The sequence below is a fragment of the Mycobacterium hainanense genome (assembly GCF_041890355.1).
Classification (GTDB): domain Bacteria; phylum Actinomycetota; class Actinomycetes; order Mycobacteriales; family Mycobacteriaceae; genus Mycobacterium; species Mycobacterium hainanense.
Map to the genome: position 1 here is coordinate 4,230,162 of NZ_CP169059.1, position 54,865 is coordinate 4,285,026.

The following is a 54,865-nucleotide window of genomic DNA, read 5'->3' on the forward strand; positions in this document are numbered from 1 at the left end:
GCGCCTGCCGCAGCACGTCGCGATGCGCGACCGGTTCCACCCCTGGCGGGGCCACCTTGATCACCACGGGCCGGCCGCACCGGGCGCCCCGGAACGTGAGGCTGGAGGCGCCCCCGGGCAGTGGCGCGACGCCGGTGACTCCGGCGCCCGCCAGGCGCCGCCGCAGCTCGTCTGTATCCAGCTCGGCCATTCAACCGGCGGGCTTGGTCCAGCCGACCTCGGCGAGGAAGGGCTGGGTGTGCGCGATGCGCCCGGTCAGGGTCTTCGGATCACCGGTACACAGCCGCAAGGCCGTCTCGGTGATCAGTTCGATGTCTTCGGTGTCGGTCTTGGCCAGGTCGAGGGTGCCGGCGCCGGGCGTGGCCACCGGGTTGCTGGGAGCGGCGGCGTTGACGGCGATCCCGTCGTCATACAGTTCGGCCGCAAGGCTTTTCGTCAGCCGGTTGAGCGCGGCCTTGACCGTCCCGTAGAAGCCGAAGCCGGCGGTGCGGTCGAACTCGGAGAACGGCGGGCCCGGTGGCAGGTCACCACCCAGCGAGGTCAGGTTCAGGATCCAGCCCCGCCCGCGCTCCCGCATCGCCGGAATCGCCAACTGGCTCAACTGCAGTGGGCCCAGGAGATGCATCTCGATCATCAGGCGGGCCCGCCGTTCGGGGAAGCCGTCCAGGGGCCGCAGGAAGGTCACCGCCGCGTTGTTGACCAGGATGTCGGGGGCGCCGACGGCGCTGACCACCTCGGCGAACAGCCTTTCCCGTTCCTCGGGGCGCGACAGGTCGGCTTGGATCGCGACGGCCTTTCCGCCGTCGGAGACGATTTCGTCCAGGGTCTCGCCCAGCGAGCCCTGGTACTTGGGGTCGGGGTCCAACGTGCGGGCGGTCAGCGCGACCGTGGCGCCGCGCGCGGCGAGCCGTGCCGCGACCGCCTTGCCGAGCCCCCGACTGCTGCCGGTGACCAGGGCCACCATCCCATCGCACCGTTGGCTCATCCTCGACCTCCTACGGAAATGGCTTCTCCGTATCAGAGAATGCCATTATCGCCGGTCGAGTGGAAGTGCCCTCCCGCGCAGCGCGTCGATCGAGTAACTTCCGCTACCGGTGAAGACGAGCAGGAAGAACGCGAAGCAGAACAGGATCGACAAGCCGCCGCCGTTGCCCGCAGGCGGATCGGCGACCGGCCAGAGCGCTTGCGGTTGGTGGATCCAGAAGTAGGCGACCGCCATCTCCCCCGAGGCCACGAAGGCGACCGCGCGGGTGAACAGTCCGGTGGCGATCAGCACACCCGCGACGACTTCGATCAGCCCGGCGTACCAGCCGGGCCAGGAGCCGAACTCGACGCGAACCGGCGACCGGACCGGCCAATCGAACAGGCTCCTCGAGCCATAGGCGGCGAAGAGCAGACCATAGACCACCCGAAACACACTCAGCACCGCCGGGGCGTAGCGGTTCAAATCCTTTGTCACGTCTCAGAGGTTACGGTCGCGGTCCAGCCGAGCAGGCGCCGCCAGAGCCGATGCCGGCTCGACGCCATGTTGTGGCAGTGCGCGCTGTCGGCCAGTACCAAAGTGGTGATGTCGGGGCAGGCATGGTAGAGGCCGGCCTCGGCGCGCGGGGCCGGGGACACGTCGACCGCACCGTACCCGAGCAGCACCGGGACGGCGATCTGTGCGGCGCGCTCGGCGACGACGCCGGGAATCACGGCGGTCCCGAAAACGCGGGGCACCATCGATCTCGCGACGACGCAGTCCGCCGCGACGACGTCGGCGGGGACGTCGGCGAGGTGAAACCAGCTCTGCAGATGCTCGCGCGGGCCCTCGAAGTAGGGCTGCGGCAGGGCGGCAAGGATCTCGCGCGCGAGGTCGGCGCGTCCCTGCGCGGTCGCCGACCGGGCGATGAACGCGGGGTCCAAATTCAGCGGCGCGACGTGTTGATTGGTACAGCCGAGCAGGGCCAGCGCGGCGTAGCTGGAGAACAGCGCTTGCTGGGTGATGGCCAGGTAGCCGCCGAGGGAATGCGCGAGGGCCACCGGCGGCGCCTGGACCCCGACGGTCTCGGGCAACGCGGACACGGCGTGCGCGAGCGTGGCGGCGATGTCATCGAAGTCGAAATCCCCTACCGGTTGCGAACTTTCACCGGTCCCCAGTGGATCGATGGTCACCACCGCGTAGCCGTTGCCCGCGGCGAAATCGGCGAAGCTGTAACCGTGCCGGCCGGGGATGCGCAGATCCCAGTAGTCGCGGCTGTAGGTGCCGCCCGGCAGGCAAACCAAGAGTCCCAGCGGCTCCCCGCGCGCGGGATAGTAGGTGGCCGCAAGCGACGCCTGCTCCCCGATCACGCCGCCGACGTCAAACGCCAACGGCTGCGCGACATAATTCATCGGACGCCCATGTCGTCATCCTCCTCCGCGTGCCACCCGAACCGGCTACCACGCAACGCGGTTCGGGGTCTGCGCCGTTTGTACCGACTAAGGGTCATAATTGCCTACAAAGGGCGATCGAGACGTTGACTCGTGGCGGATGGGAGGAAGTGATGGCCGAAAGATCCGTTGGTGGGCAATCGAGTCCCTCACAACGAGCCGCGAAGGTCGAACGGCGGGTGAAGGAACTCAAGGAGCGCAGGGCCGAATTGGCCGCCGGTAAGCGCCCCACCCGGGAGTCGATAGAACGGGCACACCGTCGCGCCGAGGAATCGCTGCGCCGTGCAGAGGAGGCCCATCACGCAGCGGCGCAACGGCACGAGGAGTTGGCACGAGTGCATGAACGAACCGCGAACAGCTATCAGCGTGCCGCAATGCAAGGGTTGGAGTCGAGCGTTGGGCTGCAACAAGCAGCCGATGAGCACTGGCAGGCCGCGCACAATGGCCACCTCGAGGCCGTGCATGAGGAACAGAAGGCTCGGCATCCTGAAGAATCCTCCTCCGGTTAGCGTCCATCTGCTCGATGCGGTGTTGAACGATTCAAAGGAGCGTCTTGACCTGTGTGTTTCTCCTCGGCGCCATCGTCGCGGAGGTCATCGCGACCAGCCTGCTCAAGAGCACGGAAGGTTTCAGCCGGCTGTGGCCGACCGTCATCTGCCTGACCGGTTACGCCGTCTCGTTCGCGCTCCTGGCGCTGTCGATCGCGCGCGGCATGCAGACGGACGTGGCCTACGCGTTGTGGTCGGCGATCGGCACCGCCCTGATCGTGCTGATCGCCGTGTTGTTTCTCGGCTCGCCGGTGTCCGTCGCAAAGGTCGTCGGCGTCGGGTTGATCATCGTCGGAGTGGTCACGTTGAATCTCTCCGGCGCCCACTGAAGGCCGCCAACGCCGTTTCGTCGCCGGCGCGTGAGCTGGTGTTTACGTAACGGACTTCAACCGCGCGCCTGGTGTGCAACCATCGCTGCCAGACTGACGCTCTGCCGTCCTCGCGGGCGGTTCGGTTGATATTGCGGCAACCTCTAGGGAGTAGCACTCACCATGACCGATGTCGAACAGACACCCCCCGACGGAATCTCTCCCTCCAGCCCCACGCGGGCCGATCTGGTTGAGCACTCGCGCACCGGGATGAGCGCCGCGGCACTGCAGCGGGCCATCAACGACCACCTGCGCTACTCCATCGGCCGCCCGGCCGCGGCCCGCCGGCCCGAGCACTACTACCGGGCCCTCGCCCTGGCCGTGCGCGACCGCATGCAGGACCGCCGGGTGGCATCGACGCAGACCTCGCTCGACCTCGGCCGCAAGGTGACCTGTTACCTGTCGGCGGAATTTTTGATGGGGCCGCAGCTGGGCAACAACCTGCTCAACCTCGGCATAGAGCGGTCGGCCCGCGAGGCGCTGGCGGCGATGGGCCAAAATCTGGACACCGTCTTGGCCTGCGAGGAGGAACCGGGACTGGGCAACGGTGGCCTCGGTCGGCTCGCGGCGTGCTACCTCGACTCGCTGGCCACACTCGAGCGGCCCGCGATCGGCTACGGCATCCGCTACGAATTCGGCATCTTCGACCAAGAGATCCGCGACGGCTGGCAGGTCGAGCAGACCGACAACTGGCTGGACCACGGAAACCCTTGGGAGATCCCGAAACCCGACGTCAACTACCTGGTCAAGTGGGGCGGCTACGCCGCGCACTACACCGACGACTCCGGCCACGATCGCGTCCGGTGGGTGCCGGGGCGTGTGCTCAAGGGCGTCGCGTACGACACGCCCATCCAGGGTTATGGCGTCAACACCTGCAACGTGCTGACGCTGTGGAGCGCCCGGGCCGTCAAGTCGTTCGCGTTGGACGCGTTCAACACCGGCGATTACTACGGGGCGGTCGAGGACGAGGTCATGTCCGAGACCGTCACCAAGGTGCTGTACCCCAACGACGAGCCGGAGGCGGGCAAGCAACTGCGCCTGCTGCAGCAGTACTTCTTCGTGTCCTGCTCGCTGCAGCACGTGCTGCACATCATGGACGATCTCGCCGACGCCGGCGTGCGGGAACTCCCGCAACGATTCGCCGTGCAGCTCAACGACACTCACCCCTCGATCGGGGTCGCCGAGCTGATGCGGTTGCTGGTCGACGAGCGGCAGCTGGACTGGGACGAGGCGTGGGAAATCACCGTCGCGACGTTCGGCTACACCAACCACACCCTGTTGCCCGAGGCGCTGGAGACCTGGCCGCTGGACATGTTCTCCGAGGCGCTGCCGCGCCACATCGAGATCATCTACGAGATCAACCGCCGATTCCTCGACGAGGTGCGCGCCCGCTTCCCCGGCGACGAAGACCGGTTGCGTCGGATGTCGCTGATCGGCGAGGACGGCGGCAAGAGCGTCCGGATGGCACACCTCGCCACCGTCGGCAGCCATGCCATCAACGGAGTCGCCGCACTGCACTCAGAACTGCTGAAAAGCAGCGTGCTCAAGGACTTTTACGAGCTGTGGCCGGAACGGTTCAGTAACAAGACCAACGGCGTGACGCCGCGACGCTTCCTCGCCCTGGCCAACCCCGGGTTGCGGGAGCTGCTTGACCGCACCGTCGGCGACGGCTGGCTGACCGACCTGAGCCGCCTGCGCGGGCTGGAGCCGTTCGTCGACGATGCTGCCTTCCGCCGGGAATGGCACGACATCAAACGCAACAACAAGGCGCGCCTGGCCAAGTACATCCGGTCGGTCGCGGGCGTCGAGCTGAACCCGGACTGGATGTTCGACGTCCAGGTCAAGCGCATCCACGAATACAAGCGCCAGCACCTCAACGTCCTGCACATCGTCGCGCTGTATCACCGGCTCAAGCAGGATCCCGGGCTGTCGATTCCGCAGCGAGCCTTCATATTCGGCGGCAAGGCCGCGCCCGGGTATTTCATGGCGAAGCGAATCATCAAGTTGATCAACGCCGTTGGCGAGACCGTCAACGCGGACCCGGACGTCAACCGATTCCTGAAGGTGGCGTTCGTGCCCAACTTCAACGTGCAGAACGCCCACATGATCTATCCCGCCGCCGACCTGTCCGAGCAGATCTCCACCGCCGGCAAGGAAGCGTCGGGCACCGGGAACATGAAGTTCATGATCAACGGCGCGCTGACGGTCGGCACGCTCGATGGCGCCAACGTGGAAATGCGCGACGAGGTGGGTCCGGAGAACTTCTTCCTGTTCGGCCTGACGGAACAGGAGGTCGAGGCGGTCAAGTCGGGCGGATACCGCCCGGCCGACTACATCGACGGCCCCCACGCTGGAAATGACGAGCTGCGCGCGGTGCTGGATCTAATTGCCAACGGCACGTTCTCGGGCGGCGACACCGAGGTGTTCCGGCCGCTGGTGGACAACCTGCGCCATGACGACCCCTTCCTGGTGTGCGCCGACTACGCGTCCTACGTGAGCTGCCAGGAGCGGGTCAGCTCCGCGTGGCAGGACCGGGAATCATGGACCAAGATGTCCATCCTGAATACCGCTCGCAGCGGTAAATTCTCATCGGATCGTGCGATCACCGAGTATTGCGACGACATCTGGAACGTGTGGCCGTTGACCGTCAAGATCTGACGACCTCGAGTAGCGCCGGAGCTATTGGTAGCCCGGCAGATCCGGCACTCCGCTGGCCGTCAGCCATCCACCGCCATCGACGACCAGGGTCGCCCCGGTGACGTAGGACGCGGCGTCGCTGGCGAGGAAGAGCACCGCCTGGGCGACCTCGGTGGTGGACCCGGGGCGGCGCAACGGGTTCTGCGTGGTGCGATGTCGGTCGTCACCGGTGATTCTCTTCACCCCTTCGGTCCCCGACATTGCCCCGGGCGCAACGACATTGACCCGTACCGCGTCGGGTCCCCACTCGATGGCGCAGGCGCGGGTGAACGCATCGACGCCGGCCTTGGCCGACACGACATGGGCCTGCATGGCCATGCCTCGATACTGGGTCGCCGCGCTGATGTTGACGACGGATCCGCCGTGTTCCCGCAGGCATAGCTCGTAAGCCGCCTTCGACACGTTGAACGTCCCCAGCAGGTCGATGTCGACCACGGCCTTGAATCCGCCGGTGCTCAGGCCGCTGACGGGGACCGGAAAGTTCCCGGCGGCGTTGTTGACGACTATGTCGAGCCGACCGAAGGCTCGGATCACGTCCCCGACGACGGCGGTCACCTCGTCGTGGCTCCGGACGTCGCACACGCCGTAGCGGGCCTCGATCCCCGCCTCCTGCAAGACCGCAACCGCCGCCGCAAGGTTGGCTTCCTTGCGGCTACAGATCGCGATCCGGGCGCCGTGGCCGCCCAGCACCCGAGCGATTTCGAGGCCGAGGCCCGTGGCCCCGCCGGTGATCAGCGCCACCTTGCCCTGCAGCAGATCGGCCCTAAACGGGCTGCGCCGGGCGTTCACGCCGTCAAGGGTACGACGGTCAACCATCGGTCGACAGTGGACGTTTCCCGCGCCCGCCGCAAGGATCGAGTCATCGACCCCTGGCAGGAGGAAAGTGACCTTACGATTCCGAGGGCTTGTGCTGGGCCTGTTGACCGTGGCGCTGGCGCTGCTGCTCGCGCCGTCGGCCTCGGCCGACACCTACACAGACCAGTTGGTGGACAAGTTCAACGCGCAGACACACGTGTTGGCCGACCCCGGGGCGAATCCGCCGTTGCAGAACCCCGATCGGCTGAACGACCAAATCCTGGGCAGCAGGTGGGGGTGGAGTTCGCGACCGCCGATCTGGGTGGCCGCGGTGGCGCCCGGCCAGACCGGGGTGACCACCCCGGATGCCATCCATAACGTCATCCTCGGCCGCGATCCCGGGTTCAGCGGGATCATTCTGGTCATCGACTCCCGGGGCTACCACGTGCGCGCCTACAACGTGCCCAAGGCGATCGCGGACAACGTCGACCCGGTCATGAGCCAGGCCGCCAGGGACCACCGAAACGACCCGTACGGCGCGAGCAGTGAATTCGTCAGCAAGTTGTCGAAAGTGGATGTGTCCGCCAGCGCGCCGGTGGTGACGTCGCCCGCGGTGCAGAAGAACCACAACCAGAGCTCCGCGCTGTGGACAGCGCTGGCGGTGATCGCCATCGGCGTGGCAGCGGTCGGCCTGTTGTGGTTCGCGGTGAACCGGAATCGCAAGCGCCGCAAGGATGCCGACGCGAAAGAACAGATCAAACAGGAGTTGATCACCGTCACAGCGGATGTCAGCGACCTCGACAACGCGGTGCTCACCAACAGCGACGTGGACGTCAGCGCCGAGCAGACGAAGGCCAACGCGAGCCTCTACGACGCCCGACAGGCCTACGAAAAAGGTGACTATGGCGCGGCGCGGGCGCACCTGCGAGTAGCGGAGTCGACGGTGGCCAAAGCCAACCAAAAGCTCTACCCGGACCGGGCCGCGCCCAACGTTGCCGACGTCTCCTCGGTGCCTGCGGGCGACCGGAAGCAGGCCTCCGTGCGCACGCGCAACCCCGACACCGGCGAGTACGTGACGATCAACAACAACAACTACAGCGCCACCCCGCAGCCCGGTTATCCGCACTACTACGGCGGGGGTTACTACAACGGGATGTTCTTCTACCCGGGTTATTACCCGTACGCGTTCTGGGGTCCAGGGTGGGGTTGGGCGCTCACCGACGTGCTGCTGATGGATGCGCTGCTGGACGACCGTTGGGGCGGCGGATACGACCGCGGCTTCGAAGCCGGCCGGGACTCGGCGTATGCGGACGCCAACTATGACAGCGGCCAGAGCGCCGGTTACGACAGCCAGGAAGGCGACGTCGGGTTCGGTGGCGGTTACGACTCCGGGACCGACACCGGGTTCGGGGGCAATGACAGCTCCTACTCCGGCGGCGGCGACGTGGATTTCGGCGGCGGTTGGGATTCGGGCGGTGGCTGGGACTCGGGCGGCAGCTCCGATTTCGGTGGCGGCAGCTCGGACTCCGGCGGCGGCGACTTCGGGTTCTGACCGAGAAGTAAGGTCTTCAGATGAGCACCGACAGGATCAACCGCGGCATCCTGCTGGCCATGGTGGTGATCGGGGCAATCGCGTACGCGTTGCTCTACTCGCACGCCTCGGCCGTCTTCCGGGTTCTGGTGCCCGTCGGACTGGTCGTCCTGGTGGGGCTGATCGTTCGCGACGTTGTCAACGCCCGGAAGCGGTGACGCCGCCCGGCACAGACAAAGCATTTTGCGTGTGATGCATAACGCTCAGACCAAGATGGGTGGCTGGCGGAACTTGCTTTCGTTGCGCGTAATTCACGGGGTTTGCTGTGGATGCGAATTCGTCTGGCGCCATCTGCATCCCATGGGTGATACATTCGGGCGATTATGGCAAGACAACCGGTTGCCGACACGGCCAAGGCCGTCACCGAGATGATCGACACGGGCAGCGACTTGACCTGGCGGTATTTGCTGTCCAACCGCAAGGATCTCAGCGCGAGCGCGACGCTGGTGCTCAACCGGGTCAACCGGGAGGGCCCCATGCGGCTCACGGCGCTCGCCGCGGCCGAGGGCACGAGCCAACCGGCGATGACCCAGCTGGTCCAGCGCATGGAACGCCAAGGCCTGCTCGAGCGGCTGAACGATCCCGAGGACGGCCGAGCAGCCCTGGTCGCCATCAGCGACGCGGGTCGGGAGCTCTGGGACCTCCGCACGGACCACCGCAGGGAACGCCTGGCCACGCTGCTAACCGGGCTTTCCGCCGAGGATGCGCTGACGTTGTGGCTGGCCGCGCAGGTCGCCATGCCAATCCTGCGTCAACTCCTCGACATCGCGGCCTCGGAGGCAGCGCATTCCGCCGATGCGGCACACTGACCGCCCAGACCCCGATCTACATAATGCCCGCTATGTAAAGTTTGGATTACCCCGAGGCCCTCTCGGCAAAACGGGCTAGTAACGGCCCGCGCCGCCCGCGTTCCGCTTGACGGGCTGCATCATCCACATGATATGAAAATGAGCGTGGGAGCCGGCGACCGTCGCCCCGAGCATCGACGCGGGGCCACAGCGGCCCATGATGGCATCGGCTCACTTACCCGGGCACACGAAGGAGCGAAGCAGTGACTCTGGGCTTATTCGGTCTCCTCGCGGTCGTTTCCCTCGCACTGGCCATCACCCTGGCCACCGTCGCGGCCGTCTACGTACGACGTCTCGAGCGGCGGCGGCCCCCGCCGATCGCCGAGGAGATCGGCGGCGCGAGACATGTCGTCCGCAAGTTGCGCAAGCGGGAGCCGATGTCGGCGGAAGAGTTGGACTATGCGCGGCAGGTCGTGTCTGACCGGGGTTCGGTGATGGCGCTGTGCATCCCCGGCGCCCTGTTCATGCTCGGTTGTTTCTACGTGTTCGGCAGCCTCTACCACCTGCACGGGGCGACTCCCTCCGAGCGAACATTCCTCGGGGTGATCCCCATGCTCACCTCGTCGAATCTCGCCCTTCGCCTGCTCAGCAGCGCCAGGCTGAAAAGGCGGCTGCGCACAGCACCCGTCGCTTCATGAGGGCCGCACGCCCGGCCGAAAACGTCGCTCGCGGCCGCTCGAGTTCGCGTTCCGTGCCGAAGGTAGTAATCTCTTTATCGCAATATGTCAACCAAATTGATATGGGGCCGCCCCGCGGTCCACGTTCGGGGGGACGCGAGAACGCGGTGCGTGCGCGAAAGGTGATCCGGTGAGCCGTCGTTCAGTCGGCAGGACTGTCTTGCAGCGCGGCTGGATGCCGTTGGTCACCGTCGTCGCGGTCGGTGTGGGCCTGCTGTGCATGTATAAGGTGCATCAGTTCTCCGAACCGGAGCCGGTCATCACCGTCAATGGCCCACAGGCACCCGAGCAGTTCAACCTCAAACGGATCACCTACGAGGTGTCCGGAAACGCCGGCAATGGGGGCAAGCTCGTCTACATCGACATCGACGGTCATCCGCATCAGGTCGATTTCACCGCCCTGCCCTGGTCTCACACGGAGACCACGACGCTCTCCGTGGCGTCCGGAAGCATCTCGGTTCATGTTCGCAGCGGTCAGGTGAGATGCCGCATGCTGGTGGATGACGTGGTCCGGGACGAGCAGTCGGACGACCATCCGGACGCCGACGTCGAGTGCAGGGTGAAATCGGCGTGACCGAGCATCGCCTCGACGAGCCCCGGGCCAAGCGCCCGTTCATCCCCCGGATGGTCCGGACCTTCGCGATCCCGATCATCTTCTTCTGGGGGCTCCTCGCGGTCACCACGAATACCTTTATGCCCCAGGTGGAACGGGTGGCGGAGGAACTCGCCGGACCGATGGTCCCGCATTACGCGCCCTCACAGCGGGCGCTGCTGCACATCGGTGAGAAGTTCCACGAATCGAACTCGACCAACCTGACCATGGTGGTGTTCGAGGCGAACCGGCCGCTGGGAGACGCCGACCACCGGTATTACGACGACCTGATGCGCCGACTGCAGCACGACACCCGGCACGTGCAATACGTGATGGACCTGTGGGGCAAGCCATTCACCGCCGCGGGCGCGCAGAGCGTTGACGGCAAATGCACCTATGTGCTCCTTCGCCTCGCCGGCGACATCGGGCAGATCCAGGCCAACCAATCCGTGGACGCCGTCCGCGACATCATCAAAAAAGACACCCCACCGCCCGGGCTCAAGGTCTACGTCAGCGGCGCCGCTCCGCTGGCCTCCGACACGCTCGCCATCGCCAATGCCAGCCTCAACAACGTCACGATCGTCACGATCATCCTCATCGTCGTGATGCTGTTGCTGGTGTACCGCACCCCGTCCACCCTGCTGGTGCCCCTGCTCGGGGTGCTGATCGAGATGCTCGTCGCCAAGGGCATCGTCTCGACGCTCGGGCATTACGGATACATCGAACTCTCCTCGTTCGCCGTGAACATCGTCATCGCGCTGACCCTTGGCGCCGGAACGGATTACGGCATTTTCCTGATGGGCCGATATCACGAGGCGCGGCAGGCCGGTGAAAGCCGGGAGGACAGTTTCTACATCGCGTACAAGGGTGTCGCGCCCATCATCATCGGCTCCGGCCTGACGATCGCCGGCGCCTGTTACTGCTTGACGTTTGCGCGCCTGAACTACTTCCACACCATGGGGCCGGCCGTCGCGATCACCATGCTGTTCACCATCGCTGCGGCGATGACGCTGGGGCCGGCGGCATTGACCGTCGGCAGCCTTTTCGGGATGTTCGACCCGAGAACCTCGACCCATGGCCGTCTGTATCGGCGCATCGGCGCGAGCGTGGTGCGCTGGCCGGTGCCGATCCTGGCGGCCAGTTCCGCCGTCGTCATGATCGGGGCGATCTTCGTTCCCACCTACCGGCAGAACTACGACGACCGGCAGTACCAGCCGGCCAGTGCGCCCGCCAATCTGGGCTTCCAGGCGGCCGACCGGCACTTCCCGAAAAGCAAGCTGTTCTCCGAGATGCTGATGGTCGAAACCGACCACGACATGCGCAACTCGGCCGACTTCATCTCGCTTGACCGGGTCGCCAAAGCCTTAATCCGCCTGCACGGTGTGGCGATGGTGCAAGGCATGACGCGGCCCCTGGGCCGGGCGCTCGAACACGCCAGCATTCCCTACCTGTTCACCACGCAGGGCAGTGGTAACGGGCAGCAGCTCCCGTTCAACAGGGAGCAGAACTCCAACACCGACGCGCAGGCCGACATCCAGGCGCACTCGGTCGAGGTGTTACGCAAGGAGATCGGCTTCTTCCAGAAGGTGTCCGACGAGCTGCACCAGACCGTCCTGACCGTCGAAGACCTACAACGGGTCGGCGACGACATCAGGGACGAGGTCTCCAACGTCGACGATTTCTTCCGTCCGATCAAGAGCTACTTCTATTGGGAGAGGCACTGTTTCGATATCCCCATTTGCTGGACGTTTCGTTCGCTGTTCGAGACCATCGATCAGATCGACAAGCTGGCCGACGACATCGCGGCCGCGAAGGTCTCCCTCCAGGAGGTGGACAAGGCCTTCCCACAGATCATCGCGCAACTGAAAGCCACCGCCGACGACACCGAGGCGCTGCAGTCGAAGTTGGTCAACAGTTACGGGTCTGCCGATCTGCAAACCGTCCAGACGGAGCAGACTTTCGATGATCTGATCAACGTCGGCAACGACTTCGACAAATCCCGCAGCGACGACTACTTCTATATCCCGCATGAGGGTTTTGACAACGAGGACGTCAAGACCGGCATCAAGCTGATGATGTCGCCGGACGGAAAGGCGGCCCGCTTCATCGTCACCCACGAGGGTGACGCGATGGGCCCCGAAGGTGTGGAGCACGTCGAACAGTTCCCCGACGCGATCAAGACGATCCTGAAAGAGACTTCGCTGGCGGGCGCTCGGATCTACATCGGCGGTTCGGGATCCAACGACAAGGACATCAAGGAGTACGCGATGTCCGACCTCATGATCGCGGCAATCGCCGCCTTCGTGCTGATCTTCTTGATCATGATGTTCATTACGCGAAGTCTGGTGGCGGCCTTCGTGATTCCCGGCACCGTGGCGTTCTCCTATGCCGGCGCGTTCGGCCTTTCCATCCTGGTCTGGCAACACCTGATCGGCCTGCACCTGCACTGGCTGGTCCTACCCCTGACCTTCATCATCCTGGTGGCCGTCGGGTCGGACTACAACCTGCTCCTGATCAACAGGGTGAAAGAGGAGCTGCACGGCGGAATCCACACGGGTCTCATCCGGGCCCTCGGCAGCACGGGCGGCGTCGTGACCTCGGCAGGTTTGGTGTTCGCCTTTACCATGCTGGCGATGCTCACCAGCGATCTGCGCACCATCGGTCAGGTGGGTACGACCGTGTGCATCGGGCTGCTGCTCGACACGCTGATCGTGCGTTCGTTCGTCGTGCCGAGCATCCTGCGAATCCTCGGGCCGTGGTTCTGGTGGCCGACTTTGGTGCGCACCCGCCCGGCGCCAACGCGCTAGCCAGCGCCCTTGCCGTTGTCGACGCGGTAGACGGCGCCGTGGATGGCGGCCGCGGCGTCGCTGGCCAGGAAGGCAATGACGTTCGCCACGTCGACGGGCTGCATCATGCCGCGCGGCGCGGCCGTGCGCATGATCAGCTCGTAATTCGGGTTCTCCGGCGCGGCGAAGTGTTCGAGCTGCGGGGTGAGCATGCCGCCCGGGCATATCGCGTTGACGCGCAAGCGATCCGCGGTGTACTCCACCGCCAAAGCCCGGGTGAGCCCGACCAGCCCGTGCTTTGCGGCGCAATAGCCGGCCGAGTACGCCTGGCCCTCGACGCCGGCGATGGAGCCGACGTTGACGATGTTGCCGCCCCGTTCCAGCAGATGCGGCAGCGCGGCCCGGCAGAGGTAGAACGGACCGTTCAGGTTGACCGCGAGGTCCTCCGCCCAGTCGTCGTCGGTCATCGACTCCGTGCGTCGCATCTGGTGGCGGCCGGCGACGTTGACCAGGACGTCCAGCCCGCCCAGCTCGCGCACACACTGCTCCACCGCGGCGCGGCAGGCCTGCGCAGAAGCGACGTCCACCGATGCGTAGCAACCACCTTGGACCTCGGCGAATACCGCAGCCAATCGAGCCGGGTCCCGGCCGATGCCGAAAACCGTTGCGCCCCGGCGCGAGAACAACCGGGCGGTCTCAGCGCCGAGGCCCGACGAAGCTCCGGTCACCAAGGCGACCTTGCCCTGCAGTGCTGACATGGCTGTCCTCGCGGTCAGTAGGAACGGATCCGCGCAACGCTACCGCGCAACAACCCCAACGGGGCAACGAATCTCGGTCCCCACAGGGTCATCGCACGGCGCGCAGTCAACAAGACGAGCAGGCTGATCGCGAGGCGCCCGAGAGCGACCCGGCTCGTGCGCCTCTTCCAGCTTGGCGGCGTCGATTCGGCGCGCCGGCCGAAGTAGTAGCCGACAGCCATTGCCATCGCGAGGGCCGCGATGGCCGCCAGCGTCGTCATGATGATGAGCGTTTCGCGTCATCGTCGCGCCGAGGTCACGCGCGGGACACACCTTGGCCACTTACGCGGGGAGAACGCGTGCGAGTTAAACGTTCTCGCTCACGACGTAGACGGCGACATACCCGATGGGGATGCCGGTCCAGGTGGCGATGCATTCGCGCGCGGCCGGCTCCACCATGTCCCGGCGGACAGTGCGGGTAACCCTGCCGATCTCGGGGATGCGGATCATCCATCCGTCGGCGTCGCGAGTGATCTCGATATCGAAGCACTGGCCGACCATGGGGCATTTCACGCGAGGCACGACCCGCGAGGAGCGGGTGCTGCGCAGCGATTGTCGGCGCAGCAGGGCGGGCTGAATGGGCATGGCTGCTTTCGGAGAGTCGCAATCAGAACCGCGGGCAAGAGTAATGCGCATTCAGAGGAAAACCTAATCGGCAGTCAAACTGGCACGCAGCTGATGCGTACTCTCCACCACGTCGTCGCCGGGACTTAATGTTTGTGTTCATGGCACCGGTCCGGGCACCCGCTTTCGCGGCGAGTTTCGTGTCCGTAATGATCGTCGGCTGCCCCGCCGGCACGATGGCGCACGCGGACGGCGGTTATGGACCGGGCTCCTACGCGGTGCCCGCCCAAATCCCCTATGGCACCTACGTCGCCCACGCCGAACCGGGCGATTACCGAGCGGCCTGTATCTTCACCACATGGACCAGCGATGGGAAACTGATCAACTCCGACAGCGGGATTGAGACGACCCCGGTCACGGCGAATCTGTCGGCGCCCACGGTGGCGAAGTTCATCACGCATGGCTGCACGCCGTGGACGAAGGTGGGTTGAGACCTCATTGGGGTGCCGCGGCGCGGCGTGCTCGCGAGGCGGCCGAGCGCGCCGGTCGGGCCCGCATGTGGTCGCGGGCGCGACTCATGATGTCGCCGAGCGCGCGCACGTCCTCGCCGGAGAGCGCATCGAACAGCAGATCGCGGACAACGTCGATGTGGCCCGGCAGCACTTTGGCAAGCCGCGCGTGGCCCGCTTCCGTGATCCGGACGACCGTGACGCGCTGGTCGTCGACGCTGGCTTCGCGGGCGATGAGGCCCGCCTGCTCCAGCAGGCCCGCCTGATGGGTGAGGCCACTGCGGCTGTAGACGACGCCGTCGGCCAGTTCGGTCATGGTCAACCCACGCTGGGCATCGGCAAGTTTCGCCAGGATCTCGAACTGCACGTAGCTGAGGCCGCCCTCGGCCCGTAGCTGCCGCTGCACGGCGTACTGCAGCAGACTGACCGCCTCCATCAGGGCGAAGTACGCGTGCATCTGTTGAGGCTTGAGGGCTTGTACCATCCGTCGATCGTAATGCTTCGAACTCGAAGCAATGTGGTGATCGTCACCCCGAGTTTGCGGAATCGCTTCGATGTCGAAGCAAGTTGTGCGGGGTGCAACTGCTTCGAGATCGAAGCACCTAGGAAACGGAGAAGACCATGAAGGCTGTGCAGTACCGCCGTTACGGCGGCAGCGACGTTCTGCAGTACGAGGAGGTTCGGCGACCAGCGCCCGGCCCCGGTGAAGTTCTGGTGCAGGTGGCCGCGACCTCCTTCAACCCCGTCGACGCCGGCATCCGGGGCGGCTACCTGGCCGAGGTGTACGCGATCTCCTTCCCCCACACACCCGGCATCGACGTCTCCGGAACCGTCGCGGAGCTCGGTGACGGGGTGACGGGGTGGAACGTCGGCGACGCCGTCGTCGCACTGCTGCCGTTGGACGCCGCCGGCGCCGCCGCCGAGTATGCGATAGCCCCGGCCGCGGCGCTGACCGCCGCGCCGAAGTCGGTACCGCTGGCCGATTCCGCCGCGCTGCCGACCGTCGGGCTGACGGCGAGGCAGGCCTTGTTCGAAGTCGCCGGACTCAGGGCGGGCCAGTCCGTTCTGATCAACGGTGCGGGCGGAGGGGTCGGCGGCTATGCGGTCCAACTCGCCAAGCAGGTCGGAGCCGTCGTCACCGCGACCGCGTCCGCGCGCAGCGCTGCCCGGCTGCGCCGCTACGGAGCCGACCGGATCATCGACTACCTCGACTACGCGGAAACCCCGCTGCGGGTCGCCGGACAGCCGTTCGACGTGGTGCTGAACCTGGTCAGCACCGCACCGGACCAGACCGGGGTCCTGGTTGGCCTGGTCGCCGACGGCGGGTTTTACCTCGGCACCATGACATCCGGCGAGGAGGACCCGACACGGCGGGTGCGTGCGCAGCGGGTGTTCGTCCGCAGCGATGCCGCGCAGCTGGCCGCACTGGTCAACCAGGTCGACGCCGGGAAGCTGGTGATCGACGTCGCCGACCGCCGACCGCTGGCCGACGTCGCCGCCGTGCACGATGCCTCCGACGCGAATCGTCTGCCCGGGAAGACGATTCTGATTCCGGGGCTGTGAGTCCACAGGCTGTCCCGCCGGCGACCCGCCGGCGGGACACGTCTTTGTCTTCTCCGGTCCGACTCCGCCCGCGCTAGTCCACCCGGCGCGGCGGGAACGCGGCCCGCGTCTCGATCGCGTCGCGGTAGGCATAAACCCGGCCCGGGATCGTCCCGAGGACCGCGATGGTGCGACCGCCGCGCCCGTACGCGGCGACGAACTCCCAAGACCCCGGGTCGCCTTCGACGATCTCGACGGAATCGTAATCGGTTGGCACGCCCAGCATTTGCAGCTTGACGTCGTATTGGTCGGACCAGAAGTACGGCACCTCGTCGTATGCCTTCGCGCCCTGCGGCCCCGCCAGCAGGGCCCGTGCGGCGGCCGCACCCTGACGGCCCGCGTCGTCCCAGTGCTCGGTACGCAGGTGCCGCTCGTACAGCGGGTGCCACCAGCGCGCGACGTCACCGGCCGCAACAACCGGGACGTCCGCGGTGCCACCCTCCGCAATACCGCAAGCGTCGCAGATCACGCCGTCGTCGACACGCAAGCCGGAGCCGTCCAGCCAGTCGGTGGCCGGGGTGACCCCGAGTCCGACGATGACGAGGTCGGCGGGAACCCGTGAGCCGTCGGTGAGCCGAACACCTTCCACCCGATCGTCGCCCACGAATCCGTCGACGCCGACGCCCACTCGCAGGTCCACGCCATGTTGACGATGGAGGTCGGCCCAGCGCGACGCAAGCTCCTCACCCAACGCGGAAAGCAATGGGCTGCCGGCCTTTTCGATGAGCACCACGTCCAGACCCATTGACCGGCAACTCGCGGCGACCTCGGCGCCGATGAACCCGCCACCGACGACTACCACCCGCGGTCGCGAACCCAGCCGCCCCCGGATGGCCAGGCAGTCCTCGACCGTGCGCAGCATCAGGACCCCATCGGGGACCGGGCCACCGGGCCATTCGCGTGGCACCGCGCCGCTGGTGATCACCAGCCCGTCGAACGGCAAGGCGAGTTCCTGGCCGTCGTCGCGCACCTGGACGGTGCGCGAGGCCAGGTCCAACTTGAGGGCCGATGCACCGCGCACAACGCGCGCTTCCATGTCGAATTGCGGAGCCAGGTCGACGCCGGCCCGGTGCACCTTGCCGGTGAGGAACTTCTTCGACAGCGGTGGGCGATGGTACGGGGCGTGCCGCTCGGCGCCGACGATGGTCAGTGCCCCGTCATAGCCCTCCTGCCGCAGCGTTTCCGCCGCGCGCGTGCCCGCCACTCCGGCACCGACGACGACGATCTCTTTCAGGTCTCTCTGCTGGACCCCTGGCATCGTTCAGTCCTTCACCGTGATTGCTTGCGTGGGACACGACACCTGGGCGCCGATCAACTGCTGGCGCAGTTCCTCGGGTGCGTCCTCCTGCAGTACGTGCAGACCGTCCTCGCGCACGTCGAACACCTCGTGGCAGATGCTCATGCACACGCCGTTGCCATCGCAGGTGTCAAGATCTACCGAAACCTTCATCGCGCCTTCGCCTTTCGTGCTCCATTGCCCGAAGTCTCGATCCCTTGGGTTTGATCCGGTGACTTCCCCTGGGCTCGCGCCCGCTCCCGGGCGGCCTTCGCCACCGGCGAATACTCCAGGTAGTCGATCGCCATCTGCGTGGACGCCTCGTCGTTGGGATGATGGCTGGGCCGCAGGTACCGGACGGGCGTCGTCACCATGAGCTTCCATGGACCGGGCAACCGGTACTCGCGGGCAGCCCAGAGCCAGTCCCGCAAGCGCCACTTGCGGTCGATGGTCGGGTCCTGGGCCATCAGGTACCGAGCCCCCGCGACCCACCAACCGATGAACAGCGGCGAAACGAACAGCATCGAGAACGCCCTGATCAGGTAGCTCCCAGAGACGTGCTGGTAGACGTCGTACACCAGCGAACGGTGCTCGACCTCCTCGGCGCCGTGCCAACGCAGCAGGTCCAGCATCATGGGGTCGGCCTTCGCGTAGTCCAGACCCCGGTTCGTCAGCACCCACTGGCCCAACATCGCGGTGTAATGTTCCAACGCCGCCACGTCGGCCAGCCGCCGATACAGCCACCACCGCTTCATGGCAGGCGGAAACCACTTGGGCGGGTCGCCCAGGGTCATCGACAACAGCCTGCCGAGCCGGTCGGTGTACGGTTTGGTCTCGATTCCCTGCTCGGCCAGGTGGTCGAGCACCACTTGGTGCGCCCACGCATGCCAGGACTCCTGCTGGATGAACGGCTTGATCGCCGCCTCCAACTCCGGATCATCGACCAACGACGACGCCTCGAGAACGGCCTTGATGAAGTGGCGCTCGCCCTCGGGCAGCAGGAGGTGCAAGACATTGATCATGTGCGTCGAGAACGGGTCGTCGGGCACCCAGTGCAGCGGCGTCTCCGACCAGTCGAACCGAACCATCCGGCGGTACATGGGATGTCCCTCGTGGTGAAGTTGGACCTCGGGCATCGGAAACTCCTCTCGGCGCAACCGGCCGTGCTCAGTCGGTCGCTTCCTATTTCTTTTGAAAGAACAGTCGGCGCGCGACCGAACAGGCGGCGGGCGCTGATTCGCGGCGAACGACCGTTCACTGAGTGGCGTACCCATACCCGTGGCCGGTTATCCGTACCAGCGGTATTGGGATTCCTGAGAATTCACTGCCGAGTTCGATGCAACGGCGAGCGAGGCCGTGACTGCGTCAAGGCCAGCCCCCACATATCAGGTGCTCGTCGGTGAGACAGCGAGCGCCCCGCGCGAAGCGGTGCGGGCTGAGCCGGCCGCCCGGCATGCCGCTGCCCGCCGAGGCCAGGCTCCCACCCGCGGGGGCGGAGTTGCCGCGGCTCGGCTACCTGGCTCGCGGTGACGTGGTCAGGCGTTGCGACGACCTCAGTGGGTGATCTCGGCCGCGGTCGCGACCGACGGGTGAGCCGTAGCCCAGGCGGCCAGGAATTTACGCGCCGCGGCCTGGCCGTTGTCGAACAGCTTGTCGCGCTGATCGGGCGTCAGAGCAAAATCGGTGCTGGCAATGCCCATCGTGTCCACGAACACCGTCCGGGCGCCGACGCCCTCATCGGCCAGCGGGTAGCGGTTCCACTCTCCCGTGGCCGTGTGCGCGATCGAGAGAACCTCGCGGAGATCGCCGTGTACCGGCACATCCGGCGTGCTCAGATTCGGCCGCGACGAGAGCTTGATCCCGAAAGTCGGCCACCGGTTAGGCTGGCCGTCGGTCCGGTCGAACACGGTCACGGGGAAGTTCTGCAATAGCCCGCCGTCGACCCAAGTGCAGGCGCCCCGGGCCGTCTTCTGCTCGAAGGGCCGGAAGAAGAACGGGATCGACATCGATGCGCGAACCGCGTCCACGATGGGGTAGCTGTCGATGACCGTCATCTGGCGGTCCGGATCAGCCTGATCCTTGCTGCTCAGCAGGTAGTAAGGCAGGTCCCACGGCAGTCGGACCAGGGCGCCGCGGGTCAGGTCTGAGGTGTGGGTGACCAGCCGGTAGCGCTGGTGCGGGGCAAGGCCGGTGCCTTCGTCGCCGGTGATCCTGAGGTCAGCAAAGGTGCGGATGCCCAGCGGCTCCAGTTTCGAGGTCAGCCACTCGTGGACGTAGGAACTGGCGTACAGGCCCTGGTGACTCACTAGCGCGGCGGCGTCCCCGATCAAGCCCAAATGCTTCTCGGCCCATGTCTTTTGCATGAATTGGGTGTAGTCCAGCTCGTCCATATCCACCTGAAGTTGGGTAAGCGGGACATTGCTGACCTGATATGCGGCGACAAGGGCGGCCACAATGGCGCCGGCGGACGTGCCGCCGATCCGGGGAAAAACAAACCCCGCTTCATGCAGAGTCAGAACGGCCCCGACCAGGCCGATGCCCTTGACTCCCCCGCCCTCGAGAACGAGGTCCGCGCCCCGCCCGGTCTGCGCCCGCTCTTCCAGTGTCATGCCCTGACCCACCCGACCATCCGCGTTGTCATGCCTGCCTCCGCGCATTCACGGTGTCGCCGTGAAGATGTCATCTAATTACAGATCTCTAAGGTCAGCCCGCTGTCCCACGAACGACAGCAACAGACGCCGATATCAACAGACTCATCGCATTCCCTATCTTCGGTCATCCGGTGATCCAGCGTTGGCAGTTCCACCAGGTCTTGTGCACACCGGCTGCCCGTCGCCGGCATGCCCAGCCATTGACTCGACACGATCAACCGCAGACACCGATTTGATATCGACTGCTACGCACCACTTATGTTGACAAAAGTCACAAATTTAACATCACGCGATGCAGGATTTGTCGGCGAATGTGCGGCCGTCGCGCCCCATTCCCCGGCGCGATTTGTTGCGCTACGCCATTCCCCTGGCTGTACTACCGGGGTTGTATGCGGCATCGACAAGTGTCGCCGCCCCTGCCGTGGCCGCCGTCCCGCCCAGACTGATCGACTTCGCCATGCACCAAATCCCGGCGGACCACATTCGGGCTGCCGGCTACTCCGGCGTGATCAACTACGTTTCCCTGTCGCGTCCCGGCTCGTCCATGGGCGCCAAGCCGATCACACGGCCTTACGCTGAGCAGTTGACGGCCGCCGGGCTGATGATCGTCAGCAACTACCAATACGGCAAGCCGGGCGGGACGGTGCCATCGGACTTCAGGCGCGGGTTCGAGGGCGGCGTTGCCGATGCGCGCACCGCCTGGGACCTGCATACAGCGGCGGGTGGCGCTCAGGGCGCCCCCATCTTCTTCAGCATCGACGAGGACATAAACCGCGAGACCTGGAATAACCTGGCGCTCAAGTGGTTTCGCGGGATCAATTCGGTGCTGGGAGTGCAGCGCACCGGCGTCTACGGCGGCATCGATGTGTGCCAATGGGCCGCCGCCGACGGCGTTATCGGCAATTCCCGCACCCCCGGCCACCGGTGGGCCTGGCAGACCAAGGCCTGGTCCCGCGGCCAGGTCGACCCCGCCGCTGTTCTCTACCAACGCGTGGTGAGCACGCCGTCGAATCCGGGCCCGACAGTCGGCGGGCTGCAAGTCGACGTGAACGACGTCCTCGCCGCGGACTGCGGTCAGTGGAACCTACATCGGTGAGCGAGCTCGTCACGACGAGCAACTTGGCGCGGCCGCCCCTCACGCCATCGCATGGTCGCTCCATCGGGCGATTACCTGGCCGGCGAAGTCAAGCATCTGGTCGAGGCTGTCGAACATCGCGAAGGCGTCCACGATCGCCTCATCAGCACCGGGCCCGGCGAGACGCTCGAGCCTGCCGGCCACCGAGTCAACGGACGTGCCCGGTTCGAGGTTGATCCGCATGGCCGTCTTCAGCGCGTCGGGATCGCGGCCGGCGTCCTGCGCCGCGCGGCGCGCAATCGACCACAAGTGGTCGGTGACTTCGTCCTGCAATCCCTCGACGCCGAGCCAGCCGGTGCCGCTGCGGCCGACCCGGCGCATCGCCGCCTCGCTGGCACCGCCGATCCAGATGGGCGGACCGCCGGCCTGGACCGGGCGCAGGTCCGCGTGGACCGGCGGCAGCGAGAAGAACTCGCTGTCCCAGGACACCGGGGTGGTCGTCCACCACTCGCGCAGGAACGCCAGCAGGTCGTCGAGCATCCGCCCGCGCCGGCTCCAGTCGGCGCTGCGGGCGATGTCGTGCTCGTCCTTCATCCACCCGATTCCCACGCCAACATCAAGGCGGCCATCGCTGAGCACGTCGAGCGTGGTCAGCAGCCGGGCCAAATGCACCGGCTCGTAGTAGAACGTGCTGAGCGTGCTCGAGTTCAGCCGCACCCGGCTGGTCGCCGTCGCGGCGACGGTCCACAGCAGCACCGGATCGAGGTAACGGGTCATCTGCGGCGGGTACGGCTGTTCCTTGCCCGGATAGGTGCTGTGCATTTCGACCGGCGTGACGAATCGATCGCCGACCCACAGCGTGTCGTAGCCAAGGTCCTCGAGCCCGCGACAGAACGCGCTGAGACCAGTGGCGCTACTGATCGCGGGCCCGACGATAGGAATTGCGAAGCCAAGCTTCATCGCGCGAATCCTTTCGATGATCGATCAACCAATTAGTCGGGGCCACGGCGCCCCTGTGGTTCCCTTCCCTTTGTGGACCGGGCCGGGCGGCTCAGCCGGGAACGGTGGCACCGAGGGCGAAATCGAAGTTCCCCGCCCCGTGGCGGGCGAGGCCCATCACGACCAGGCCCGTTCCTTCCAGCCAGTGCGCCATGTTCGAGCCGCCGACGTCGAGCGGGCGCAGCTTGAGGCTCTCGATGAACTCCGCCACGGCCGCCTTCGCCCGCGTGTCGTCGCCGGCGATGAAAACGTCGAGCGGCCGGCCCCGCTCTAGGACCACACCGAAGATGGTGTTGAACGCCTTCACCACGCTGGCGCTGGCCGGGGCGACCTTGGCAACTTCTTGCGCGATCGACGTGTCGTCGGGAATCGCGAGCCCGTCGGCCGCCGAATTGAAGGGGTTGCTGATATCCACGATGACCTTGCCGGCGAGGGCGTCTCCGTATTGGGCCACGACCGGAACGACGTGGGCGTACAACAGGGCCACGATGACGATGTCCCCGGTCGGGACTGCGCCGAACTCTCCCGTCGTGGCGCCGCCCCCGAGAGCCTTAGCCAGGTCAGCGGCCTTGGACCGGTCGCGGCCGATGATCTCGACGGTGTTGCCGCCCGCTACCGCCAGCGCGCCGATGGCGCGGGCCATGTTCCCCGTCCCGATGATGCTGATGCTGCTCATGAGGTGTCCTGTCTTACGGTGGAAAAGGTTGACTCCTCAACCTTAAAACGCCTTTGTTGATGCGTCAACCAAACAGTATGATGGGCACCGATGGAATCGAACTGGCTGACCCCGCGTGAAGACCGCGCCTGGCGGGCCTTCCAGCACGCGCACCACCAGCTCGCCGTGCACCTGAATCGGGGCCTGCAGCAATCGGGCCTTTCCGCGGCCGACTACCAGATCCTGGCGGTGCTCTCGGAGCACGACGGGGACCGCATGCCCGCGCACGACCTGTGCAACACGCTGGGCTGGGAGAAAAGCCGCGTCTCCCACCAGGTGCGGCGCATGCAGGAGGACGGGCTGATCTGCCGCGAGCCCAACCCCGACGACGCCCGCAGCACCATGGTCCGCCTGCTGCCGGCCGGCCGCGCCGCCATCGAGAAGGCGGCACCCCGCCACGTAGAGGACGTCCGGCGCAAATTCATCGATCTGCTTTCCCCGGCGGAGCTCGACATGTTCGCCGCGCTCAACGAACGCGTCTTGCAACACCTGGCTAACGACGATGACTCCGCCGCCGAAGACGAGTCCTCATAGCGGCTTGCGAGTCATGCCGAACGGCAGCTCGTCTAACTATGACTCTTAAGCCGGATCCGCGGCGTCCCATGGCACGACGCCGGATGTCCAATGCGTGATGCGTTCTTCTTGGTCGTTGCGGTACAGGTGGCGCGGCGGTTGAGCGAATGTCGAGTAGGGCCGGCAGCGAACAACGACTCGGTTCTCCTTGGCAGCCATCTCCTCGACGTATGGGCGGGCTTCGTCGCCCAGTGGCTGGCCCGACATGCGTCCGGCGACCGCCATCATCACATCAACGACGAGGCCGCGGTCGCGCTCGATCGTCGCGTCGGCGTAGACCTGTAGGTAGGCGAAGGGCCAGCGCTCGTCGAGCACACAAAGACTTACTTTTCCATCGCGTTCGACGATGCGGGCCTTGCCGCGGCCTGCCATGGTCGAGACGAGCAGTTCATCGTCGTCGGTTGGTATGTAGTACACGATCGACATGGCCGGACCATCGTGTCGACGGCGGTAGCCGAAGACGCATGTGCGGTGGGTGCGCACGAATTCACGCCGCTCCGACGGGAGCATGTCGCGGTCCGTCGGAGCGACATAGGGCTCGGTTGCGAGTGGAAGCAACATGCCGAATCTCCTTTGTTCAGGTGGTTGGAAGCCGCCCGGTGAGTGGCCTAGGGGCTAGGGCGGCGAGCCGATGATCGCCACTTACCGGGCTTCGATAATGGATACAGTGTTGCCGATATTGCCGCCGGAAGTCAAGACACGCCATACTGGCTGCGTGACGGCCACACAGCGCGGGGGCACGGCGACGGCGGCTCGACGCTCTCCCGGACGTCCCCCAGTTCCCCTCGATCGGATCGTCGATACGGCGCTACAGATCGTTGACGAAGAGGGCGCCGACGCGTTGTCCATGCGAACGTTGGCGCAGCGACTCAACTCGGGGACCGCCACGCTTTATCGGCACTTCGCCAACAGGTCGGACTTGGTGGCTCAGGTAATTGACCGCGTGTTCCGTGAAGTCGAATACAGCGCCGATGACTTCAACGCCACGACCTGGCAAGAAGCATGTAAGTTTTTCGCGCGCAACACATTTGACGCCTTACGGCGGCACCCCAATGTAGCCCCGTTGCTCATCGAGCGAATACCGATCGGACCAAATGCAATGGCTGGCCGAGAAAAAATCATCGCTCTCCTGCTGGACAGCGGCTTCCAGCCGGAACTCGCAGCACGATCCTACGCAACCATCGCCCGTCACGTTCTGGGCTTCGCCATCCAACTGACAGCCCCTACCACCGCCGGTCAAACCGACGACGCCATCGAATCGAATCAGTTCCATGGCGTAAACGCGGCCGAGTTTCCCGCCACCGTCCGCGTCGCCGACCACATGCCGGTTCCACTGGAGGTCGAGTTCGAGTTCGGACTCGAGCTCATCATCAACGGGCTAGGCTGTACTGCCCAGGCAGGTTGGTCAACCGTGTGATGGGTGGGACCTTTCCGATCGCTGAGTGTTGCCGGTGGTGATTGTAGGTGTGCAGCCAAGCCGGTAGGGCTGAGCGGCGGGTGCGTTCATTGGGGTAGTGCCTGGTAAAGGCCCATTCGGCGGCCATGGTGCGGTGGAATCTTTCGATTTTGCCGTTGGTCTGGGGACGGTAGGGCCTCGTCCGCTTGTGGAGAATGTTGAGTTCAGTGCAGGCGGCCTGCCAGGCGCGAGAGCGGTAGCAGGAGCCGTTGTCGGACAAGACGCTTGCGACGAGGACCCCGCGGGCTGCGAACCAATCCACCGCGCGACGTAGCACCGCGATGGCTGTTTGTGCGGTCTCGTCGTCGTGGATCTCGGCGTAAGCGACCCGGGAGTGATCATCGATGACGGTATGGACAAAGGCATGTCCTAACAGCACGTCACGGTGTCGGTTGCGGGGCACATCCGGGGTTGCGGCGCGGTTCTTCTTGCCTTGGCCACGGCCAACGAATCGCCAACCCCCACCGGTGGGAATGTTGCCGAGCTTTTTGACATCGACATGGACCAGTGCACCAGGAAGATCATGTTCGTAGCGACGGATCGGCTCGCCAGTGCGGATATCGATGTGCGACAACCGGTTCAGCCGGCAGCGCACTAGCACCGCGTGCACCGTGGACGCCGACATCGACAACCTTGAGGCGATGGCGATCGGTGAGAGTCGGTGCCGCCACCGCAACTCCACAATCCGGCGCACCATCACCTGCGACGTGCGATTCGGACTGTGATGAGGCCGGCTGGACCGATCGCTCATCCCGGTGGCACCCATCGCCGCGTACCGCGATGCCCAGCGTTTGGCGGTCGGCCAGGACACGTGAAAATACTCGGCGGCCCGAGAAATCGGCCAGCCCTCTTCAACGACACGGCGCGCGAGCAACAACCGCCCGCGCGGAGTCAAAACGGCATTAGCGTGGACCACGAAGGTCTCCTGTTCGTTGTGGGTGCAGTGGTAGCAGCTCCACTCCACGACAGGAGACCTTCACCCATCAACGACCGCTACAGCGTGTCGTCACACTTCCTCAACCAACCTGCCTGGGCAGTACAGCTAGCCCAGCTGCGTCCACGCGGCAACCGCCGACGCAAAGACAGAGCACGCTCCGACTGACACCAGAGTTTCGGACATCACGACCGTTTTGGTGATCGCCTGGCAAGGTTGGGCGACGGCGGCCCCGTCCCTAGGTGGAGGGGTTAATCAGCGCGATGGCGCTGCGGACCGCCTCTCCGGTGACAGCGGCCAGTGGTTGGTCGTGTTCCACAGTATGGGCCGCCAGTTCTCGAAGGCCGCCGATCAACAGCACGGCCCGCGCGTGGGGCACGGGATCGATTCCGATCGACTTCAGTTCGTCGGTATCGCTGAGCGCGTGTACCAGTTCGACGAATTGCCCCATGGCGATCCGTTGCAGGGAACGGGCGGACGGACCGAGCGCGGGAACATCGCGTATCCAGGTGAGGGTGAGCGGACGACGACGTTCGGCCCAGTCGAACCAGGTTTCCACCGCTTGGCGTACCTGGGTCTGCCACGGCGCGCCCGGATCGACCGCGGCAGCGACTGCGGAAAGGTTGGCGTCATTGGTCTCCGACAGCAGCGCAACCAGGCAAGCTTCACGGTCGGAGAACTCGGCGTAGAACTTGGACTTCGAGGTCCGGGCCCGCCGGACGACATCGGCCACCATCGTGTTCGCGTAGCCGACCTCGGCAATGCACTCGGCCATCGCTTCCAAGATGCGGCGTCGGTAGAACTCAGAATTCTTGCCGGCCGGTTGCGCGTGCCTGCGTTCCTCCACCGCGTCCACCCCAGGTCCCTTCTGCCCTCCCGATAGTAGAGCCGGTGCGGTGGCATTTCGGTACGCCTGTGTACTAATGTCGGCCTAGTACGCGGACGTACCAGAAGGGGGAGGATGGCTCAGCTCACCAGTGACGCGGTGCGATTGCCGCCTGGCGTGAAGCTGCCGCGCATCGTTCAAGGCGCCGCCATAGTGATCGACCGACCAGGCGCGCTCGAATACGCCCGTCGGCGCCACGGTCCGGTGTTCAGCGCGTCGCTTCCGCTTTTCGGCGACAGTATCGTGCTCAGCGACCCCGGCCTGATCAAGGAATTGTTCACCGCGGGCGATCTGGTCGAGACGGTCACCAACCTGGGCGACGTGATCGGCCCGGGATCCTCGTTCAGCCTCAACGGCGCACCGCATCTGGCGCGCCGCAAGCTGCTGATGCCGCCGTTGCATGGCAAGCGGATGCCTCTGTACCAGCAGATCATCGAAGAAGAAGTTGCGCGCGAGCTGTCGAGCTGGCCGGAGGCGACGCCGTTCGCGACGCTCCCGTCGATGATGCACATCACCCTCAACGTGATCTTGCGGGCGGTGTTCGGTGCCGACGGACCCGAACTTGCGGCCATGCGAGAGATCCTTCCGCCGGCGGTGCTGCTCGCATCCCGACTCACCGTGCTGCCCCGGGCTTTGCGCCGCGATCTGGGACGGTGGAGCCCATGGGGACGTTTGGAGCGGATGCGGCGCCAGTGCGACGAGCTCATCGGTTCGCTCATCGAACGCGCCAGGACCGCACCTGATCTCGCCGAGCGCACCGACGTGCTGGCCATGCTCGTGGCTGCCAGAGACGAGGACGGCCGGCCGATCCCCGACGACCACATCATCGACGAACTGCAAACGCTGTTGGCCGCCGGACACGAGACCACCGCCACCACGCTGGCCTGGGCAGTCGAGCGGCTACGCCGCCACCCCGCCGTGTTGGCGGACCTGGTGGCGGAGGTCGATGCGGGCGGTTCGGATCTTTTGCAAGCCACGGTCTGGGAAGTGCAGCGCAGCCGCCCGGTGATCCCCTTCGTTCTGCGGGTGACCAAGGGCTGCACGAGACTGGGCAACTGGGTTCTACCCAAGGGCCACACCGTGATTGCCAGCATCGCCCTGTCGCACAGCTCGACGGCCAACTACACGGATCCGGCGCGCTTTGATCCCACCCGCTTCCTCAACGACAAGCCCGACACCAGCTCATGGATCCCCTACGGGGGAGGGTTACGACGTTGCGTCGGTGCGGCATTCGCCAACAACGAAATGCTGATCACCCTGCGAGAGCTGCTGCGCACCTATACGCTCGAACCCACCGACGAGCCCGACGAAAAACCGAGATCCCGAGGCATCGCCAATGCACCCGCGTCCGGAGCCGTCGCCGTCGTCCACCGGCGCAACGCCCCACGGCGCAGTGACTCCTGAGGGCCCGGCCGGCACAAACTCAACGGAGCGTCCCTGGTTCGCCGCACTCGAACCGACATCGCCGCAAGCCTTTCCGGCCGACTCGAAGCTGCCTGAACGCGTCGAGGAACTCGCTGCGCTGCTGGGGCCCGGGCCGGCCGGCTGGGCTGTCGAGCTGGGCGCATTGATGGCAGCCAGCATCACCACTGCGATCCCGGAGCTGGCGGTGGACGCGGTGGCCGAGGAGGTCGCCCGGGGGTGCGAGGGAGTGGCTCTGGCAACACTTTCCGCGCTCGCGCTCGATGACCACGTGACGTTTGCGGCGATGCCGGAGGTACTCACGGGCCCGATGGAGGTAGTGGCGCGCGGCATCGGGATCGAGCACATGCTGCGCAGCATCCACGTCGGGCACGCCACCGCCGCGGGGGTGCTCCTCGACGTCGCCGAACGCGTGGTGCCCGAGCCACAGCGCTTCAGCGAGATGAGGCGCATCAACAAGGCTCTGTTCGGCGTCGTCGATGTCTTGACCGAACGGATGGCCGCTGAGTACGCCCGCGCGCACGAGGCGTGGTTGACCAGCTCAGTGGCGCTGCGTATGGAGATAGTGGAGGACCTCCTGCAAGGCAATGCCGTTCCGATGGAGAGGGCCACTCGGGTTCTCGGGTACGACCTGAGTCGCTGGCACCTGGCCGTGGTCGTCTGGACTGGCGCCGGCATGCCCGCCGAGCCCACCCAGCTCAGAGCCGCTGCCGCCGAGGCGCTTTCGGCGGCGGGGTGTGTCTCGACGCTCATCCTTCCGGTGGGTGCGCAGCGGGTGTGGGCGTGGGGTTCACGGACGTCGCAGCCGCCGGAGTCGGCGGTGCCAACCACGCCGCCGCCTCCAGGGCTGCGCATTGCGATCGGACTGGCCGGTGCCGGCGTCGAGGGATTCCGGGACAGCCACCGCCAGGCGGCAGAGGCGGCCCGCGTCGGCGCGATGTCGACGCACGACGCCTGGTCGTTTCGCTACCAGGACCTCGACTTGGTCGCGATGCTCAGCACCGACCTGCCCGCTGCCCGTGAGTTCGTCACCCGAGAACTCGGCGATTTGGCCGGTAGTGCGGATTCCGCTGCCACAGTCCGTCACACCCTCAAGTGCTACCTCGACCGTGATAGGAGTTTGGCCGCCACCGCTGCCGATCTGCACGTCGCGCGCAACACCGTCGCCTACCGAGTGCAGCGCGCCGAGCAACTTCGCGGCAAACCTATTGCCGATCGCCGGCTGCAGTTACACGCCGCGCTCACCCTCGCCGAAGAACTCGGCCCAGCCGTTCTGCGGCTAGTGGCGTCACCATTGGACTGAAGTCCAGTCAAAGCAAGTCAATTGTGGACTCCAACCCAGGCTTCAACGGGTCACCGGGCAGTTGACTGAGCACAGAGCGCAGTCGAACGATGAGCAGAAGTGGAGAAACCGGTGGTAGTTCAGCTCGTCCGGTACCGGGACAACGAGCACATCTCGTGGGGCGTCACTACGGGTGACGTCGTCTCGCCACTCACCGGGCAATATCCGAGCACCGCCGACCTCATCGAACGCGGTGCATCCGACTGGGTGGCGGCGGCGGCGAAACCCGGTCACGTGGCGCTCGCCGATGTCAGTCTCCTCTCACCGGTCACCACGCCGTGCCGGGTGATGTGCCAGGGCGCCAATTACCGTCAACACGCCATCGAGTCCGGGATGGACCCCGACAACCGCGCATTCAACCTGTTCTTCGATAAGACCGACGCCTCCGTCACCGGACCACACGATCCGGTGATCCGCCCCGCCCATGTCACCCTGCTGGACTACGAGATCGAGCTGGCGTTGGTCCTGCGCCGATCCGTGAACGCGCCGACCACGGTCACCGTCGAGAACCTGCACGAGTACGTCTTCGGCGTCACCATCGCCAACGACTTCTCCGCCCGGGACGTCCAGCTGCCGCAGGGGCAGTTCTTGAAGGGCAAGAGCTACCGCGGCTTCTGCCCGCTGGGGCCCGTGCTGGCCGTGCTCGAACCCGAGGACGTCACCCTGCTCGACGACCTCGAGTTACGGCTCGAAGTCAACGGGTCGCTACGGCAGAGCGACAACACCGCGAACATGGTCTACCGGCCCGCCGAGACGCTGACTGAGTTGACCGAGTTCTGCAACATCAGCCCCGGTGACGTACTGCTCACCGGCACCCCGCACGGTTGCGTGGCGACCTCCCCGCCCGCGTTGATCCGCCGGCTCGCAACCGCGCTGCTGCCCGAACAGGCGCTGTGGGCGGCATTCATCAAGCAGAACCAGCGCAAGCCCTATCTGCGCCCCGGTGACATCGTCACCGCCTCGATACGCAACGCCACCGGAACTCTCGATCTGGGCACTCAGCGAAACGTCATCGTCGCCCCGAGCAGTTAGAAAGGAGTTACGTTGAGCGCCACACCAAGTCCGCTGCAGCCCTCCGATTCGGCGGGCTCTGACGACGCCGCCTCCGGCCCTCCGGATCTGAAAGACCTTCCCGACCGGCTGGTGCCGGATTTCATCGCCCACTGGGTGGTCAAGACCGCTCGTAGCGCAGAAATGATCGAGTGGTACGGGCGGGTTTTCGGCGCCCGCATCGTTCACGAAGACAACCAGATCGCCTTTCTCACCTGGGATCACGAGAGCCATCGGCTGGCGCTGGTGAAACTTCCCATGCCGTTGCGGTACGTCTTCCCGCTGTCGCGATGGCGCCGCAAGACCTACGGCATCGACCATCTGGCATTCACCTTCACCTCGGTCGAAAGGTTGCTACTGACCTATGAACGGCTGAAGAAGGCGGGGATCACCCCTGTCTGGTCCATCAATCACGGGCCTACGACCAGCCTGTACTACGAGGACCCCGAGGGCATCCGGCTGGAATTTCAGACCGAGAACTTCCCCACCGCCCAGCAGACCGCCGAGTACTTCACCAGCAACGAGTTCAGTGAGAACCCAATCGGCACCAACATCGACCCGGACTACCTTCTTGAACAGCTCCGCGCGGGCGTACCACAAGAGGACCTGCTGACGCGGGGCGCCGGCACCCGGCCAGGCACCAAGCCCCGCTCCAACAAGCGTGCGATTACCTGGAAGACGTTGTGAGACATGGGCACTGACTCAGTCGTCATCGTAGGTGCCGGCGCCGCCGGGTCGACCATGGCCCTACTGCTGGCCCGCTACGACATTGCGTGCACGGTAGTCGAACAACGCAGTGATCCCCGCCTGCATCCGGCCGCGCACGTCATCAACGGCCGCACCTTCGAGATCTGGAACCGGGCCTCCCCCGCGCTTACGCGCGCCCTGGAATCGATCACTCCGCCGATCGACACGGTCAACATCATTCGTTGGTGTACCGACGTGCGCACCGCACCGCTCGGAGAGATCGACCTGCTGTCCCAACCCGACCGGCTGGCCGAAGTCCGCACGCACAGCGCATATCTCATTTCCCACATTGGTCAGCACCTGCTCATGCCGGTGTTGTGGGATGCCCTTGACAACGAGGCCTTGATCGACTTCCGCCGGGGGTGTTGCGCCGAGATGGACGGCGAGAGGCTGATCCTGCGTTCGGCGGGCTCTCAGCCGACTGTGGTGTCACCGCAGTACATCATCGCCGCTGACGGGGCGAACAGCACGTTGCGCGACGCCGCCGGAATCGCCATGCAGGGGCCGGTGCTGGCCAACATGGGCAGTGTCTTCTTCCACGCGCCCGGGATGTATCCCGACGGCGCCGACCGCCCCCTGCTCAGCTGGATCTACCATCCTCGCTTCAGCGGCGTGATGATCGCCCACGCCGACGACGACTACGTGCTGATGACCCCCTATCTGCACGGAGCCCAACTGATCGCGCGCGATAGCCACCGATACTGGGACCGCATCCTGCCCAAAGTAATCGGTTCAACGCCCTACCGGATCCGGTCGACGGGAACGTGGACCATGACCTCTCAGCTCGCCGATCGATTCCGCCACGGACCGTTGCTGCTCATCGGTGACGCCGCACACCGCTTCCCGCACACCGGCGGCTTCGGACTCAACAGTGGCGTCCAAGACGCCCACAACCTGGCCTGGAAGCTGGCGGCCATATTGCGTTCGGGGGCGCCGGACTCACTGCTGGACACCTACGAGACCGAACGGCGGCCTGTCGTCACGCGTTTCGCTGAGCAAAGCACCAACAATCACTTCATGCTTGACCAAGTGACCGAGCCACTGGGCATCACCAATCGGTCTCTGCACCAAGCGACCGAACTCGCGGGAAAGCTAAGTCTGAGCTGGGTTCCCGACCGAATGGTCGCGGCCGTCGCCGACGCGTTGACCTATGCCCAAACTTCACGCACCAAAAGCCTTTTGCGCCACGGCGCCCGCGGTCGGCGACTGCGCCAGCACATCACTGATGCGGTACCGGGCCAAGAGGAGCACTTCGTGGCCAGCGGCCTGGAATTCGGCTATGCCTACACCAGCTCGCTCATCGACACCTCCGAAGGACGCTGTCCCGACAGCGATGTCGCGTTCTATCAACCGACTACCCAACCCGGAGCCCGGCTTCCGCATGCGCTCGTCACCACCCAGGACGGTTCGCACGTATCGACCCACGACGTCCTCGCGAACACCGGGCTCACCCTGTTCACCGCCGACCCCCAGGGCTGGAGCGTGAGCCTCGCCGAAACGCCGATGACGGTGCCGATCACGGTGGTCGCCTTGAGCGCGGCGAACACCGACGATCGTGTTGCGTTGATCGACCTGTTCGAGGCCGGCGAACGAGGCGCCGTCGTGGCGCGGCCCGACGGACACGTGGTGTGGCGCACGAACATCGACGTCTCGGAGGCCGATCGGCTTCTCGAATTCGTCGAACGCGCGTGGGCCGACGTCTACCCCGCGCGGGTGCCGAACCTCCAGGAGGCACCGTGACCATCGCTCATCCGTTGGGCTCCGCCCCTTCCCCGCACGACCGGAACGCTACTCCCGACCTTGATCTCATCGCCTCGCGTGTGCTGTGGTTGTCGACGGCGATGGTCCACCACGCCAACCGAATTCGGCCGAATCCCACCGGCTTGAAAGTTGGTGGACATCAAGCATCGTCGGCCTCCATGGTGGGCATCATGACGGCGTTGTACTTCGGGCAACTGCGGCCCGATGACCGGGTCTCGGTGAAACCACATGCCTCCCCGGTACTGCACAGCATCAACTATCTGCTCGGAACCCTCGACGAGCGGTACATGACAACGCTGCGGGAATTCGGCGGCTTGCAGAGTTATCCCAGTCGGTCCAAAGATCCCGACCCGGTCGACTATTCGACCGGATCGGTGGGAATCGGTGCCACGGCTCCTATCTGGGCTACGTTTGCGCGCCGCTACGTCGATACCGTATTCGGCGGCGCAGGAACGGGACGCCAATACTCTTTGGTGGGCGACGCAGAACTCGACGAGGGCGCGGTGTGGGAGGCGGTGATGGACGCAGGCGTGCAGGAACTGGGCGAGATTGTCTGGATCGTCGACATGAACCGCCAGTCCTTGGATCGCGTCGTGCCCCATATCGCCTCCCAGCGCCTGCAGGACGCATTCGCCGCCGCGGGTTGGCAAGTGCTCACCGTGAAATTCGGGATGCTGCTCGAAGAGCTGTTCAGCCGGACCGGCGGCGATGCGCTGCGTACCCGGATTCTGACCATGCCGAACCCCGAATATCAACGCCTGCTGCGCTGTTCTGCTCACGAACTGCGCTCGAGGCTGCCGGGCACCGGCTCGGATGCCGCCACCGTTGCCGCAGTGATCGACGATCTCGACGACGCCACCCTGTTGAAGGCGATCGGCAACCTCGGCGGGCACGACATCACCGCAATGCAGCAGGCCTACGCCCAGATCGACGACTCCCGTCCCACCATCATCCTCGCCTACACAATCAAGGGGTACGGGCTACCCACCCAAGGTCATCCGCAGAACCACTCCTCACTGCTGACCGATGAACAGTTCGTTCAGCTGGCCCAAACATTAGGCGAAGACCCACAAAATCCCTTCCGGCGCTTTGACTCTCACTCATCGCCCGCCCAGCTCTGCGAGCAGACCGCCAAACGATTACGCCGGGGCGAGATTCGCACCAGCGAACCACCGCCGGTGCCGGCCGACATCGGCCGCACCCCGCCGGCAGTGTCGAACACCCAGAGCGCATTGGGGCGCACGTTACTCGACCTGACGCGGGAGGCGCCCGAGGTCGCCCAACGAGTGGTGACGGTGAGCCCCGACGTCAGCTCCAGCACCAACCTCGCCGGGTGGCTCAACAAGGTGGGTGTGTGGTCGCCCTCGGAGAGGCCCGACTGGTTCGCTGACGACGCCGACTCCATCATGCATTGGCGTGAAAGCCCGACCGGGCAACACATGGAACTCGGCATCGCCGAAGTCAACCTGGTGGGCCTGCTCGGTGAGCTCGGTGCCACCTGGAGCCGGTGGGGCCAGCCGCTGCTTCCCATTGGTGTCCTCTACGACCCGTTCGTCGAACGTGCGCTCGAACCGTGGTCGTTCGGCATTTACGCCGGCGGGCAATCCATTCTGGTCGGTACCCCGTCCGGGGTCTCCCTGGCCGCCGAAGGCGGTGCGCACCAATCGATCAAGACCCCGTCCATCGGCCTCGAGCAGCCCGGCTGCGTCAGCTACGAGCCGGCTTTCGCCGCCGAGGTCGAGTGGATCCTGCTGCACTGCCTCGGCCTGTTGGGACGTCCGGATGGAACCTCGTCCTACCTTCGGCTGTCAACCCGGCCCGTCCGCCAAGAGCTGGCGCGCATCCCGCAAGATCCCGCCGCCCGCGAACGGCGTCGCCGCCACGTACTCGCCGGCGCATACACGCTACGCCCCGTCGCCACGCCGGCGGTCTGCATCGCCGCGATGGGCGCCCTGGCCACCGAAGCCAACGACGCCGCCGACCGGCTCGCCGACATGGGCGTTGACGCCGAAGTCGTATGCGTGACGAGCCCAGACCTGCTCTACCGCGCCATCCGGAGTCGCGACGGGCTGGCCGAGGCGCCCTCGTGGATCCTGGACCAGGTCTTCCCCGCCGAGCGCTCCGCACCGATGGTCACCGTGCTCGACGGGCATCCCCATACCCTGGCCTTCCTGGCAACCATCAATCAGGTGCGCTGTAAATCGTTGGGAGTGAGTACCTTCGGGCAGGCCGGCGACCTCGACGCGGTGTACCGGTACCACGGCATCGACGCCGACAGCATTGTGCGCGCCGCGCTTGACGTCACTTCGTAAGGAACGAATATGAGCCATCGCCTCGAAGGACGCACCGCACTGATCACCGGGTCGGGCCGCAACATCGGACGCGCCATCGCTGTGCTGTTCGCCCATGAGGGTGCGAACGTCATCGTAAACGGACATCAGGACAGAAGCGCCGTCGACGACACCGTGCGCGAGATCGAGAGCTTCGGCGGCACGGCGATCGGCATCATGGCCGACGTGGCCGACCCCGACGCGGTTGCATCCATGATTGCCGAGGGCGCCGCGCGTTTCGGCTCGATCGATATCGCCGTCAACAACGTCGGGCGGCGCAAACGTCAACCACTGGACGAGATTTCCATCGCCGACTGGCAGGAAACCATCAACTACAATCTCAACTCGGCGTTCTATGTCGTCCATTACGTACTGCCGGGCATGCGGCAGCGCGGGTGGGGTCGCATCATCAACATCGCCGGTTACGATGCCTGGACCGGGCATATCTCTCAACGCGCACACAACGTGGCGGCCAAGGCCGGCATGCACGGACTGACCAAAGCCGTCGCGCGGGAAGCGGGAGTGTGGGGCATTACCTGCAACACCGTTGCACCCGGCGCCATCAACACCATTCGTGACGAGTCGCAGTACACGCACGTGGACATCGAAGCGATCGCCCAGCGCCTGGCCATCAAGAAGGCCGGCGATCCCGAAGACATCGCGGAGGCGTGTCTGTTTGTCGCTGGCGAGTCCGGCAAGTTCGTGACCGGTCAGGTCATTCATGTCAACGGCGGCGAATTCATGCTGTGAGCCTGCCGCAAGCCGGTCAGCCCGGCGAAGAAATCGCCTAAGTCGCGACAGCGCAAGCCGGCGCCACAGACAGGAGGATGATGTCATTTAAACCCGCGCGCTCACTGGTCACCGGCGCCAGCTCTGGCATCGGCGAGGCGTTCGCGCACGCGCTGGCTTCCCGGGGCTCTGACCTTGTCTTGGTTGCACGCCGCAAAGAGCGGCTCGACCGGCTGGCGACACAGCTAAGCCAGACCTATTCGGTGCGTTGCGAGACAGTCGAATTCGATCTTTCAGTGAGCCGGCCGGGGGGCCGGCTGCGCGAACGCGTCCCCGGCGAGGTCGACTTGCTGGTCAACAACGCCGGATTCGCCGCCCAAGGCCCGTTCCTCGACGGCGACGGCGACGAATTCGCCCGAGTGATCGCCGTCGACGTCAGCGCCATGGTCGATCTGTGCCACGCATTCCTCGCGCCAATGGCGCAGCGCCGACGCGGCGCCATCATCAACGTCACGAGCACCACGGCGTTTCAGCCGGTTCCCACTCTCGCGGTGTATTCAGCGGCGAAAGCGTTCGTGCACAGCTTTTCCCAATCGTTGTGGTTTGAGGCTAGACAGCACAACGTGAAAGTGGTGACGCTCGCGCCCGGACCGACCCGCACCGAATTCTTCAACGTCATCGGCGAAAACGCCGCCGTCACCGGCGCGATGCAATCGCCCGAACAGGTCGTTACGACCGGAATGCGCGCCCTTGACCGACGCTCCGCGCCGCCCTACGTGGTCTCTGGGCGGGCTAACGCCATCAACGCCCGGATCGCGGGGCTCACCCCACGCCGGTTATTGATCCCGATTGTGGCTCGCATGCTCCATCCGATGCCGCCGACCCCCGGCTCAGACGACGGGAGTGCGGCCGTAGCCACCCTGCCACTGCAATAACCGACGCCATCACGTCCCTTCCCGTTCCTATGTGGGATCGGGCCACACCTTCTAACGACGGGAGATTCATGAGTACCGCACACGACCGGGACACGCCGCGCAGCGGCGGGCATCCGCTCCTAGCTTTCGACCGCAAGGCGCTTGCCGTCACGGGGCCACAGTCATGATCCTGGTTATCAGCGCTGCCGGCGGGGTGGGCCGCCCGCTGGTGCGCGGGCTCACCGTGCGCGGCCTGAAGGTCCGCGCGTTCGTCAAAAACAGCGCCCAGGCCCAACTCTCGCGGACCGACGGGGCCGCCGAGATCGCCGTCGGCGATCTACGCGCCACCGCTGACCTCGAGCGGGCGCTCGTCGGTGTTCGGCAGGTCTATCACGTGGCTCCGACCCAGGTGATCGATGAAGTTCCCATTGCTGAGGTGCTGATCAAAGCGGCCGGCGCAGCGGGCGTGGAACACATCGCATTTCATTCGGTCATCCACCCCGACATCAAGGAATTGGTGCACCACCACCAGAAGCTTCTGGTCGAAGATTTGCTTCACAAATCCCAGATCCCGTTCACCATATTGCGCCCGTCGCACTACATGCAGAACTACCTGGAGTTCTGGCAGTTCATTTTGGCTGGACTGGCGCCCTACCCGGTATCGACGAGCAGCGTCATGGGGGTCGTCGACGTCGAGGACGTCGCCGAGGTCGCTGCCAATGTGCTCGCCCGACCCGATGACCACATCGGCAAAACCTATGACCTGTCGGCCCAAGAACTCACCCGCGACCAGATGGCCGAGATCTGGGCCAAAACACTCGGACACAACGTCACTGCCGTGCGGCTGCCGCCGGACGCGGTGAACAATCCCCTTGCCGCCGCCTCGAGCCTGCCCACCATCGTGTTCGACTCGCTGCGCAACGTCGGGCTCAGGGCGCTGCCTGAGGTGATTCGGGGCCTGCGTGAAGCCTCCAATGCCCGCGGTATCAACAGCTGGCCACGTGAAGCGCGAAATGCATACGTCACGATGATGACCTACTACGACGGCCACGGTCTGCCGGCCGGCGATCTCGACGACTTGCCGCGACTGCTCAATCGCCCACCCACCACGTACGCACAATTCGCGCGGCGCATTGCTATCGAGCGCGGAGCGCTCTGACCCCACGCGCAAGGTGAGCACGGTCGATCCGGTCCCGTCTCATCCCGCGGCGCCGAATTGCACGGCCGCGACGGGTCGCTACAGGAATGGGCCGCCCGGTGCGGCCGGGCACGTGCTGGGCATCTGATGGCCTAGGCCGTGCAGTTCGACCGTTACGGCGGCATCGAATACGCGCACCCCCGGCGACGCAATCGCCGTGGTTGGAATCGACCAACTTGGGCGGAAATGCCGCCGAGGTTATAGCCATGAGCAGGACCTGCGTGACCGCATCATCATTCTGGGGTCGGTCCGTGAGGGCATTAACACGTCAAACGCCACGTGCAGTATGGCGACGGGCGTGCTGGCCAGCATTACCGAACTTGAACTCAAATTTGAAGGCGAAGGGCGTAGTGCGGCGCGTGAGGCGCGTCGAGCACGCGGACAGTCCGTTGGGCGGCCACGGTCGCTCGACAACTCGAAAGCCGCTCTGGCACAGCGGATGCATGCTTGGCCGAGCAAAACGACAGGGCCGGTGCCCGAGGTAGGGGGACGTAGATATGTGCACGCCCCCCAAAAACTCCGTGTTTGCGTTGAACGGCGCGGTGGCGAAATCCGTTAGCTGACGATGAGCGCGAAATACCAGGCCTCCATGTCTTTGGATCCTGCACCGTCTTCGCGGGTTACAGAATCGTTCGGTTGCTCGGCTCCGGCAGGATGAGCGAAATATACCTAGTCGCGCATCCTCAACTGCCCCCGAGGACTATGCGACCGGGACAATTTCCGAGAAATTCCCGAGCCTCGGGGCGTGAGCTTCGCTGCGTCCGGTGCCTCAAACATCCTTTCCGCGGCCGACTACGAGATCCTGGCGGTGCTTTCGGAGTACGAGGGGGACCGCATGCCCGCGCACGACATGTGCAACACACTGGGCTGGGAGAAGAGCCGGGTCTCCCACCAGGTGCGGCGCATGCAGGAGGACGGGCTGATCTGCCGCGAGCCCAACCCCGACGACGCCCGCAGCACCATGGTCTGCCTGCTGCCGGCCGGCCGCGCCGCCATCGAGAAGGCGGCACCCCGCCACGTAGAAGACGTCCGCCGCAAATTCATCGATCTGCTTTCCCCGGCGGAGCTCGACCCGCTCACCGCTCTCAACGAACGGGTCCTGCACCACCTGGCCAAAGAGGATGACTCCCCCGCCGAAGACGAGCCCTGATCGCCCCCATCAGCGGGCGCGCGGATGTGGCGGTGGACCTCCGCGACGTATCGGCGGAGCCAGTCAAACTTCACAAGTCCTGGTTGCCCACCGGACAGCTCACCCCTCCTGGTAGCTCCAACTGCGCAGTCGTTGCGCGATCTCGTCCAGACCGGTCATTGCACCAGTGGCGACCTTGATCACGAAATCAAAGCGCTCGTCCTCGGACGCACTAATCCAGTGAGCGTTGATGGCCAGGAAGGTCCGACAGGCTGTCCAAGCGAGTCGCTTGTTGCCGTCCACCAGCGCATGATTTCGGGCCAGGGAGTGCAACAGTGCGGCGGCCTTCAAATAAAGATCCGGATAGGCATCCTGGCCGAACACTCTGGCGCGAGGCCGTGCCAGAGCCGATTCAAGCAAGCCGTAGTCCCCGACCACGACATCGTTCCCGACGGCCGCTCGGGCAATGTCCAGCAAATCTTCGAGATCCAGGAACTCGGTCACGCGTCTTTAAGACGTTCCAAAACCCCGGCCTCCTCACGGACGACACGTTGCAGCGCCGCGGCGACCTTGGCCTTGTGCGCTCGCCGGGCGATGTACTCGTCGATGGCAGACAGCGCAACAGCCTGCATCGAACGGCCTTCAACAGCGGCCTGCCGTCGCAGCGCCTCCGCTTGTTGCTCACTGGGCCGCAAAGTCATTCCCATGGAGAGAATGATACCGGGTTGATACCACTTTCCGCGGAACCGATGATCGCAGCAGACACTCCACCCAACCGGGGACTACCAACCAGGCCGGCGTTCTTCCGCGACCTCGTCGGGGCGGAGCGCATTCTCGACGGCAGCGGTCGATCTCGGTGGTCGTGGGACTAATGATGCTGAGCGGTCGACAGCAGAGAGCTAGAATGCCACAGCGAGATCTTGGCGAGTCAATCTGCGCACGCCCCAAAAATAGGTGACGAGGGGCATGGTGCACCACAACAGGTTCAGGACCACGAACTTGACCCACATCTCGAGCGGGCTTGTCATGCTTTGCATATTGTTCGCGATCTCCACGCCGAAGTAGACCGCCGGCAACGTGACCTCCACGATCATTCCGCCCATGATGAAGGAGAGTTGAGTGCTGGTGAATCGCTTGCCATTTCGGAAGAATTGCACCATGGCATACGCTTCGAACATACCGATGAAGAACGCGATCCACTCAAGGACCACGATGAGCGGGTCACCGTTCAAATAGCGTGCGTCCCCGCCCAGGAGAATGGGCGACCACATGTAGCTCCAGAGCGCGCCGCTTTCAACGCCTGCTCGGATCTGATCGAAGAACAGAAGCCACGGGAGCTCCCAGATGAACCGAGGCGTCAGGGCGATGAACACCCACACAATCACCATCGCACCCAGCCGTTGCGTTCTTGTCCAATCGCGTTGTCCCGGAAGGGGTAACCACGGAAGCGCAAGCGCGGTCACGAAGCAGCCGACGACAAAGACCACCAACGTCGTGGATGCGACGACATGCGACACCCCGGCATGGAATTCGAGGTACCAGAAGACAACATGGATGACGAAGAAGAACGCCAGGATGCCGAAGAGGGATTTTTGCAGTGAGGAGAGCCCGCGCTTGCTCGACGAAACGCGTTTGCCATCCTGGGGGATCGTCTCCGTCAACTCATACCTCCATGTACGTGGCGGACTGGCCTGCCGGAGACGAATTCCGCGAACGTCCACTGACAGCAGTCACATTCAGTAACAAGTGCCGACGGACCCGTCGCTTCAGCTGACGACTGACGTTTGGGTCAAGCACTACTCACGTCTTTGCTAGCATGGCATATGCCATGTTTGAATGGCAAGGGTAATCATCCGCACCGGCAGCACGCGTGCGCGACCAGTCGACGCACACCGGTGTCATAAGGTGCTACGGATGAGGCGACACGCTAGGCGGGGCGCGCGGCAATGAGTGGGCGCAGGAGTCCCGACCGTCCCACGACCGGTCGCCGTGAACGTGGTGATCGCACACGTGAACGCCTCATCGACGAAACGGTCCGTTGCATCCGCGAAGAAGGATTCTCGGCCGCTAGCACACGACATATCATCGACCGCGCCGGGGTGACGTGGGGCGTCATCCAGCACCACTTCGGCGACCGTGACGGCCTGCTGATCGCAGTCATCGACGACGCGGTCGATCGCCTGGTCGCCTCGCTCGAAGCGTTGTCCGACCCAACTCAACCGATCGAGACCACCGACTTGGTGCGGGGCGCATGGGAAGCGTTCGCCAACCCCAAAGCGATGGCCGGTCTAGAGATCCTTATATCGACCAAAGAGCTGCGTTCCGGACTCGACAGCCGGCACATGGAGCGACTCGGCGCAGCTCTCGCTCGTCTGACCCGGCGGTTGCAAACCAGTCATGGCGGCCAGAACGCGGTGGCCATCGGCATGCTGCTGTGGACGACTCCTGTCGCGATGATGATCGCCGAAATGTTCGCCACACTGCCCCTCGAAGTCGGCGAGGCCCAACGGGCGATCGTCGACCTGATCGACCGCCAACCCTGACGCACCAAATCCGCCGGGTCGCCGTCATGTGCAGCTTCTGGACCCACCGGTAAACCGCGCGGGCCAAGCCTGGTGGAGCTAAGGGGGCCAGACACCTCGTAAATGGAGGGTGGCAGCCAACAAGCGGGCGTCGTCGCGAAGCCGTCGTCAGGGTGAAAGGCGCAGCAGAACCAGTCAACAGTTGTCGCAATGATTTTGACGGGATCGATACCGATGGACTTCAGTTCATCGGTGTCGCTCATCTTGCGAACCAGTTCGACGAAGCGGCCCATGGCGGCTCGTTGTGGCGATCGTGCCGAAGCTCCCAACGCGGGCACATCACGAATCCAGGTCAGGGTGAGGTGGCGACGCCGTTCGGTCCAGTCGAACCACGCCTCCACCGCTTGGCGTACCTGGGTTTGCCACGGCGCGGTTGGTCCACCGCGGCGGCCACCGCGGCCAGGTTGGCGTCGTTGGTCTCCGACAGCAGGGCGACCAGACACGCTTCACGGTCAGTGAACTCCGCATAAAACTTCGTCTTCGAGGTCTTCGCCCGCCGCACGACATCGGCCACCATCGTCTGCCCGTAGCCAACCTCGGCGATGCACTCCGCCATGGCGTCCAGGATGCGGCGTCGGTAGTGCCGGATCTCGCTATCGCCGAGCCCTGCGCCGTCCACCACCGTGTCCACCTCAGCTCCTTTTCGCCACCCGATGATAGGTCCCCGCTGTGGGATTCCGGTACACCGATGTACTAGTGTGCGGGTACATCGGTGCGCCAAGACGGATTGCGGCGCCGATGATTTGCGAGCCGGTCCGATTGCTGCCGGGATGTAGCCCTCGCTCACAGAAAGGTGTTGTCGCTTGCCGAAAGAGTTGGAACCGCATTTCGACGACGTGCAGGCGCACTATGACCTGTCGGACGACTTCTTCGCACTGTTCTTAGATCCGACCCGGACCTACAGTTGCGCGTATTTCGAGCGCGACGATATGACGCTTGAAGAGGCGCAGAACGCGAAGATCGACCTCGCGCTTGGAAAGCTCGGGTTGCAACCGGGCATGACGTTGCTCGACGTGGGCTGTGGCTGGGGGGCGATCATGCGCCGGGCGGTCGAGCAGTACGACGTCAACGTCATCGGCCTGACACTGAGCAAGAACCAGGCCGAACACGTCCGAAAGATGTTCGACGAGCTGGACAGTCCGCGATCCAGGCGGGTTCTGCTGCAGGGCTGGGAGCAGTTCGACGAGCCCGTCGACCGCATCGTGTCCATTGGTGCGTTCGAGCACTTCGGGCACGATCGCTACCCGGACTTCTTCACAATGGCCTATGACGTGTTGCCCGCTGATGGAGTGATGCTGCTGCACACCATCGTTGGTTTCAATCCGGCCGAGGCCAAGGAACTGGGGATACCGATCAGCTTCGAGTTGGCCAGGTTCATCAAGTTCATCATGACCGAGATCTTCCCCGGCGGTCGGCTGCCCTCGATTCCGATGGTGGAGGAGCGCGCCGCCGAGGGCCGGTTCACTGTGACTCGGGTGCAGCGCCTGCAGCCGCATTACGCCCGCACCCTGGACATGTGGGCCTCGGCGCTGGAGGCTCATAAGGACGAGGCCATTGCCATCCAGTCGCAGGAGGTCTACGACCGGTATATGAAATACCTGACCGGGTGCGCCAATCTGTTTCGCCAAGGCCAGACCGACGTCTGCCAATTCACCTGCGAAAAGTAGCGGTCGCCTGTAGGTCCGGGGAGCCGGAACCTGCACCCCGAATGACGTGCAGTCGACGACGGTCGGGGGCCACTGCGTGGTCGTCATCGGACCCCAACTGCCCCCCAACTGCGTAGTGACACAGGCGGAATCGTCGGCGATGGGAGCTTGCGCTGATCAGGCCCGCGGCGGCGCCCATCGCCGCGCCGGGTATCGGCAACTAACAACACCCGTTAAATAAGTTCACTGACTCGCAAGCGGACTGTGCACCCGCTGGTGCCTGAACTGTCGTCAGAACTGTCGTCAAACGACCTGCCGAGTACCAAAACAAATGCCGTCTTGCCTGGTGGAGCTAAGGGGACTCGAACCCCTGACCCCCACACTGCCAGTGTGGTGCGCTACCAGCTGCGCCATAGCCCCAAGTCGTGCCAATCGAAGCTACACCAACCGCCACCCCGGTTCAAAGCCGCTGTTCAGGCCGCCTCGCCGTCGGCGTCGGGCTCCGCCAGGCCGTGCTCCGGGTGGACTAGCGTCCGCGTTTCCGGCGCCAGCACCCAGCCAAAGGCGGCGATCAGCAGAACGATCCCGCTGATCCCGAAGCCCCAGCCGAAGCTCAGCTTCTCGGCGGCCCAACCGACGGTGACGGATCCGACGATGGCACCCAGATCGGACAGCATTTGGACCGCCGCCACCGGAATGCCCGCCCGCGCCTCGCTGCCGAGGATGTCGGCCACCGCGGCCTGCATCGGTGACATGAAGATGCCCGTCGTCGCACCGGATATGGCCGCGGCGACCATGAAGGCCGGTAACGACGACACGATTCCCAGCGCGGCGGTGGCCACGCCGGACGTCGCCAGGCCGACGATCAACAACGTGCGCCGCCCCATCCGGTCGGACAGGTAGCCGCTGGGAATGACCGCGACGGCGTTTCCGGCCGCGAAGGCCGCCAACGCCACTCCGATGACGCCGACGCTCTCCCCCATGACATCGGCCAGGAACAGCGGCACCAGCGCGACGCGCAGACCGAATGCCGCCCAGCCGGTTGCGAAATTCGACAGCAGCGCCGACCAATACGCGCGGACCCGCAGCGCCTGCCGCATCGTGACCGTCGACCGTGTAGGCGGCGGGGGCGCGGCGAGTTCGGAGTTCCGCAGCCCGTAGAACAGCACCACCGCCACGCCGACCATGGCGACGCCGTAGACGATGAACGGAGCGGTCAGTCCCCATCCCGCCGTCAGGCCGCCGATCGCCGGACCGCCGACGGCGCCCACCATGAACGACGTGGTGAACATCCCCGCGATCCGTCCGCGCGCGTCGGGCGGGCTGATGTGGATCATCAGTCCCAGTGCCGAGACGTAGAACATCGTCGACCCGATGCCGCTGATCGCGCGGAAAAGCAGCAGCTGCCAATACGCCTGCGAATACGCGCACGCGATCGTGGATAGCGCGACGATCAGCAAACCACCGATGTAAATCCGCCGCTCGCCCAGCCGCTGCACCAGCACGCCACTGACCGGCGCGAAACACAGCCGACTCAACGAAAAGACGGTGACCAAAAAAGTCACCGCCTTGATGCTCACCCCGAAGGTATGGGCGAAGGCGGGCATCGCCGGGGAAACCACCCCGTAGCCCAGCGCGACCATCACATTCGCCCAGCTGAGGATCCAAACTTCGCGCGGCAGTCGGCTAGGACGGGTGCCGCGTCCCCCCGAACGGGCGAGGCGGAGGGAAATGGTCACCCAATGACTTTATTAACCACCTCGCGCGCGGCTTCCTGCACCTCCGCCAAATGCTCGGGGCCATTGAAGGATTCCGCGTAAATCTTGTACACGTCCTCGGTGCCGGACGGCCGCGCGGCAAACCAAGCATTGGCGGTCGTCACCTTCAATCCGCCCAGCGCGGCGCCGTTGCCGGGCGCGGCGGTGAGTTTCGCGGTGATCGGCTCGCCGGCCACTTCGGTCGCGGTCACCTGCTCGGGAGAAAGCTTGGCCAGCCGGGCTTTCTGATCACGATCGGCCGGCGCGTCCACCCGCGCGTAGAACGGCGTGCCGTACTCGGCGGTCAGCTCCTGATAGCGCTGCGACGGGGTCAATCCGGTGACGGCCAGGATCTCGGAGGCGAGCAGCGCCAAGATGATGCCGTCCTTGTCGGTGGTCCATACCGAGCCGTCGCGCCGCAGGAAGGACGCGCCCGCCGACTCCTCGCCGCCAAACCCGATGGTGCCGCCGATCAGGCCGTCGACGAACCATTTGAACCCAACGGGCACCTCGACGAGCTTGCGGCCGATGCCGGTGACCACCCTGTCGATGATCGACGAACTGACCGCGGTCTTGCCGACGGCGATGCCATCCGGCCACGACGGCCGGTGCGTGTACAGGTAATCGATGGCCACCGCCAGATAGTGGTTCGGGTTGAGCAGCCCGCCGTCGGGCGTGACGATGCCGTGCCGGTCGGAGTCCGCGTCGTTGCCGGTGGCGATCTGGTACCGGTCGCGGTTGGCGATCAGCGAGGCCATCGCGTCCGGCGAGCTGCAGTCCATCCGGATCTTGCCGTCGTGGTCGAGCGTCATGAACCGCCACGTCGCATCGACCAGCGGGTTGACGACGGTCAGTTCCAGCCCATGCCGCTGGGCAATCTCGCCCCAGTAGTCCACGCTGGCACCGCCGAGCGGGTCCGCGCCGATCCGCACCCCCGCCGCCCGGATCGCGTCGATGTCGACGACGCTTGGCAGGTCGTCGACATAGTTGCCCAGATAGTCGTGCCGCTGCACGGCTTGCAGCGCTCGCGCGAACGGCACCCGTTTCACCCCGGAGCCGTCGCGGAGAATCTCGTTGGCGCGCTTGGCGATTGCGTTGGTCGCGTCGGTGTCCGCCGGGCCGCCGTTGGGCGGGTTGTACTTGAAGCCGCCGTCGGAGGGCGGGTTGTGTGACGGCGTGACGACGATCCCGTCGGCCAGTCCCTCGGTGCGCCCGCGGTTGTAGCTGAGAATCGCGTGGCTGACCGCCGGTGTCGGCGTGTAGCGGTCGGCATTGTCGACGACGGCCACTACCTCATTGGCGGCCAACACCTCCAGCGCCGACACCCACGCCGGCTCGGAAAGGCCATGCGTGTCGCGGCCGATGAACAGTGGACCCGTGGTGCCGTGCGCGGCGCGGTACTCGACGATGGCCTGGGTGATCGCCACGATGTGGGCCTCGTTGAACGCCCCGTTCAGCGCCGAGCCGCGATGGCCCGACGTGCCGAACACCACCTGCTGAGCGACGTCGTCGGGGTCGGGCGCAATCGAGTAGTAGGCCGTCACCAGGTGCGGCAGGTCAACAAGGTCTTCGGGCTGGGCCGGCTGACCGGCGCGGGGGTGGGCCATGGTTACCAATTCTGCCCGCGACACACGTCGCTGACTTGTCAGGTACTTTTCTGACGTCCCGGATTCACCCATCTGTAAGTCCTGCACAGGGGAAGGGATCACGCGTGGCACACGACTTTCGCGAGCTGGCCGCGGTCTTCGCCGGCGGGGCGCTGGGCTCGCTGGCCCGTGCGGGTTTGGGCACGCTCGCCGCCGGCGACCCGGCGAGGTGGCCGTGGCCGACGTTCGTGGTGAACATCGTCGGCGCGTTCCTAGTCGGGTACTTCACGACCCGGTTGCTCGAACGCTTGCCATTGTCGAGTTATCGGCGGCCCCTTCTGGGTACGGGATTGTGCGGTGGGCTCACGACCTTCTCGACAATGCAGGTCGAGACCCTCAGGATGGTCGAGCACGGCCACTGGACGCTGGCGGTCGGCTACACCGTCACCAGCATCGTGGTGGGACTGCTGGCCGTACACCTGGCCACCAAATTGGTGCGCCGGGACCGGGTCCGCGGATGACGGCCGGCGCGGGCACGACGGTCGCGGTCTGGGTCGGTGTGGCACTGATCGGTGGCATCGGTTCGGTGCTGCGCTTCGTGGTCGACCGCGCGGTGGCCCGCCGGGTGGCCCGATCCTTCCCGTTGGGCACGTTGGCCGTGAACGTCAGCGGCGCAGCGCTGTTGGGCTTTCTCGGGGGCCTGGTGCTGAGCAAGGAAGCGGCCCTGCTGGCCGGCACCGCGTTCGTCGGCGCCTACACCACGTTTTCCACCTGGATGCTGGAAACTCAGCGGCTCGGCGAGGAGCGCCAGCTGCGCGCGGCGGTGGCCAACATCGTGGTTAGCGTCGCACTCGGTGAGGCGGCCGCGTTCCTGGGGCAGCGGATCGCCGAGCAGCTCTGATCAGCCGCCGGGGATGTCGTCGGGCGTGCGGGGCAGCGCGTAGAGCGCCATCCGCCGGTTCGACATGTCGTGCTCGCCGAGAAAGACGCAGCCGCCCCGTTCGCAGAACGTGCGCGCCAGGACGTTGCGGTGGTCCGGATCGAACATGATGCGCCGGCATTGCGGGTCGAGGCCCAGGATGCTGCCCACCAAATGGGGCAACAGGTGACTGACGTGACCCCGCTTGATGTAGTCCAGATCGGCGACCGCGACGTGCAAGCCTAGATCGTGCGGATCGTGGTCATACCGATTGGCAATGGAATCCTTTGCAGCCCTGTACAACTCGATATAGCCTCGGGGCACCGCGTCGAGCGTCGCGACGAACGGTCGGGAGAAGTCGCCGTCGAGTTGCGCCCGCAGGTAGCGGCGCCAACGCGCCGCCGGCCAGGCGGACTCCCATGCTTCCACTAGGTGCGGCCGGTTCATCCACTCGGCGATCATGTCGGCGTCGGCGTCCGGATCGGCCAGCCGCAACCCGTAGGGCTCGGGCAAGGTCGGGATGGGCGGCGGCGGGACGGCGCGGACGTCGTCGCGGACGTCGGTCAACTCCCGCGGCAGTATCGGGTCGTTAATCACGCCGGCGCCCCCGCCATCCACCGTTCGGCCAGTGCCGAAACCCACTCGGCCGCCGCCTCGGGGCGATCGGGCGGCGCCGCCACCAGAACCAATTCGTCGACGCCCAGATCGGCGAGGGCGCCGAGATCAGCGACGCTCGGATCGCGCAGCGCCACCGACAGCCTCAGCTGCCCGCGGTCACGCCCCGCCTCGCCACATAGCCGCTCCAGCTTGGCGAGGCGACCGCGCACGGCCTCGACACCGTCGAGGTTGAAGCCGTACCAGCCGTCACCCCACGTCGCCACCCGCCGCAGCGCCGAATCACTATTGCCGCCAACCACTATCGGGATGTGGCGGTCGCGGATCGGCTTGGGGTTGACCCGAATCGAGTCGAAGCTGACGAATTCACCGTCGAACGAGGCGACGTCATCGCGCCACACCGCGCGCATGGCGGCAACGTATTCGGCGGCGCGCTCGCCGCGGCGGGCGAACGGCACCGAAAGCGCGGCGAACTCCTCCCGGGACCAGCCGACCCCGACGCCCACGGTCAGGCGCCCGCCGCCGAGCCGGTCCAGGCTGGCGGCCTGCTTGGCCACCACCACCGGATTGTGCTCGGGCAATAGCAGGACACCAGTCGCCAGCCCGATCCGGGATGAGGCCGCCGCGGCGAAGCTCAGTGCGATCATCGGGTCGAGCCAATCCGCTTGTGCCGGAACGGCAATGACGCCCTCGTCGGAGTACGGGTACCGGGAGGCGGGTCGATCGACCATGACGACGTGTTCGCCGGCCCACAGCGTGGCAAATCCGCAGCCGTCCGCGGTCGACGCGACGGCATCGATCACGGCGCGATCGGCGCCGGAGCCGATCCCCAGGGCGTGCAATCCCAGCTGCATCGCACGATCGTCTCACGCGTTCAGTGGCTTTTCAGCAGCTCCGCGAGGACAGCGGCATGGCTGATGTCCGGCTCGCGGGTCGCGGTGACCAGGGTGACGACGCCGCGCCGGGCCAGCTCACGCAGTCCCTCGAACGCCGGATTGTCGTCGAGTTCCGCTTCGTAGCGCTCGGCGAATTCGTCGAAGTGTTCGGACCGGTGGTGATACCACTTGCGGAGCTCGTTGGACGGCGCGACGTCCTTGGACCAGATGCCGACCCGCGGGTCGCCCTTGCGCACTCCTCGCGGCCACATGCGGTCGACCAGCACGCGCTGACCGTCGTCCGGGGTGAGCTCGTCGTAGACCCGCGCCACCCGGATCCGGTTCCCGGCGCCCACACCGCCAGCGTAAGCGGACTTGTCGCCTGGCGTGCTATAGTCGAACATATGTTCGAAGAACTGTACGTCATCGATCCGAATGCCGACGAATCGGCGCTGATCGAGCGCATCGCGGAGCTGGAGGCGGCCAAGTCGGCGGCCGCCGCCGGGCAGGCGCGCGCGACGGCCGCGCTGGATGCGGCGCGTCGAGGTGCCGAGGCGGCCGCCGGCGTACCCGCCGCCCGGCGTGGCCGCGGAGTGGCCCACCGAGGTCGCGCTCGCGCGGCGCGATGCCCCGGCGCGGGGCGGGCGACACGTGGGCTTCGCCAAAGCCCTGGTGCACGAGATGCCGCACACGCTGGCGGCGCTGGAAAGTGGGCAGCTGTCGGAATGGCGGGCGACCCTAATCGTGCGCGAGAGCGCCTGCCTGGACGTCGAGGACCGGCGGACCTTGGACGCGGAACTGTGCTCCGAGCCGGCGAACCTGGACGGCATGGGCGATGCGCGAGTGGCCGCGGCAGCTAAGGCGATCGCCTATCGCCTGGACCCGCATGCCGTCGTCGATCGTGCGGCCAGGGCGGAGCGGGAGCGCACGGTCACCATTCGGCCCGCGCCCGACACGATGACGTATCTCACCGCGTTGTTGCCTGTGGCGCAAGGGGTTTCGGTGTATGCGGCGCTGCGACGCGAGGCGGACACGCGCGGCGACGGGCGATCACGCGGGCAGCTGATGGCCGACACCCTGGTGGAGCGGGTCACCGGCCGCAGCGCAGCGGTCCCCACCCCCGTCGCCGTCAACCTGGTGCTCTCCGACGACACGCTGCTGGGCGGTGACAACGCGCCGGCCGACCTCTCCGGCTACGGCCCCATCCCGGCGACGGTGGCGCGCGCGATGGTCAGCCGCGCCGCCACCGACTCGCGCTCGCGCGCGACCCTGCGCAGGCTTTACGCGCACCCCCGGGCCGGGGCGCTGGTGGCCATGGAGTCACGGGCACGGATCTTTCCGCGCGGGCTGGCGGCGTTCATCGCGCTGCGCGACCAACGTTGCCGCACGCCCTACTGCGACGCGCCCATCAGGCACAGCGACCACGCGCACCGTGGGCCGCCGGCGGCCCGACCACCGCGGACAACGGCCTGGGCCTATGCGCGGGTTGCAACTACGCCAAAGAGGGCGCGGGTTGGCGGGTGAGCGCCGCCGTCGACGAAAACCACACCCACACCGCGCAATTCACCACGCCCACGGGCAAGACCTACCGATCGACGGCCCCGCCGCGCGCCCCGGTGATCACGATCAGCGAAATGGAATTCCGCATCGGGGTCTCCATCGCGCGCCATGCGGCCTGAGCCGGGTCAAGCCTGGCCGGTGAGGCGCTGGACATCGACGACCTCGCCGCGGTTGATGCTGACCCAATCGCGCCCATCCAGGTAGGGACGCAGCGCGCGGCCGATCAGCTCCGCATCGGCCTGCGACTTGGGGCGCTGCAGCTCGTACACGTGCGGCAACTCCGCCATGCCGGTGACGACGTTCCACAGCGTCAGGGCCTCGGGCCCGGCCGGCGGGTCCACCAACACCGGCCCAAACAGGCACTGCCCCAACAAAAACAGGGTCGGCACCCCATAGCCGCCGGCGTCGACTACCCGTTGATGGTCGTGGCGGATCTCGTCGTGGGTGGTCGGGTCATCGAGCGCCGCATCGAGGAGCGACGGCTCGGCCCCGAGCTCGCCCAGCAGGCGGCGGGCGACGGCGCGGTCGTGCGGTTTGCCGCCCAGCGTGTGCAGTTCGTTTCCGATCGCGGCGTACCACTGGTCCAGCAGCGCCATGTCCGTTCGGCGCAGCAGCGCGCCGATCCGCATCAACGACCACCCGTACGACCACTCCCGCTCCCAGGGGTGCTTCTGGCCCTCGGACCGGTTGATCTCCTCGAGGCTGAAGAATCGCCAGTTGATGGTGATGCCGAGTTGCTCGCGAACGTCCCGGATCCACAGCGACGTCTGATAGGCGAACGGGCACATCGGGTCGAAATGAAAATCCACCACAAGGCTCATCTCGACCCGCTCTGCCGCTCAGTAGTGATAGGTGTCCGACGGCGCGGGTGAATGATCCCGTTCTTCGTCGTCGAAGTCAGACGATTCTATGTCGTACGCGCGGGCCAGCTCGAGAATCTTGGTAGCCCGCGCAATGCGCGGCAGGTCCGATCCGTTGCGGATTTCCCCCCCGTCGCGTTCGAACTCGGCGAAAAACTCCTTCGCCCAGGAGATTTCGTCCTGCGATGGCGACAGGCCCTCATTCACCACGGCGCATTGGTCCGGGGTGAGGCAGATTTTGCCCGTCATCCCGAATTCCACGGAGACGGCGGTGGCCTCGATCAACTTCAGCGCGTTGGAGCCGATCGTGGGTCCGTCGATGGCGCTGGGCAGGCTCGCCGCCTTGGCGGCGATGGTGAAACGCGACCGGGCGTAGGCCAGCGTGCTGGGGTCTTCGCCGAAACCGGTATCGCGGCGGAAGTCGCCGATGCCGAAGGCGAGCCGGAACGTGCCCTTCGCGGCGGCGATCTCGGTGATGCGCTCCAGGCCGCGGGCCGTTTCCACCAGCGCCACGATCGGCACGTTCGGCAGCCGCTGCGCGGTCTCGGTGACATGGTCCACTGATTCGACCATCGCCAGCATCACCCCGCCGACCGGTGTGCCGGACAGCGCGGCGAGGTCGTCCGCCCACCACGGGGTGCCGAAACCGTTGACGCGGACCCAGTCGGTGTTGCCGGCGCCCAGCCAGCTCACCACGTTGTCGCGGGCGGCGTGCTTGTCTTTGGGGGCGACGGCGTCCTCGATGTCGAGCACGACGATGTCGGCCCTAGAGTGCGCCGCGGATTGGAACCGGTCGGCGTGCGCGCCGTTGACCAAGAGCCAACTCCGGGCCAAAACGGGATCGATGCGGTAGCCGATGACGTCGTCGGGCTCCGTCGCGCTGCTGTTGACCTGGTCGTACATGCGTCTCTCGCGGTTATCGATATCGGACTGGTGACTTAACCGTAGCGATGTCCCCAAACGGTCGGTTGGGCATGCCCCCCGGGCACAGAAAGGCCGGGCCGCCCGGGCGGAGGAAACCCCCACCCGGGCGGCCTGGTGTTGAACTGCTGGGCTAGTTGATGCCGACGACCTCTTGCGCGATCGCGGCGAGACGCGTTTGGGCGGCCGACACGACCCGCTGGCGGCCCTTGTTGGCTTCTTCGTAGGCGATGATCGCCCGCACGTCGCTCGGATTCGCGAGCCCCTTCACCTCGGCGACGGCCTCGCTGACGTTGAGCTCGTCGTAGTTGGCGATGGGCAGCTCGTCGGCGTCCAGGACGCCCACGGCGGCGCGTGCCGCATGCAGAGCGTCGGCCGTCTGCCGCGCACCTTCGTTGCGGGTGACCTTCTCGGCCGCCTCGAGCGCGGCGTTGCGCGACGCGGCGAGCGCCCGGGTCGCCACGTCACCGGCGTGCGCTCCCCGGCTCACCAGTTCGTTGAACGTCGGCCGGGCCGAACGCAGCGCGTCCGCGGCCCTGTCGACCCCCCGGACCGACCATTCGACCGGCAGGTTCACCAATTTCACCGCGGTACCGGCCGCGGCCTGCAGCGGCGTACGGCGCAGCGCGGCGGGGCCGCCGAGCGCATCTTCGGCCAGCACGGTCGTCAGCCAGTCCACGGTCGCCGAGTGCGCCGTGATCAGCCGCGTCGCCAGGCTCTCGATGTCGGGAAGTTGAGCCGCGACCGCCAGGGCTTTCAGGTACCGGGAACGGTCCAGCAACTGATCTTCCAGCGCTAGGTCGCCCAGGAGCGCCTCGTCGAACGGTTGCGCCTGCTCGGTCAGGGCCTTGAGGGCCGCGGCCGCCCGGCCCAGGAGCGGGCCGACGACGTCGGGAACACCGCCGAGCTCGCGGATGGCCTTCTCGATCGCCTCGGATCGCTCGCGGGCGTTGGACGCGTTCTGCGTGAGCTCACGCTGAACGGCCTCGGTACGTGCCTGCGCGATGCGGGTTTCCGCGACCTGGATCTCGGTGTTGGTCAGCTGGTGAAGCGCACGCAACTGCGCAAGCACCGTCGTCTTGTCCGATGAAGTCATTCGAAGAATTCGCCTCCTGCGTTGATGTTCTGGATCGGCACGAAAGCGCCTTTTTAGCGGCTACCCATTCGCCCCGCGGCCGATAACATCGGCCTCATCCGTGTGACGCAGATCTCTTTCGTGGCTGCCGCCCGGAACCGGGGCCGACCTGGCCAGCAAACGAAAACTAGCTGGGAATGGGTTTCACCCAGGGCGCCCGGGGTAGCTATTCCTTCGCTCGCTGCGGCCTTGACCGTGCGTAGCTTCCCGCGGGGACTAGAGCAACCTGGTCCCCCGACTGCGTCTCGGTCAGGCCGCTGAGCTCCGACCGAGAAAGAACCAATGAGGAGTAGACATGCGTAGGACCATTGCAATCGTTTCAGCCACCGGAGCATTGCTGTTCGGTGGCGCCGGTGTCGCGAATGCCACCATTTCGACTGCGCCCGCGCCGTCGTCCACCACCACTACGTTGGCGGACAACAACAACAGCAACGAC

60 protein-coding genes, 1 tRNA gene and 3 pseudogenes (2 of these 64 only partly in view) are annotated in these 54,865 nt (G+C 65.7%); 33 read left to right on the forward strand and 31 right to left on the reverse strand.

Features of this window, described 5'->3' with window-relative positions; translation table 11 throughout:
• The 4 genes in view from ACEL92_RS19695 to ACEL92_RS19710 are tightly spaced (at most 45 nt apart) and all read right to left on the reverse strand, a layout consistent with a single transcriptional unit that may run on beyond the window.
• Window positions 1–190 carry the 5' end (the start) of a phosphotransferase family protein gene (locus ACEL92_RS19695; RefSeq protein ID WP_374022353.1) on the reverse strand. It extends 770 nt beyond the left edge of the window, so the window shows 190 of its 960 coding nt (coding positions 1–190); it begins with the start codon at window positions 188–190; its stop codon lies beyond the left edge, outside the window.
• Window positions 191–985 (reverse strand): SDR family NAD(P)-dependent oxidoreductase, encoded by a 795-nt coding sequence (locus tag ACEL92_RS19700; protein ID WP_374022354.1) that lies wholly within the window; start codon window positions 983–985, stop codon window positions 191–193.
• A gap of 45 nt (window positions 986–1,030) precedes the next feature.
• Window positions 1,031–1,459: a DoxX family protein gene (locus ACEL92_RS19705; protein WP_374022355.1), complete on the reverse strand. Its 429-nt coding sequence runs from the start codon at window positions 1,457–1,459 to the stop codon at window positions 1,031–1,033.
• Entirely contained in the window at window positions 1,456–2,373 is a 918-nt protein-coding gene (locus ACEL92_RS19710; protein ID WP_374022356.1) for an alpha/beta hydrolase, read from the reverse strand. Before ACEL92_RS19710 ends, ACEL92_RS19705 begins: the two co-directional genes overlap by 4 nt.
• Before the next feature lie 218 nt (window positions 2,374–2,591).
• Here ACEL92_RS19710 and ACEL92_RS19715 point away from each other — a divergent pair, with 218 nt between their 5' ends.
• The 3 genes from ACEL92_RS19715 to ACEL92_RS19725 all read left to right on the forward strand — a co-directional run bounded on the left by ACEL92_RS19715 (window position 2,592) and on the right by ACEL92_RS19725 (window position 5,986).
• The gene (locus ACEL92_RS19715; protein ID WP_374022357.1) at window positions 2,592–2,921 is read left to right on the forward strand and encodes a hypothetical protein; all 330 of its coding nucleotides are present in this window, start codon (window positions 2,592–2,594) and stop codon (window positions 2,919–2,921) included.
• A gap of 44 nt (window positions 2,922–2,965) precedes the next feature.
• The gene (locus tag ACEL92_RS19720; protein ID WP_374022358.1) at window positions 2,966–3,289 is read left to right on the forward strand and encodes a multidrug efflux SMR transporter; all 324 of its coding nucleotides are present in this window, start codon (window positions 2,966–2,968) and stop codon (window positions 3,287–3,289) included.
• A gap of 249 nt (window positions 3,290–3,538) precedes the next feature.
• Window positions 3,539–5,986 (forward strand): glycogen/starch/alpha-glucan phosphorylase, encoded by a 2,448-nt coding sequence (locus ACEL92_RS19725; RefSeq protein WP_374026290.1) that lies wholly within the window; start codon window positions 3,539–3,541, stop codon window positions 5,984–5,986.
• Between the two features lie 21 nt (window positions 5,987–6,007).
• Here the strand turns inward: ACEL92_RS19725 and ACEL92_RS19730 are convergent, their stop codons facing one another.
• The gene (locus tag ACEL92_RS19730) at window positions 6,008–6,841 is read right to left on the reverse strand and encodes an SDR family oxidoreductase (RefSeq protein WP_374022359.1); all 834 of its coding nucleotides are present in this window, start codon (window positions 6,839–6,841) and stop codon (window positions 6,008–6,010) included.
• Window positions 6,842–6,908: 67 nt separating this feature from the next.
• Between ACEL92_RS19730 and ACEL92_RS19735 the strand changes: the two genes are divergently transcribed.
• The 6 genes from ACEL92_RS19735 (at window position 6,909) to ACEL92_RS19760 (ending at window position 13,335) form a co-directional block, all read left to right on the forward strand.
• A complete protein-coding gene (locus ACEL92_RS19735) occupies window positions 6,909–8,372 on the forward strand; it encodes a hypothetical protein (protein WP_374022360.1) in 1,464 nt (487 codons plus the stop codon).
• A 20-nt stretch (window positions 8,373–8,392) separates the two neighbouring features.
• On the forward strand, window positions 8,393–8,569 hold the full coding sequence (locus ACEL92_RS19740; protein ID WP_374022361.1) for a hypothetical protein: 177 nt from the start codon (window positions 8,393–8,395) through the stop codon (window positions 8,567–8,569).
• 165 nt (window positions 8,570–8,734) lie between these two features.
• The gene (locus tag ACEL92_RS19745; protein WP_374022362.1) at window positions 8,735–9,220 is read left to right on the forward strand and encodes a MarR family transcriptional regulator; all 486 of its coding nucleotides are present in this window, start codon (window positions 8,735–8,737) and stop codon (window positions 9,218–9,220) included.
• A gap of 242 nt (window positions 9,221–9,462) precedes the next feature.
• Complete coding sequence (locus tag ACEL92_RS19750) at window positions 9,463–9,897, forward strand: hypothetical protein (protein ID WP_374022363.1); 435 nt, start codon at window positions 9,463–9,465, stop codon at window positions 9,895–9,897.
• Window positions 9,898–10,111: 214 nt separating this feature from the next.
• Window positions 10,112–10,510, forward strand: coding sequence for an MmpS family transport accessory protein (locus ACEL92_RS19755; RefSeq protein WP_374026292.1), 399 nt, complete (start codon window positions 10,112–10,114; stop codon window positions 10,508–10,510).
• A 50-nt stretch (window positions 10,511–10,560) separates the two neighbouring features.
• Window positions 10,561–13,335, forward strand: coding sequence for an RND family transporter (locus tag ACEL92_RS19760; protein WP_374026293.1), 2,775 nt, complete (start codon window positions 10,561–10,563; stop codon window positions 13,333–13,335).
• Here the strand turns inward: ACEL92_RS19760 and ACEL92_RS19765 are convergent.
• The 3 genes from ACEL92_RS19765 to ACEL92_RS19775 form a co-directional block, all read right to left on the reverse strand.
• Window positions 13,332–14,072 (reverse strand): SDR family NAD(P)-dependent oxidoreductase, encoded by a 741-nt coding sequence (locus ACEL92_RS19765; RefSeq protein ID WP_374022364.1) that lies wholly within the window; start codon window positions 14,070–14,072, stop codon window positions 13,332–13,334. The genes ACEL92_RS19760 and ACEL92_RS19765 overlap by 4 nt on opposite strands.
• Window positions 14,073–14,086: 14 nt before the next feature.
• Complete coding sequence (locus tag ACEL92_RS19770) at window positions 14,087–14,332, reverse strand: hypothetical protein (protein ID WP_374022365.1); 246 nt, start codon at window positions 14,330–14,332, stop codon at window positions 14,087–14,089.
• An 85-nt stretch (window positions 14,333–14,417) separates the two neighbouring features.
• Window positions 14,418–14,612, reverse strand: coding sequence for a long chain fatty acid-CoA synthetase Faa4p (locus tag ACEL92_RS19775; RefSeq protein WP_374026294.1), 195 nt, complete (start codon window positions 14,610–14,612; stop codon window positions 14,418–14,420).
• 224 nt (window positions 14,613–14,836) lie between these two features.
• On the opposite strand from ACEL92_RS19775, the gene ACEL92_RS19780 reads away from it, so the two are divergent.
• The gene (locus ACEL92_RS19780) at window positions 14,837–15,166 is read left to right on the forward strand and encodes a hypothetical protein (RefSeq protein WP_374022366.1); all 330 of its coding nucleotides are present in this window, start codon (window positions 14,837–14,839) and stop codon (window positions 15,164–15,166) included.
• Between the two features lie 4 nt (window positions 15,167–15,170).
• Here ACEL92_RS19780 and ACEL92_RS19785 read toward each other — a convergent pair whose 3' ends face one another.
• Window positions 15,171–15,668, reverse strand: a complete 498-nt coding sequence (locus tag ACEL92_RS19785) for a MarR family winged helix-turn-helix transcriptional regulator (protein WP_374022367.1) — start codon at window positions 15,666–15,668, stop codon at window positions 15,171–15,173.
• A 137-nt stretch (window positions 15,669–15,805) separates the two neighbouring features.
• Here ACEL92_RS19785 and ACEL92_RS19790 point away from each other — a divergent pair, with 137 nt between their 5' ends.
• The gene (locus ACEL92_RS19790; protein WP_374022368.1) at window positions 15,806–16,747 is read left to right on the forward strand and encodes an NADP-dependent oxidoreductase; all 942 of its coding nucleotides are present in this window, start codon (window positions 15,806–15,808) and stop codon (window positions 16,745–16,747) included.
• 73 nt (window positions 16,748–16,820) lie between these two features.
• Here the strand turns inward: ACEL92_RS19790 and ACEL92_RS19795 are convergent, their stop codons facing one another.
• The 3 genes from ACEL92_RS19795 to ACEL92_RS19805 are packed head-to-tail and all read right to left on the reverse strand — an operon-like array spanning window position 16,821 to window position 19,198.
• Entirely contained in the window at window positions 16,821–18,044 is a 1,224-nt protein-coding gene (locus tag ACEL92_RS19795) for an NAD(P)/FAD-dependent oxidoreductase (protein ID WP_374022369.1), read from the reverse strand.
• A 3-nt stretch (window positions 18,045–18,047) separates the two neighbouring features.
• Complete coding sequence (locus ACEL92_RS19800; protein WP_068088105.1) at window positions 18,048–18,236, reverse strand: ferredoxin; 189 nt, start codon at window positions 18,234–18,236, stop codon at window positions 18,048–18,050.
• A complete protein-coding gene (locus tag ACEL92_RS19805) occupies window positions 18,233–19,198 on the reverse strand; it encodes a metal-dependent hydrolase (RefSeq protein ID WP_374022370.1) in 966 nt (321 codons plus the stop codon). The genes ACEL92_RS19800 and ACEL92_RS19805 overlap by 4 nt, the downstream gene beginning before the upstream one ends.
• Before the next feature lie 263 nt (window positions 19,199–19,461).
• Between ACEL92_RS19805 and ACEL92_RS19810 the strand changes: the two genes are divergently transcribed.
• Window positions 19,462–19,626 carry a hypothetical protein gene (locus ACEL92_RS19810; RefSeq protein ID WP_374022371.1) on the forward strand — a complete coding sequence of 55 codons (165 nt, stop codon included), beginning with the start codon at window positions 19,462–19,464 and terminating at the stop codon, window positions 19,624–19,626.
• Here ACEL92_RS19810 and ACEL92_RS19815 read toward each other — a convergent pair.
• Entirely contained in the window at window positions 19,616–20,671 is a 1,056-nt protein-coding gene (locus tag ACEL92_RS19815; protein ID WP_374022372.1) for a patatin-like phospholipase family protein, read from the reverse strand. The two genes, ACEL92_RS19810 and ACEL92_RS19815, sit on opposite strands and share 11 nt — an antisense overlap.
• Window positions 20,672–21,005: 334 nt before the next feature.
• Here ACEL92_RS19815 and ACEL92_RS19820 point away from each other — a divergent pair, with 334 nt between their 5' ends.
• Window positions 21,006–21,809, forward strand: coding sequence for a DUF1906 domain-containing protein (locus ACEL92_RS19820; RefSeq protein ID WP_374022373.1), 804 nt, complete (start codon window positions 21,006–21,008; stop codon window positions 21,807–21,809).
• Between the two features lie 39 nt (window positions 21,810–21,848).
• Here the strand turns inward: ACEL92_RS19820 and ACEL92_RS19825 are convergent, their stop codons facing one another.
• Together ACEL92_RS19825 and ACEL92_RS19830 are read right to left on the reverse strand one after the other, a co-directional pair.
• Window positions 21,849–22,748, reverse strand: coding sequence for a TIGR03619 family F420-dependent LLM class oxidoreductase (locus ACEL92_RS19825; protein WP_374022374.1), 900 nt, complete (start codon window positions 22,746–22,748; stop codon window positions 21,849–21,851).
• Between the two features lie 91 nt (window positions 22,749–22,839).
• Window positions 22,840–23,463: an NADPH-dependent F420 reductase gene (locus tag ACEL92_RS19830; RefSeq protein ID WP_374022375.1), complete on the reverse strand. Its 624-nt coding sequence runs from the start codon at window positions 23,461–23,463 to the stop codon at window positions 22,840–22,842.
• A gap of 90 nt (window positions 23,464–23,553) precedes the next feature.
• On the opposite strand from ACEL92_RS19830, the gene ACEL92_RS19835 reads away from it, so the two are divergent.
• Window positions 23,554–24,036 (forward strand): MarR family winged helix-turn-helix transcriptional regulator, encoded by a 483-nt coding sequence (locus tag ACEL92_RS19835; RefSeq protein WP_374022376.1) that lies wholly within the window; start codon window positions 23,554–23,556, stop codon window positions 24,034–24,036.
• Between the two features lie 45 nt (window positions 24,037–24,081).
• Here ACEL92_RS19835 and ACEL92_RS19840 read toward each other — a convergent pair whose 3' ends face one another.
• Window positions 24,082–24,636: a pyridoxamine 5'-phosphate oxidase family protein gene (locus ACEL92_RS19840; protein ID WP_374022377.1), complete on the reverse strand. Its 555-nt coding sequence runs from the start codon at window positions 24,634–24,636 to the stop codon at window positions 24,082–24,084.
• 70 nt (window positions 24,637–24,706) lie between these two features.
• Here ACEL92_RS19840 and ACEL92_RS19845 point away from each other — a divergent pair, with 70 nt between their 5' ends.
• Window positions 24,707–25,492, forward strand: coding sequence for a TetR/AcrR family transcriptional regulator (locus ACEL92_RS19845; protein WP_374022378.1), 786 nt, complete (start codon window positions 24,707–24,709; stop codon window positions 25,490–25,492).
• Here the strand turns inward: ACEL92_RS19845 and ACEL92_RS19850 are convergent.
• Both ACEL92_RS19850 and ACEL92_RS19855 read right to left on the reverse strand, forming a co-directional pair.
• On the reverse strand, window positions 25,446–26,447 hold the full coding sequence (locus ACEL92_RS19850) for an IS481 family transposase (RefSeq protein WP_374026295.1): 1,002 nt from the start codon (window positions 26,445–26,447) through the stop codon (window positions 25,446–25,448). The two genes, ACEL92_RS19845 and ACEL92_RS19850, sit on opposite strands and share 47 nt — an antisense overlap.
• Window positions 26,448–26,703: 256 nt before the next feature.
• Complete coding sequence (locus ACEL92_RS19855; RefSeq protein WP_374022379.1) at window positions 26,704–27,321, reverse strand: TetR/AcrR family transcriptional regulator; 618 nt, start codon at window positions 27,319–27,321, stop codon at window positions 26,704–26,706.
• Between the two features lie 183 nt (window positions 27,322–27,504).
• Here ACEL92_RS19855 and ACEL92_RS19860 point away from each other — a divergent pair, with 183 nt between their 5' ends.
• From ACEL92_RS19860 to ACEL92_RS19910, 11 genes and pseudogenes are all read left to right on the forward strand, one after another.
• A complete protein-coding gene (locus ACEL92_RS19860) occupies window positions 27,505–28,755 on the forward strand; it encodes a cytochrome P450 (RefSeq protein ID WP_374022380.1) in 1,251 nt (416 codons plus the stop codon).
• Window positions 28,756–28,921: 166 nt separating this feature from the next.
• Window positions 28,922–30,076, forward strand: coding sequence for a PucR family transcriptional regulator (locus ACEL92_RS19865; protein WP_374022381.1), 1,155 nt, complete (start codon window positions 28,922–28,924; stop codon window positions 30,074–30,076).
• 111 nt (window positions 30,077–30,187) lie between these two features.
• Window positions 30,188–31,147 (forward strand): fumarylacetoacetate hydrolase family protein, encoded by a 960-nt coding sequence (locus ACEL92_RS19870; RefSeq protein ID WP_374022382.1) that lies wholly within the window; start codon window positions 30,188–30,190, stop codon window positions 31,145–31,147.
• A 12-nt stretch (window positions 31,148–31,159) separates the two neighbouring features.
• Window positions 31,160–31,852: a VOC family protein gene (locus tag ACEL92_RS19875; protein WP_374022383.1), complete on the forward strand. Its 693-nt coding sequence runs from the start codon at window positions 31,160–31,162 to the stop codon at window positions 31,850–31,852.
• 3 nt (window positions 31,853–31,855) lie between these two features.
• The gene (locus tag ACEL92_RS19880; RefSeq protein WP_374022384.1) at window positions 31,856–33,652 is read left to right on the forward strand and encodes an FAD-dependent monooxygenase; all 1,797 of its coding nucleotides are present in this window, start codon (window positions 31,856–31,858) and stop codon (window positions 33,650–33,652) included.
• A gap of 101 nt (window positions 33,653–33,753) precedes the next feature.
• Window positions 33,754–35,985: a pyruvate dehydrogenase gene (locus ACEL92_RS19885; protein ID WP_374026296.1), complete on the forward strand. Its 2,232-nt coding sequence runs from the start codon at window positions 33,754–33,756 to the stop codon at window positions 35,983–35,985.
• A gap of 9 nt (window positions 35,986–35,994) precedes the next feature.
• The gene (locus ACEL92_RS19890; protein WP_374022385.1) at window positions 35,995–36,753 is read left to right on the forward strand and encodes an SDR family NAD(P)-dependent oxidoreductase; all 759 of its coding nucleotides are present in this window, start codon (window positions 35,995–35,997) and stop codon (window positions 36,751–36,753) included.
• Between the two features lie 80 nt (window positions 36,754–36,833).
• Window positions 36,834–37,667 (forward strand): SDR family NAD(P)-dependent oxidoreductase, encoded by an 834-nt coding sequence (locus ACEL92_RS19895; RefSeq protein ID WP_374022386.1) that lies wholly within the window; start codon window positions 36,834–36,836, stop codon window positions 37,665–37,667.
• Between the two features lie 163 nt (window positions 37,668–37,830).
• The gene (locus tag ACEL92_RS19900) at window positions 37,831–38,805 is read left to right on the forward strand and encodes an NmrA family NAD(P)-binding protein (protein WP_374022387.1); all 975 of its coding nucleotides are present in this window, start codon (window positions 37,831–37,833) and stop codon (window positions 38,803–38,805) included.
• A 184-nt stretch (window positions 38,806–38,989) separates the two neighbouring features.
• Window positions 38,990–39,403: pseudogene (locus tag ACEL92_RS19905) on the forward strand (recombinase family protein); the annotation flags it as partial.
• Window positions 39,404–39,589: 186 nt separating this feature from the next.
• Window positions 39,590–39,994 carry a MarR family winged helix-turn-helix transcriptional regulator gene (locus ACEL92_RS19910; RefSeq protein WP_374022388.1) on the forward strand — a complete coding sequence of 135 codons (405 nt, stop codon included), beginning with the start codon at window positions 39,590–39,592 and terminating at the stop codon, window positions 39,992–39,994.
• A 99-nt stretch (window positions 39,995–40,093) separates the two neighbouring features.
• Here the strand turns inward: ACEL92_RS19910 and ACEL92_RS19915 are convergent, their stop codons facing one another.
• From ACEL92_RS19915 to ACEL92_RS19925, 3 genes are all read right to left on the reverse strand, one after another.
• Window positions 40,094–40,477, reverse strand: coding sequence for a type II toxin-antitoxin system death-on-curing family toxin (locus ACEL92_RS19915; RefSeq protein WP_374022389.1), 384 nt, complete (start codon window positions 40,475–40,477; stop codon window positions 40,094–40,096).
• Window positions 40,474–40,680, reverse strand: coding sequence for a CopG family transcriptional regulator (locus ACEL92_RS19920; RefSeq protein ID WP_374022390.1), 207 nt, complete (start codon window positions 40,678–40,680; stop codon window positions 40,474–40,476). Before ACEL92_RS19920 ends, ACEL92_RS19915 begins: the two co-directional genes overlap by 4 nt.
• Window positions 40,681–40,872: 192 nt before the next feature.
• Window positions 40,873–41,634 carry a hypothetical protein gene (locus ACEL92_RS19925; protein WP_374022391.1) on the reverse strand — a complete coding sequence of 254 codons (762 nt, stop codon included), beginning with the start codon at window positions 41,632–41,634 and terminating at the stop codon, window positions 40,873–40,875.
• A 285-nt stretch (window positions 41,635–41,919) separates the two neighbouring features.
• On the opposite strand from ACEL92_RS19925, the pseudogene ACEL92_RS19930 reads away from it, so the two are divergent.
• Window positions 41,920–42,072 (forward strand): annotated as a pseudogene (locus tag ACEL92_RS19930) (TetR/AcrR family transcriptional regulator); the annotation flags it as partial.
• A complete protein-coding gene (locus ACEL92_RS19935) occupies window positions 42,073–42,516 on the forward strand; it encodes a hypothetical protein (protein ID WP_374026432.1) in 444 nt (147 codons plus the stop codon). It begins immediately after the preceding pseudogene.
• A gap of 331 nt (window positions 42,517–42,847) precedes the next feature.
• On the opposite strand, the gene ACEL92_RS19940 is transcribed toward ACEL92_RS19935, so the two are convergent.
• Window positions 42,848–43,186: a TetR/AcrR family transcriptional regulator gene (locus ACEL92_RS19940; protein ID WP_374022392.1), complete on the reverse strand. Its 339-nt coding sequence runs from the start codon at window positions 43,184–43,186 to the stop codon at window positions 42,848–42,850.
• A 172-nt stretch (window positions 43,187–43,358) separates the two neighbouring features.
• Here ACEL92_RS19940 and ACEL92_RS19945 point away from each other — a divergent pair, with 172 nt between their 5' ends.
• Window positions 43,359–44,222 carry a cyclopropane mycolic acid synthase family methyltransferase gene (locus ACEL92_RS19945; RefSeq protein ID WP_374022393.1) on the forward strand — a complete coding sequence of 288 codons (864 nt, stop codon included), beginning with the start codon at window positions 43,359–43,361 and terminating at the stop codon, window positions 44,220–44,222.
• A 323-nt stretch (window positions 44,223–44,545) separates the two neighbouring features.
• Here the strand turns inward: ACEL92_RS19945 and ACEL92_RS19950 are convergent.
• The 3 genes from ACEL92_RS19950 to pgm form a co-directional block, all read right to left on the reverse strand.
• Window positions 44,546–44,621 (reverse strand) — tRNA-Ala (locus tag ACEL92_RS19950).
• 53 nt (window positions 44,622–44,674) lie between these two features.
• Window positions 44,675–45,844, reverse strand: a complete 1,170-nt coding sequence (locus tag ACEL92_RS19955) for an MFS transporter (protein WP_374026297.1) — start codon at window positions 45,842–45,844, stop codon at window positions 44,675–44,677.
• Between the two features lie 92 nt (window positions 45,845–45,936).
• Complete coding sequence (gene pgm, locus ACEL92_RS19960; RefSeq protein WP_374022394.1) at window positions 45,937–47,565, reverse strand: phosphoglucomutase (alpha-D-glucose-1,6-bisphosphate-dependent); 1,629 nt, start codon at window positions 47,563–47,565, stop codon at window positions 45,937–45,939.
• Window positions 47,566–47,669: 104 nt separating this feature from the next.
• On the opposite strand from pgm, the gene crcB (ACEL92_RS19965) reads away from it, so the two are divergent.
• On the forward strand, window positions 47,670–48,065 hold the full coding sequence (gene crcB / locus ACEL92_RS19965; RefSeq protein ID WP_374022395.1) for a fluoride efflux transporter CrcB: 396 nt from the start codon (window positions 47,670–47,672) through the stop codon (window positions 48,063–48,065).
• On the forward strand, window positions 48,062–48,445 hold the full coding sequence (crcB, locus tag ACEL92_RS19970; protein WP_374022396.1) for a fluoride efflux transporter CrcB: 384 nt from the start codon (window positions 48,062–48,064) through the stop codon (window positions 48,443–48,445). The genes crcB (ACEL92_RS19965) and crcB (ACEL92_RS19970) overlap by 4 nt, the downstream gene beginning before the upstream one ends.
• On the opposite strand, the gene ACEL92_RS19975 is transcribed toward crcB (ACEL92_RS19970), so the two are convergent.
• The 3 genes from ACEL92_RS19975 to ACEL92_RS19985 are packed head-to-tail and all read right to left on the reverse strand — an operon-like array spanning window position 48,446 to window position 50,309.
• Window positions 48,446–49,060 (reverse strand): GNAT family N-acetyltransferase, encoded by a 615-nt coding sequence (locus tag ACEL92_RS19975; RefSeq protein ID WP_374022397.1) that lies wholly within the window; start codon window positions 49,058–49,060, stop codon window positions 48,446–48,448.
• Window positions 49,057–49,932 (reverse strand): LLM class F420-dependent oxidoreductase, encoded by an 876-nt coding sequence (locus tag ACEL92_RS19980; RefSeq protein WP_374022398.1) that lies wholly within the window; start codon window positions 49,930–49,932, stop codon window positions 49,057–49,059. The genes ACEL92_RS19975 and ACEL92_RS19980 overlap by 4 nt, the downstream gene beginning before the upstream one ends.
• A 20-nt stretch (window positions 49,933–49,952) precedes the next feature.
• Window positions 49,953–50,309 (reverse strand): DUF488 domain-containing protein, encoded by a 357-nt coding sequence (locus ACEL92_RS19985; protein ID WP_374022399.1) that lies wholly within the window; start codon window positions 50,307–50,309, stop codon window positions 49,953–49,955.
• Window positions 50,310–50,357: 48 nt separating this feature from the next.
• Between ACEL92_RS19985 and ACEL92_RS19990 the strand changes: the two are divergent.
• Window positions 50,358–51,632 (forward strand): annotated as a pseudogene (locus ACEL92_RS19990) (DUF222 domain-containing protein).
• A 6-nt stretch (window positions 51,633–51,638) separates the two neighbouring features.
• Here the strand turns inward: ACEL92_RS19990 and ACEL92_RS19995 are convergent.
• The 3 genes from ACEL92_RS19995 to ACEL92_RS20005 all read right to left on the reverse strand — a co-directional run bounded on the left by ACEL92_RS19995 (window position 51,639) and on the right by ACEL92_RS20005 (window position 54,390).
• Complete coding sequence (locus tag ACEL92_RS19995) at window positions 51,639–52,334, reverse strand: DsbA family protein (protein WP_374022400.1); 696 nt, start codon at window positions 52,332–52,334, stop codon at window positions 51,639–51,641.
• Between the two features lie 18 nt (window positions 52,335–52,352).
• Window positions 52,353–53,276: a CoA ester lyase gene (locus tag ACEL92_RS20000; RefSeq protein ID WP_374022401.1), complete on the reverse strand. Its 924-nt coding sequence runs from the start codon at window positions 53,274–53,276 to the stop codon at window positions 52,353–52,355.
• A gap of 151 nt (window positions 53,277–53,427) precedes the next feature.
• Window positions 53,428–54,390 (reverse strand): ferritin-like domain-containing protein, encoded by a 963-nt coding sequence (locus ACEL92_RS20005; protein ID WP_374022402.1) that lies wholly within the window; start codon window positions 54,388–54,390, stop codon window positions 53,428–53,430.
• A 334-nt stretch (window positions 54,391–54,724) separates the two neighbouring features.
• Between ACEL92_RS20005 and ACEL92_RS20010 the strand changes: the two genes are divergently transcribed.
• On the forward strand, window positions 54,725–54,865 hold the 5' portion of the coding sequence (locus ACEL92_RS20010) for a WGxxGxxG family protein (protein ID WP_374022403.1). Its footprint extends 132 nt past the window's final position; 141 of the gene's 273 nt are visible here — the first part of the coding sequence; the start codon lies at window positions 54,725–54,727; its stop codon lies off the right edge, out of view.

Coding starts and splice junctions, on each gene's coding strand:
- ACEL92_RS20000 (WP_374022401.1), bottom strand. CDS start 53,276: ATGTACGACCAGGTCAACAGCAGCGCGACGGAGCCCGACGACGTCATC.
- ACEL92_RS19725 (WP_374026290.1), top strand. CDS start 3,539: ATGAGCGCCGCGGCACTGCAGCGGGCCATCAACGACCACCTGCGCTAC.
- pgm (WP_374022394.1), bottom strand. CDS start 47,565: ATGGCCCACCCCCGCGCCGGTCAGCCGGCCCAGCCCGAAGACCTTGTT.
- ACEL92_RS19780 (WP_374022366.1), top strand. CDS start 14,837: ATGGCACCGGTCCGGGCACCCGCTTTCGCGGCGAGTTTCGTGTCCGTA.
- ACEL92_RS19845 (WP_374022378.1), top strand. CDS start 24,707: ATGATCGCCACTTACCGGGCTTCGATAATGGATACAGTGTTGCCGATA.
- ACEL92_RS19775 (WP_374026294.1), bottom strand. CDS start 14,612: ATGGTCGGCCAGTGCTTCGATATCGAGATCACTCGCGACGCCGACGGA.
- ACEL92_RS19760 (WP_374026293.1), top strand. CDS start 10,561: ATGGTCCGGACCTTCGCGATCCCGATCATCTTCTTCTGGGGGCTCCTC.
- ACEL92_RS19890 (WP_374022385.1), top strand. CDS start 35,995: ATGAGCCATCGCCTCGAAGGACGCACCGCACTGATCACCGGGTCGGGC.
- ACEL92_RS19885 (WP_374026296.1), top strand. CDS start 33,754: ATGGTCCACCACGCCAACCGAATTCGGCCGAATCCCACCGGCTTGAAA.
- ACEL92_RS20005 (WP_374022402.1), bottom strand. CDS start 54,390: ATGACTTCATCGGACAAGACGACGGTGCTTGCGCAGTTGCGTGCGCTT.
- ACEL92_RS19900 (WP_374022387.1), top strand. CDS start 37,831: ATGATCCTGGTTATCAGCGCTGCCGGCGGGGTGGGCCGCCCGCTGGTG.
- ACEL92_RS19920 (WP_374022390.1), bottom strand. CDS start 40,680: ATGGGAATGACTTTGCGGCCCAGTGAGCAACAAGCGGAGGCGCTGCGA.
- ACEL92_RS19830 (WP_374022375.1), bottom strand. CDS start 23,463: ATGAGCAGCATCAGCATCATCGGGACGGGGAACATGGCCCGCGCCATC.
- ACEL92_RS19755 (WP_374026292.1), top strand. CDS start 10,112: ATGCCGTTGGTCACCGTCGTCGCGGTCGGTGTGGGCCTGCTGTGCATG.
- ACEL92_RS19955 (WP_374026297.1), bottom strand. CDS start 45,844: ATGGTCGCGCTGGGCTACGGGGTGGTTTCCCCGGCGATGCCCGCCTTC.
- ACEL92_RS19800 (WP_068088105.1), bottom strand. CDS start 18,236: ATGAAGGTTTCGGTAGATCTTGACACCTGCGATGGCAACGGCGTGTGC.
- ACEL92_RS19835 (WP_374022376.1), top strand. CDS start 23,554: ATGGAATCGAACTGGCTGACCCCGCGTGAAGACCGCGCCTGGCGGGCC.
- ACEL92_RS19815 (WP_374022372.1), bottom strand. CDS start 20,671: ATGACACTGGAAGAGCGGGCGCAGACCGGGCGGGGCGCGGACCTCGTT.
- ACEL92_RS19865 (WP_374022381.1), top strand. CDS start 28,922: ATGGCAGCCAGCATCACCACTGCGATCCCGGAGCTGGCGGTGGACGCG.
- crcB (WP_374022396.1), top strand. CDS start 48,062: ATGACGGCCGGCGCGGGCACGACGGTCGCGGTCTGGGTCGGTGTGGCA.
- ACEL92_RS19980 (WP_374022398.1), bottom strand. CDS start 49,932: ATGCAGCTGGGATTGCACGCCCTGGGGATCGGCTCCGGCGCCGATCGC.
- ACEL92_RS19995 (WP_374022400.1), bottom strand. CDS start 52,334: ATGAGCCTTGTGGTGGATTTTCATTTCGACCCGATGTGCCCGTTCGCC.
- ACEL92_RS19825 (WP_374022374.1), bottom strand. CDS start 22,748: ATGAAGCTTGGCTTCGCAATTCCTATCGTCGGGCCCGCGATCAGTAGC.
- ACEL92_RS19700 (WP_374022354.1), bottom strand. CDS start 985: ATGAGCCAACGGTGCGATGGGATGGTGGCCCTGGTCACCGGCAGCAGT.
- ACEL92_RS19765 (WP_374022364.1), bottom strand. CDS start 14,072: ATGTCAGCACTGCAGGGCAAGGTCGCCTTGGTGACCGGAGCTTCGTCG.
- ACEL92_RS19790 (WP_374022368.1), top strand. CDS start 15,806: ATGAAGGCTGTGCAGTACCGCCGTTACGGCGGCAGCGACGTTCTGCAG.
- ACEL92_RS19895 (WP_374022386.1), top strand. CDS start 36,834: ATGTCATTTAAACCCGCGCGCTCACTGGTCACCGGCGCCAGCTCTGGC.
- ACEL92_RS19745 (WP_374022362.1), top strand. CDS start 8,735: ATGGCAAGACAACCGGTTGCCGACACGGCCAAGGCCGTCACCGAGATG.
- ACEL92_RS19710 (WP_374022356.1), bottom strand. CDS start 2,373: ATGAATTATGTCGCGCAGCCGTTGGCGTTTGACGTCGGCGGCGTGATC.
- ACEL92_RS19880 (WP_374022384.1), top strand. CDS start 31,856: ATGGGCACTGACTCAGTCGTCATCGTAGGTGCCGGCGCCGCCGGGTCG.
- ACEL92_RS19770 (WP_374022365.1), bottom strand. CDS start 14,332: ATGACGACGCTGGCGGCCATCGCGGCCCTCGCGATGGCAATGGCTGTC.
- ACEL92_RS19730 (WP_374022359.1), bottom strand. CDS start 6,841: ATGGTTGACCGTCGTACCCTTGACGGCGTGAACGCCCGGCGCAGCCCG.
- ACEL92_RS19840 (WP_374022377.1), bottom strand. CDS start 24,636: ATGTTGCTTCCACTCGCAACCGAGCCCTATGTCGCTCCGACGGACCGC.
- ACEL92_RS19820 (WP_374022373.1), top strand. CDS start 21,006: ATGCAGGATTTGTCGGCGAATGTGCGGCCGTCGCGCCCCATTCCCCGG.
- ACEL92_RS19795 (WP_374022369.1), bottom strand. CDS start 18,044: ATGCCAGGGGTCCAGCAGAGAGACCTGAAAGAGATCGTCGTCGTCGGT.
- ACEL92_RS19740 (WP_374022361.1), top strand. CDS start 8,393: ATGAGCACCGACAGGATCAACCGCGGCATCCTGCTGGCCATGGTGGTG.
- ACEL92_RS19805 (WP_374022370.1), bottom strand. CDS start 19,198: ATGCCCGAGGTCCAACTTCACCACGAGGGACATCCCATGTACCGCCGG.
- ACEL92_RS19785 (WP_374022367.1), bottom strand. CDS start 15,668: ATGGTACAAGCCCTCAAGCCTCAACAGATGCACGCGTACTTCGCCCTG.